This window comes from Olivibacter ginsenosidimutans (assembly GCF_039542865.1).
Taxonomy (GTDB): Bacteria; Bacteroidota; Bacteroidia; order Sphingobacteriales; family Sphingobacteriaceae; genus Olivibacter; species Olivibacter ginsenosidimutans.
Genome location: NZ_BAABIQ010000033.1, coordinates 1 through 57,671, shown reverse-complemented (window position 1 = coordinate 57,671; position 57,671 = coordinate 1). Strand labels below are relative to the sequence as shown.

58 protein-coding genes (1 of these 58 running past the window's edge) are annotated in these 57,671 nt (G+C 39.1%); 30 read left to right on the top strand and 28 right to left on the bottom strand.

Annotation, left to right across the window (positions count from 1 at the left end; translation table 11 throughout):
• A protein-coding gene (locus ABD930_RS11090; protein ID WP_345231785.1) for an AAA family ATPase crosses the window boundary here: on the top strand, positions 1-1,275 show its 3' portion. Its footprint begins 1,791 nt before the window's first position; 1,275 of the gene's 3,066 nt are visible here — the last part of the coding sequence; its start codon lies off the left edge, out of view; its stop codon occupies positions 1,273-1,275.
• A 90-nt stretch (positions 1,276-1,365) separates the two neighbouring features.
• Positions 1,366-1,545, top strand: a complete 180-nt coding sequence (locus ABD930_RS11085; RefSeq protein WP_345231784.1) for a DUF6496 domain-containing protein — start codon at positions 1,366-1,368, stop codon at positions 1,543-1,545.
• 135 nt (positions 1,546-1,680) lie between these two features.
• Here the strand turns inward: ABD930_RS11085 and ABD930_RS11080 are convergent, their stop codons facing one another.
• The 4 genes from ABD930_RS11080 to purL all read right to left on the bottom strand — a co-directional run bounded on the left by ABD930_RS11080 (position 1,681) and on the right by purL (position 9,410).
• Positions 1,681-1,968 (bottom strand): hypothetical protein, encoded by a 288-nt coding sequence (locus ABD930_RS11080; RefSeq protein ID WP_345231783.1) that lies wholly within the window; start codon positions 1,966-1,968, stop codon positions 1,681-1,683.
• Positions 1,969-2,001: 33 nt separating this feature from the next.
• Positions 2,002-2,667 (bottom strand): DUF6766 family protein, encoded by a 666-nt coding sequence (locus ABD930_RS11075; protein ID WP_345231782.1) that lies wholly within the window; start codon positions 2,665-2,667, stop codon positions 2,002-2,004.
• A 122-nt stretch (positions 2,668-2,789) separates the two neighbouring features.
• A complete protein-coding gene (locus tag ABD930_RS11070; protein ID WP_345231781.1) occupies positions 2,790-5,255 on the bottom strand; it encodes a TonB-dependent receptor domain-containing protein in 2,466 nt (821 codons plus the stop codon).
• A 489-nt stretch (positions 5,256-5,744) separates the two neighbouring features.
• A complete protein-coding gene (gene purL / locus ABD930_RS11065) occupies positions 5,745-9,410 on the bottom strand; it encodes a phosphoribosylformylglycinamidine synthase (RefSeq protein WP_345231780.1) in 3,666 nt (1,221 codons plus the stop codon).
• Between the two features lie 536 nt (positions 9,411-9,946).
• On the opposite strand from purL, the gene ABD930_RS11060 reads away from it, so the two are divergent.
• Positions 9,947-10,165 (top strand): hypothetical protein, encoded by a 219-nt coding sequence (locus ABD930_RS11060; RefSeq protein WP_345231779.1) that lies wholly within the window; start codon positions 9,947-9,949, stop codon positions 10,163-10,165.
• A gap of 69 nt (positions 10,166-10,234) precedes the next feature.
• Here the strand turns inward: ABD930_RS11060 and ABD930_RS11055 are convergent, their stop codons facing one another.
• A complete protein-coding gene (locus tag ABD930_RS11055) occupies positions 10,235-11,356 on the bottom strand; it encodes a Gfo/Idh/MocA family protein (RefSeq protein WP_345231778.1) in 1,122 nt (373 codons plus the stop codon).
• Positions 11,357-11,595: 239 nt separating this feature from the next.
• Here ABD930_RS11055 and ABD930_RS11050 point away from each other — a divergent pair, with 239 nt between their 5' ends.
• Positions 11,596-12,918, top strand: a complete 1,323-nt coding sequence (locus ABD930_RS11050) for a sugar porter family MFS transporter (protein WP_345231777.1) — start codon at positions 11,596-11,598, stop codon at positions 12,916-12,918.
• Between the two features lie 59 nt (positions 12,919-12,977).
• On the opposite strand, the gene ABD930_RS11045 is transcribed toward ABD930_RS11050, so the two are convergent.
• Entirely contained in the window at positions 12,978-13,511 is a 534-nt protein-coding gene (locus ABD930_RS11045) for an OmpA family protein (protein WP_345231776.1), read from the bottom strand.
• 155 nt (positions 13,512-13,666) lie between these two features.
• Positions 13,667-15,505, bottom strand: coding sequence for a chloride channel protein (locus ABD930_RS11040; protein WP_345231775.1), 1,839 nt, complete (start codon positions 15,503-15,505; stop codon positions 13,667-13,669).
• 107 nt (positions 15,506-15,612) lie between these two features.
• On the opposite strand from ABD930_RS11040, the gene ABD930_RS11035 reads away from it, so the two are divergent.
• On the top strand, positions 15,613-16,317 hold the full coding sequence (locus ABD930_RS11035; RefSeq protein WP_345231774.1) for a Crp/Fnr family transcriptional regulator: 705 nt from the start codon (positions 15,613-15,615) through the stop codon (positions 16,315-16,317).
• A gap of 7 nt (positions 16,318-16,324) precedes the next feature.
• Here ABD930_RS11035 and ABD930_RS11030 read toward each other — a convergent pair whose 3' ends face one another.
• The 3 genes from ABD930_RS11030 to ABD930_RS11020 all read right to left on the bottom strand — a co-directional run bounded on the left by ABD930_RS11030 (position 16,325) and on the right by ABD930_RS11020 (position 18,314).
• Positions 16,325-16,960 (bottom strand): LuxR C-terminal-related transcriptional regulator, encoded by a 636-nt coding sequence (locus tag ABD930_RS11030; RefSeq protein ID WP_345231773.1) that lies wholly within the window; start codon positions 16,958-16,960, stop codon positions 16,325-16,327.
• Between the two features lie 70 nt (positions 16,961-17,030).
• Entirely contained in the window at positions 17,031-17,507 is a 477-nt protein-coding gene (locus ABD930_RS11025; RefSeq protein WP_345231772.1) for a ferritin-like domain-containing protein, read from the bottom strand.
• A 366-nt stretch (positions 17,508-17,873) separates the two neighbouring features.
• Complete coding sequence (locus ABD930_RS11020) at positions 17,874-18,314, bottom strand: low affinity iron permease family protein (protein ID WP_345231771.1); 441 nt, start codon at positions 18,312-18,314, stop codon at positions 17,874-17,876.
• Positions 18,315-18,432: 118 nt separating this feature from the next.
• Here ABD930_RS11020 and ABD930_RS11015 point away from each other — a divergent pair, with 118 nt between their 5' ends.
• From ABD930_RS11015 to ABD930_RS10995, 5 genes are all read left to right on the top strand, one after another.
• On the top strand, positions 18,433-19,005 hold the full coding sequence (locus tag ABD930_RS11015) for a DUF4142 domain-containing protein (RefSeq protein ID WP_345231770.1): 573 nt from the start codon (positions 18,433-18,435) through the stop codon (positions 19,003-19,005).
• A gap of 337 nt (positions 19,006-19,342) precedes the next feature.
• Positions 19,343-20,680 carry a glycosyltransferase family 4 protein gene (locus tag ABD930_RS11010; protein WP_345231769.1) on the top strand — a complete coding sequence of 446 codons (1,338 nt, stop codon included), beginning with the start codon at positions 19,343-19,345 and terminating at the stop codon, positions 20,678-20,680.
• On the top strand, positions 20,670-21,284 hold the full coding sequence (locus ABD930_RS11005; protein ID WP_345231768.1) for a D-glycero-alpha-D-manno-heptose-1,7-bisphosphate 7-phosphatase: 615 nt from the start codon (positions 20,670-20,672) through the stop codon (positions 21,282-21,284). Before ABD930_RS11010 ends, ABD930_RS11005 begins: the two co-directional genes overlap by 11 nt.
• The gene (rfaE2, locus tag ABD930_RS11000; RefSeq protein ID WP_345231767.1) at positions 21,247-22,752 is read left to right on the top strand and encodes a D-glycero-beta-D-manno-heptose 1-phosphate adenylyltransferase; all 1,506 of its coding nucleotides are present in this window, start codon (positions 21,247-21,249) and stop codon (positions 22,750-22,752) included. The genes ABD930_RS11005 and rfaE2 overlap by 38 nt, the downstream gene beginning before the upstream one ends.
• Positions 22,749-23,867 carry a glycosyltransferase family 9 protein gene (locus tag ABD930_RS10995; protein ID WP_345231766.1) on the top strand — a complete coding sequence of 373 codons (1,119 nt, stop codon included), beginning with the start codon at positions 22,749-22,751 and terminating at the stop codon, positions 23,865-23,867. Before rfaE2 ends, ABD930_RS10995 begins: the two co-directional genes overlap by 4 nt.
• On the opposite strand, the gene ABD930_RS10990 is transcribed toward ABD930_RS10995, so the two are convergent.
• The 5 genes from ABD930_RS10990 to ABD930_RS10970 all read right to left on the bottom strand — a co-directional run bounded on the left by ABD930_RS10990 (position 23,786) and on the right by ABD930_RS10970 (position 29,678).
• The gene (locus ABD930_RS10990; RefSeq protein WP_345231765.1) at positions 23,786-24,790 is read right to left on the bottom strand and encodes a glycosyltransferase family 9 protein; all 1,005 of its coding nucleotides are present in this window, start codon (positions 24,788-24,790) and stop codon (positions 23,786-23,788) included. The genes ABD930_RS10995 and ABD930_RS10990 overlap by 82 nt on opposite strands.
• A gap of 13 nt (positions 24,791-24,803) precedes the next feature.
• On the bottom strand, positions 24,804-25,775 hold the full coding sequence (locus ABD930_RS10985; protein ID WP_345231764.1) for a glycosyltransferase family 2 protein: 972 nt from the start codon (positions 25,773-25,775) through the stop codon (positions 24,804-24,806).
• A gap of 15 nt (positions 25,776-25,790) precedes the next feature.
• A complete protein-coding gene (locus ABD930_RS10980; RefSeq protein ID WP_345231763.1) occupies positions 25,791-27,560 on the bottom strand; it encodes a carbamoyltransferase family protein in 1,770 nt (589 codons plus the stop codon).
• A gap of 704 nt (positions 27,561-28,264) precedes the next feature.
• Positions 28,265-28,525 (bottom strand): hypothetical protein, encoded by a 261-nt coding sequence (locus tag ABD930_RS10975; protein ID WP_345231762.1) that lies wholly within the window; start codon positions 28,523-28,525, stop codon positions 28,265-28,267.
• Between the two features lie 73 nt (positions 28,526-28,598).
• Positions 28,599-29,678 carry an AI-2E family transporter gene (locus tag ABD930_RS10970; protein WP_345231761.1) on the bottom strand — a complete coding sequence of 360 codons (1,080 nt, stop codon included), beginning with the start codon at positions 29,676-29,678 and terminating at the stop codon, positions 28,599-28,601.
• Between the two features lie 69 nt (positions 29,679-29,747).
• Here ABD930_RS10970 and ABD930_RS10965 point away from each other — a divergent pair, with 69 nt between their 5' ends.
• Positions 29,748-29,966 (top strand): hypothetical protein, encoded by a 219-nt coding sequence (locus ABD930_RS10965; RefSeq protein WP_345231760.1) that lies wholly within the window; start codon positions 29,748-29,750, stop codon positions 29,964-29,966.
• Here the strand turns inward: ABD930_RS10965 and ABD930_RS10960 are convergent.
• From ABD930_RS10960 to ABD930_RS10940, 5 genes are all read right to left on the bottom strand, one after another.
• The gene (locus ABD930_RS10960; RefSeq protein WP_345231759.1) at positions 29,963-30,604 is read right to left on the bottom strand and encodes a LuxR C-terminal-related transcriptional regulator; all 642 of its coding nucleotides are present in this window, start codon (positions 30,602-30,604) and stop codon (positions 29,963-29,965) included. The genes ABD930_RS10965 and ABD930_RS10960 overlap by 4 nt on opposite strands.
• A 154-nt stretch (positions 30,605-30,758) precedes the next feature.
• Positions 30,759-31,409: a response regulator gene (locus ABD930_RS10955; RefSeq protein WP_345231758.1), complete on the bottom strand. Its 651-nt coding sequence runs from the start codon at positions 31,407-31,409 to the stop codon at positions 30,759-30,761.
• A 23-nt stretch (positions 31,410-31,432) separates the two neighbouring features.
• The gene (locus tag ABD930_RS10950; RefSeq protein ID WP_345231757.1) at positions 31,433-32,176 is read right to left on the bottom strand and encodes a metallophosphoesterase family protein; all 744 of its coding nucleotides are present in this window, start codon (positions 32,174-32,176) and stop codon (positions 31,433-31,435) included.
• A 3-nt stretch (positions 32,177-32,179) separates the two neighbouring features.
• Positions 32,180-32,923, bottom strand: coding sequence for a nucleotidyltransferase (locus ABD930_RS10945; protein WP_345231756.1), 744 nt, complete (start codon positions 32,921-32,923; stop codon positions 32,180-32,182).
• 53 nt (positions 32,924-32,976) lie between these two features.
• Positions 32,977-33,648 (bottom strand): response regulator, encoded by a 672-nt coding sequence (locus ABD930_RS10940; RefSeq protein WP_345231755.1) that lies wholly within the window; start codon positions 33,646-33,648, stop codon positions 32,977-32,979.
• A gap of 177 nt (positions 33,649-33,825) precedes the next feature.
• On the opposite strand from ABD930_RS10940, the gene ABD930_RS10935 reads away from it, so the two are divergent.
• Positions 33,826-34,062: a KTSC domain-containing protein gene (locus ABD930_RS10935; RefSeq protein ID WP_345231754.1), complete on the top strand. Its 237-nt coding sequence runs from the start codon at positions 33,826-33,828 to the stop codon at positions 34,060-34,062.
• Here ABD930_RS10935 and ABD930_RS10930 read toward each other — a convergent pair.
• Positions 34,046-34,984: a sensor histidine kinase gene (locus ABD930_RS10930; RefSeq protein WP_345231753.1), complete on the bottom strand. Its 939-nt coding sequence runs from the start codon at positions 34,982-34,984 to the stop codon at positions 34,046-34,048. The two genes, ABD930_RS10935 and ABD930_RS10930, sit on opposite strands and share 17 nt — an antisense overlap.
• 138 nt (positions 34,985-35,122) lie before the next feature.
• Here ABD930_RS10930 and ABD930_RS10925 point away from each other — a divergent pair, with 138 nt between their 5' ends.
• From ABD930_RS10925 to ABD930_RS10880, 10 genes are all read left to right on the top strand, one after another.
• On the top strand, positions 35,123-35,356 hold the full coding sequence (locus ABD930_RS10925) for a hypothetical protein (RefSeq protein ID WP_345231752.1): 234 nt from the start codon (positions 35,123-35,125) through the stop codon (positions 35,354-35,356).
• A gap of 361 nt (positions 35,357-35,717) precedes the next feature.
• The gene (locus ABD930_RS10920; RefSeq protein ID WP_345231751.1) at positions 35,718-35,906 is read left to right on the top strand and encodes a hypothetical protein; all 189 of its coding nucleotides are present in this window, start codon (positions 35,718-35,720) and stop codon (positions 35,904-35,906) included.
• Between the two features lie 109 nt (positions 35,907-36,015).
• On the top strand, positions 36,016-36,912 hold the full coding sequence (locus ABD930_RS10915; protein ID WP_345231750.1) for an SDR family oxidoreductase: 897 nt from the start codon (positions 36,016-36,018) through the stop codon (positions 36,910-36,912).
• Positions 36,913-36,936: 24 nt separating this feature from the next.
• The gene (locus ABD930_RS10910) at positions 36,937-37,218 is read left to right on the top strand and encodes a hypothetical protein (RefSeq protein WP_345231749.1); all 282 of its coding nucleotides are present in this window, start codon (positions 36,937-36,939) and stop codon (positions 37,216-37,218) included.
• 4 nt (positions 37,219-37,222) lie between these two features.
• Entirely contained in the window at positions 37,223-37,912 is a 690-nt protein-coding gene (locus tag ABD930_RS10905) for a hypothetical protein (RefSeq protein WP_345231748.1), read from the top strand.
• A 3-nt stretch (positions 37,913-37,915) separates the two neighbouring features.
• Entirely contained in the window at positions 37,916-38,653 is a 738-nt protein-coding gene (locus ABD930_RS10900) for a DUF72 domain-containing protein (RefSeq protein WP_345231747.1), read from the top strand.
• 66 nt (positions 38,654-38,719) lie between these two features.
• Complete coding sequence (locus ABD930_RS10895; protein ID WP_345231746.1) at positions 38,720-39,223, top strand: hypothetical protein; 504 nt, start codon at positions 38,720-38,722, stop codon at positions 39,221-39,223.
• A 289-nt stretch (positions 39,224-39,512) separates the two neighbouring features.
• Positions 39,513-40,028: a YciE/YciF ferroxidase family protein gene (locus ABD930_RS10890; protein WP_345231745.1), complete on the top strand. Its 516-nt coding sequence runs from the start codon at positions 39,513-39,515 to the stop codon at positions 40,026-40,028.
• A gap of 455 nt (positions 40,029-40,483) precedes the next feature.
• Positions 40,484-41,326 (top strand): universal stress protein, encoded by an 843-nt coding sequence (locus ABD930_RS10885; protein ID WP_345231744.1) that lies wholly within the window; start codon positions 40,484-40,486, stop codon positions 41,324-41,326.
• Between the two features lie 63 nt (positions 41,327-41,389).
• Positions 41,390-41,977, top strand: a complete 588-nt coding sequence (locus ABD930_RS10880) for a flavodoxin family protein (RefSeq protein WP_345231743.1) — start codon at positions 41,390-41,392, stop codon at positions 41,975-41,977.
• Between the two features lie 293 nt (positions 41,978-42,270).
• On the opposite strand, the gene ABD930_RS10875 is transcribed toward ABD930_RS10880, so the two are convergent.
• On the bottom strand, positions 42,271-42,963 hold the full coding sequence (locus ABD930_RS10875; RefSeq protein WP_345231742.1) for a porin family protein: 693 nt from the start codon (positions 42,961-42,963) through the stop codon (positions 42,271-42,273).
• 84 nt (positions 42,964-43,047) lie between these two features.
• Positions 43,048-45,396, bottom strand: a complete 2,349-nt coding sequence (locus ABD930_RS10870; RefSeq protein WP_345231741.1) for a mechanosensitive ion channel family protein — start codon at positions 45,394-45,396, stop codon at positions 43,048-43,050.
• Positions 45,397-45,635: 239 nt separating this feature from the next.
• On the opposite strand from ABD930_RS10870, the gene ABD930_RS10865 reads away from it, so the two are divergent.
• The gene (locus tag ABD930_RS10865) at positions 45,636-46,274 is read left to right on the top strand and encodes a hypothetical protein (RefSeq protein WP_345231740.1); all 639 of its coding nucleotides are present in this window, start codon (positions 45,636-45,638) and stop codon (positions 46,272-46,274) included.
• Positions 46,275-46,288: 14 nt separating this feature from the next.
• Complete coding sequence (locus tag ABD930_RS10860) at positions 46,289-46,828, top strand: thioredoxin family protein (protein WP_345231739.1); 540 nt, start codon at positions 46,289-46,291, stop codon at positions 46,826-46,828.
• Between the two features lie 99 nt (positions 46,829-46,927).
• Here ABD930_RS10860 and ABD930_RS10855 read toward each other — a convergent pair whose 3' ends face one another.
• Positions 46,928-47,161 carry a GNAT family N-acetyltransferase gene (locus tag ABD930_RS10855; protein WP_345231826.1) on the bottom strand — a complete coding sequence of 78 codons (234 nt, stop codon included), beginning with the start codon at positions 47,159-47,161 and terminating at the stop codon, positions 46,928-46,930.
• A 96-nt stretch (positions 47,162-47,257) separates the two neighbouring features.
• Between ABD930_RS10855 and ABD930_RS10850 the strand changes: the two genes are divergently transcribed.
• Entirely contained in the window at positions 47,258-48,646 is a 1,389-nt protein-coding gene (locus ABD930_RS10850; protein ID WP_345231738.1) for a discoidin domain-containing protein, read from the top strand.
• 192 nt (positions 48,647-48,838) lie between these two features.
• Here the strand turns inward: ABD930_RS10850 and ABD930_RS10845 are convergent, their stop codons facing one another.
• Both ABD930_RS10845 and ABD930_RS10840 read right to left on the bottom strand, forming a co-directional pair.
• Positions 48,839-49,408, bottom strand: a complete 570-nt coding sequence (locus tag ABD930_RS10845) for an NAD(P)H-dependent oxidoreductase (protein WP_345231737.1) — start codon at positions 49,406-49,408, stop codon at positions 48,839-48,841.
• Positions 49,409-49,477: 69 nt separating this feature from the next.
• The gene (locus ABD930_RS10840) at positions 49,478-50,299 is read right to left on the bottom strand and encodes a helix-turn-helix domain-containing protein (RefSeq protein WP_345231736.1); all 822 of its coding nucleotides are present in this window, start codon (positions 50,297-50,299) and stop codon (positions 49,478-49,480) included.
• Between the two features lie 225 nt (positions 50,300-50,524).
• On the opposite strand from ABD930_RS10840, the gene ABD930_RS10835 reads away from it, so the two are divergent.
• From ABD930_RS10835 to ABD930_RS10815, 5 genes are all read left to right on the top strand, one after another.
• Positions 50,525-50,932 (top strand): GNAT family N-acetyltransferase, encoded by a 408-nt coding sequence (locus ABD930_RS10835; RefSeq protein ID WP_345231735.1) that lies wholly within the window; start codon positions 50,525-50,527, stop codon positions 50,930-50,932.
• A 128-nt stretch (positions 50,933-51,060) separates the two neighbouring features.
• Entirely contained in the window at positions 51,061-51,867 is an 807-nt protein-coding gene (locus ABD930_RS10830) for an SDR family oxidoreductase (RefSeq protein WP_345231734.1), read from the top strand.
• A 56-nt stretch (positions 51,868-51,923) separates the two neighbouring features.
• The gene (locus ABD930_RS10825; protein ID WP_345231733.1) at positions 51,924-52,838 is read left to right on the top strand and encodes a helix-turn-helix domain-containing protein; all 915 of its coding nucleotides are present in this window, start codon (positions 51,924-51,926) and stop codon (positions 52,836-52,838) included.
• A 375-nt stretch (positions 52,839-53,213) separates the two neighbouring features.
• Positions 53,214-55,610 (top strand): ABC transporter permease, encoded by a 2,397-nt coding sequence (locus ABD930_RS10820; protein WP_345231732.1) that lies wholly within the window; start codon positions 53,214-53,216, stop codon positions 55,608-55,610.
• Between the two features lie 160 nt (positions 55,611-55,770).
• The gene (locus ABD930_RS10815; protein ID WP_345231731.1) at positions 55,771-56,046 is read left to right on the top strand and encodes a VOC family protein; all 276 of its coding nucleotides are present in this window, start codon (positions 55,771-55,773) and stop codon (positions 56,044-56,046) included.
• Positions 56,047-56,054: 8 nt separating this feature from the next.
• On the opposite strand, the gene ABD930_RS10810 is transcribed toward ABD930_RS10815, so the two are convergent.
• Positions 56,055-57,086, bottom strand: coding sequence for a glycoside hydrolase family 43 protein (locus ABD930_RS10810; RefSeq protein WP_345231730.1), 1,032 nt, complete (start codon positions 57,084-57,086; stop codon positions 56,055-56,057).
• 78 nt (positions 57,087-57,164) lie between these two features.
• A complete protein-coding gene (locus ABD930_RS10805; protein WP_345231825.1) occupies positions 57,165-57,569 on the bottom strand; it encodes an outer membrane beta-barrel protein in 405 nt (134 codons plus the stop codon).
• Positions 57,570-57,671 lie beyond the last annotated feature (102 nt).

The following is a 57,671-nucleotide window of genomic DNA, read 5'->3' as shown; positions in this document are numbered from 1 at the left end:
CTCATTGATGAACAATTGAATAACTACAAATTAATAGAAGATGAAATTGATTTATTGGAAGAAGAAATAAATGCAAATGACGAGCTGCTTAAAAAAACAACAGCAGATCGCGATCAGTATGAAGCCGCCGTTCGAAAGATTATAGAAGAAGAGCGATCAAAGGCAGGTTCACTTCAGTTATTGCTTGGACAATTGAAAGTGATACCTATAGCTGAAATAGAGTCAATTGATTTTAAGCAATTGGAAGAAAAGATCTTAAGCATTGATAATGAATGTTCTGCAATCAACCACCGATACGAAGTTTTACAACAAGAACTGTTGGAACAGCAACAGCTTAAACTGGCCTTAGAAACACGCTTTCAGGCCGTCATCGAAAGTCTTTCCGCTGAAAAGGAACGCTTAGCTTTTATGAAAGAACAAGTTCAACGAACACTTAATAATTCTAAGTTCGCTAGCTTAAAAGAAGTGACCGATTTATTAGCATTGGATATTCAAGTAGAGGAAACACGTAATAATATGGAACGTTTCTTTCAACAATTGTATAATGCTAAAGATCAATATAACAAGTTAAAGGATAAAACGGCTGGATTGGTATTTGAAGAGGAAACGTTTATTCGGCAACTGGAAGATTACCAACAATTCAGGGAAATCGTGGCACAGGCGCAGGAGACTTATGTTGCCTCAAAAAGTAACCTGGAACGCATGATAAACCAATTAGAACAGAAACAACAATTGCAAAAAGATTTGCAGCAATTGCAACAACGAGCTAATAATCTAAATACATTAAAGAATTTATTTAAAGGAAGTGGTTTTGTGAGTTACATTTCATCTGTTTATCTACAACAACTTTGTGAAATCGCGAATAGACGATTTTATAAATTAACACAACAACAATTGAGGTTGGAAGTAACGGATAAAAACGAATTTCAAGTACGTGATTATCTCAATGATGGTAAAACACGGCTAGCCAAAACCTTATCGGGAGGACAAATCTTTCAAGCATCGCTATCTTTGGCTTTAGCCTTAGCTGAATCAATACAACAACAGCATAAAGCAAAACAGAATTTCTTCTTTTTGGATGAAGGTTTTGGCTCCCTAGATAAAGAATCTCTCGCTGTAGCTTTTGATACCCTAAAGACCTTACGAAACGAACACCGGATAGTTGGTATAATTTCCCATGTTGAAGAATTGCAGCAGGAAATAGACGTTTTTTTACAGGTAAAAAACGACCCTCTGCATGGTACGAAAATTAAAGGAAATTGGGAATCCTATTGAGTGCTCGGGTTCGGTTTTTACTTTTTACTTTTAAATAAACATCTCCTCTTATTGTTTGTTAATCAAATAGATGAAAAACAGGAGTTTATTATGGCAAAGTATTCAAAAAAGGCAGGTGAAAAGGTAGAAGAAACCATGCATGAAATGAAAGAAGGAAAGCTTAAAAGCGGAAAAAGTGGTAAGAAGGTAACCTCTAAGAAGCAAGCGGTAGCCATTGGTTTATCGGAAGCGCGGAAAGAAGGTGCAAAGGTGCCAAAAAAGAAATCCTAAAGGTATTAAAACTTTCCTGAGGATGTCTCAATAGTATTATTCATCATTTAGGTTATGGTAAGGTTTCTAAACGCTTCCTTATGAGCATTCGAGATCATCATCCGCTCAAAATGACGAGCCTTTTGAGACATCCTACTATTTTTTTCGAAGCGCTATTGTTCGATCCTTGGCTTCCAATAGACAGTTCTTTAGAAATTTTTCCAGTGGCTCACGCTCTTTTAACTTATCGGGATGTACAATGGCTATGGTTTCAAAATATTCGTTCGCAACATGTCCATTGATATGTAATTCAATATAACCATCAGACAGCTTTTTTTGATCATATTGCACATTGGTGATCGGTGGTGTATGTGTACTGCCTTCCATGACAAAATGTATTAAACCTGTATTTTGCTTAACAAATTTTGCACCTAATTGTTGCATGCAATAACTTTATAAGTTTAGAAACATCTATGATTAAGCATTTTCTAAATTCGGTGTATCTACTGGCTTAGATTCTGGAGACCCTTTCTGCCGCAGAAAAATAGTTAAAATAACGATAGACGCAACCGACAAAAATTCACTTTGCCAATTTTGAAAGCTTTCAAACCAAAAGGTAGGTTCTTGTAAAAAGCTGGTAAGGTCTACCATCGGTTCGTGCTTTAGCTGCTGTTCAATATTATAAGCGCGGTAGCTTCCTATGAGATGGCCAACCCAGCTAAATACAAATAATAAAACGAAGGCAATAGACAGGGAATTTTCATAAACTTTTAGGCGCCATCCTCCTTGGTTAACAGGTTTTGGAGCATGTGGTCCTGGCATTGGTTCGCGATCTACTTCTTCCTTTTTATACAGATCCTTTGACTCCGAAGAGCCTATTTGCCTCAAGGTAATGGTTAAAATAACATACATAGCCATCTGTAAGAATTCGCTTTCAAAATTTTCGAAGGTGGCCGACAGAAAATGGCCGCTGCTGAGATAGGATAGAAAAGTTAAGGCAGCGGCACCATATTCTTGCAGCTCCTGATTATGCTCCCTCCAACCAAAGTACGCTTGGGCGGCTAATGCGAAGCAGAAAAAACTTAAGAAAATAATCGATAAACTGTTTCGATAAAAGAAAGAAGGTTTTTTTTGACGTTCCATATAGGTCATTTATAGGAATAAACCTTTATCCATGATCAAATGTTTGGAAGTAAACATCGGTCAAAAAGAAAAACCGCCATTGTCTCCCGACAACGACGGCACAAACACACATAAGATTATTATTATTTACCAACGCGACTTTTTTCATCGCTATCCAAGTCGCGTTGCTTGACTTTTAATTTTTGATTGCCAAAATTGTACGTTAACGTAAATCGTGCTACACGGCTTTCCCATGTGTTATGAACACGTATATTCAAGTTAGCATAGTCGGTTGTTACCTTATTGGGTCGGGTATTAAAAATGTCGGAAACAGCTAACTTCAACTGTAGTTTTTTATCCATAAAAGATTTATTCACGCCCATATCCAAAGACCAATAGGATCCAATTCGATAAATACTCCAGCGCAATGGCGATTGATATTGAAAGGTGGTTTCTAAGCGAAAACTTGGTGTAATAGCAAATGTATGATTACTGTTCGCCTGAAGGCCAAACTGTCCAAAGTCAATGGGATCGGTAGGAAGGTCGGCTTTGTATCCCAAATGCATGGCATTAATGTTTGTATTGCTACTCCATACTTTTCCTACTGCTAAGGGTAAATTAACGTTGACAAAATACACTTGCTCACTAGCAATATTCTCATTAGTAACATAGGCAACATTCGTTTCGTCATTTTGATACATCATTTCGCCAACCATATCTTTTGTTTTCTGATAGCCAGCAGTTAGCGTATATTTTTTTAATAAGGTATAATTCAATTCATAGGAATTGGTATAAGATGGATCCAGAAATGGATTTCCCTGCTGGTAACTATAAGGGTCAACATAGTATAAAAACGGATTTAAATTACCGTAATTCGGTCTATTGATCCTTCGGCTGTAGGAAATACCTATATTATTTTTTTCCGACAACTGTTGATTCAGGCTAACATTAGGGAAAAAACTGAAATAGTCGCGTTTATTCCGTTGATTTAACGTTACAGAGTTGCCGTCAGAATAGGTATGTTCTAGACGTAACCCCGCTTTAATTTCTGTTTTATGAACCGTTTGACTATAAATCGCATAAGCTGCACTTACTCTTTCTGTATAAATAAAATGGTTGGAGCGCTGTGTATTGTCTTCCCAATGGCCATTTATCTGATCAAAAAATCCCATGTCATTGTCACTTTTTACGGAACTATATTTGGCTCCTGCCTCGATCTTACTTTTGCTGGTCAGTGGGTGTGTATAGTCTGCCTTCACTGTTTGAATATGAATTTCAGAAGGCATATCGTTCAAAATGTATTCCGGATCGCGCAGATAGTCGCCGTTGGCTAAGTAAAAATAATTCGTATAATTGCTATTGGTATGATCTTCAAATGTGGAAATGTCAGCTTCTACAACAAGTTTTCTTCCACTGGTGTCAATAGTAAAGGTATTATTAACATTAAAGGATAAATTATGGTAACGGTTTTTGCCGTTATTTAAAGTAGTCAATGTAGAATCGATAGGACTGTTTAAATCAGAAATTTTATTATTGCTGGTTGAATGATCATTTCCTTTCAGAAAAAATCCAGAGAATAAAGCACTGATGGTATTCCGTTTAGAACTTTGATAGTCAATTCCAGCACGTACGTTACTGCTACTGCGTTTATTTTTAAAATTTGCTAATTGATCAAATACTTTGGCCGATTGGCCTTGTCCAATAATTCGATACAATTCCAAATCATTGTTAAAGGCATTGTTTACATAGCTATAATTGCCGAATAAATTAATTTTTCCAACTTTGTGATTTACCTGCAATGAACTGTTGGATTTATGCGATTTGCCATAACCTGCACTTAAACTCAATGTGCCATTTGTTCCTTCTAACTCATTCTTTTTCAATTTGATATTAATAATACCTGCAGTGCCAGCGGCATCATATTTCGCTGATGGATTGGTGTTGAGTTCAATAGACTGCACATTATTACCGTCCATTGATTTAAGCATATTGGCCAGCTGTTCAGCAGAAAGATAGGTTTGCTTACCATCAATCATTACCGTCACTCCCTGTCGTCCCATCAAACTGATGTTGCCATCCTTATCTACGGCTACGCCCGGTGAACGTTGAAGAATATCCAAAGCCGTATTCCCCGCAGCTAAAGCAGAATTGGCAACATTGACGACTAAGGCACCGTCTTTCCGTTCTACACTAGGCAAGGTAGCCGTTACAGCGACCTCTTTCAACGCATTCATTTCAGGAACTAAGGTTATCGTAGCTACACGCAGGTGTTGCGATGATGCATTTACGGTGATGGGATGATAGTCTTTTCGATAACCGATAAGAGAGGTCGCTAAGAGGTATCGGCCGCCTTTAACGGCCGGAATGGTGTAAGCTCCTTGTTCATTGCTAAAAACGGAACGAATATAGGACGAGTCAGCGGCATTTAACAAGACAATGGTTGCTAAATCAATAGGTGCTCTAGCGGTATCTCTCACTTCTCCACTAATAGTTGTCATTTGGTCTTGGGCCCAACTGGTGCTCATGGTAATAAGGCAATATAACGTTGCCAAAATAGCGGCGAAGGAAAGATGTTTACTTATTCGTGTGTCTGTAGGTAATGTGCTCATTATATCTGGTTCTGATACTGATCAAAAGTATGGGGCATAATTGATGTTTAAAACGAGATTTAGGTAAACTCATTTGATTTTTCGGTGAACGACCTGTTTTTATAGGTGAAATGATTCATATAGTTAAAAAAGACGTTAGTGGTGGAAAGAAGGTTGCAGCAATAAGGTGTTAATTGGCAAATCCAAGGAAAAAAGAATTATTCTAGGACAATCGCATTAAAAAAGAACCTTTATTATATACTTTCTTTTTTTTCATAAGTGTTTACTTCCAAAGGCATCCAAGCTTTTTCATTTCATGAAAAGGTCCGAAAAAAAAAGTATCAAAGAACCGACCGTAGAGAGCCTCACGAACATCTTGAAAGATAAACACATTGTGGGTAAACCTCGCATTCAAGCTACTTCGTGGTCTGCGGAAGAAAGTGGAATTAATTTTAAAAATTATCGTCTAAAACATCTAAAACAAAGGTTCTTTAAACACCAATATTGACGTTATGATCTATCTTCTATCCATTTTCTAGCATTTACAAAAGCGGTCATCCACGGAGACACTTCATCATGTCTATCTTTTGGATAATTGGCCCAATGCCATTGAAAAAGTGAACGTTCGATGTGCGGCATCATGACTAAGTGTCTGCCTGTAGTGTCACAAAGCATGGCTGTATTGTAAGACGAGCCATTCGGATTGGCAGGATAAGTATCATAAGCATATTTGGCAACAATATGGTATTGATCTTCTGAATAAGGCAACTGAAACTTTCCTTCACCATGTGAAATCCAAACACCTAGGGTACATCCAGCTAAGTTAGAAAGCATTACGGAATGATTTTTCTGAATGGTTAGGGAAGTGAAACCGCTTTCATGCTTATGGCTATCATTGTGCAACATGTGCGGTTTTTCCTGATGATCAGGATTGATAAGCCCCAATTCGACAAAAAGCTGACAACCATTGCAAATTCCAACAGACAATGTATCTGGACGGTTGAAAAAGTTTTCTAAAGCGATGCGTGCCTTTTCATTGTACATAAATGCTCCTGCCCAACCTTTGGCTGATCCCAGAACATCTGAATTAGAAAAGCCGCCAACAGCACCGATGAATTGGATGTCCTCCAGCGTCTCTCGCCCTGAAATTAAATCCGTCATATGTACATCTTTAACATCAAAGCCGGCTAAATACAGTGCATTGGCTAATTCACGTTCAGAGTTACTTCCCTTTTCCCGAATGACAGCAGCTTTAGGGCGTGGTTTCGATGAATCGATACGTGGTCTTTTTCCATCAAAGTCAGCAGGAAAGACATATGTCAATACATGGTTTTTATAATGTTCAAAACGTTCTTTCGCTTTTTGTTTACCGCTTTGCTGTTGATCGAGTAAATAGGAAGTCTTAAACCAAGTGTCACGGAGGGAATCAATGGCAAGCTCCCAGTGATCTTCACCATTCTTTAGAACTAAAGACGCATTTGGAGTAACTTGGCCTATTTTATGAAAATGAATACCTTTTGCCATGAGCTTGTTCTCAATTGCCGGATCTGCCTGAAATACCAAACCTATATTTTCCGCAAATAGGACTTTAATACTGTCTTTTTCATTTAATGCCGTTAGATCGATGGAAGCACCTAGGTTGCGGTCTGCAAAACATAATTCCAATAAAGTGGTAATCAATCCACCGCTACCAATGTCGTGTCCAGCTTGAATTTGCCCTGCCTGGATGAGTTCTTGAATGGCAGCAAAAGTCTGTTTAAATTGTTCCGCATTCAATACATCAGGAGCCTCAGTACCGATCTTATTTCGGATTTGGGCAAAGGAAGACCCGCCTAATTTATAATCATCGCCAGAAAGATTAATGTAATAAATCGCTCCACCATCCTTTTGCAATACCGGTTCAACAACTTTCGTTATATCATTGCAATGGCCTGCAGCAGAAATAATGACCGTACCTGGTGCGATGACTTCTCCATTGGGGTATTTTTGTTTCATGGAAAGCGAATCCTTACCTGTTGGGATATTAATGCCTAAATCCAGCACAAAATCCGAACAGGCTTTAACCGCTTCATAAAGACGCGCATCTTCGCCCTCATTTTTACAAGGCCACATCCAGTTAGCGGATAAAGATACACTCGTTAGTCCATCTTGCAAGGGAGCCCAAATGAGATTGGACAACGCTTCGGCAACTGCGTTCCTGCTACCTGCGGCGGCATTAATTAAAGCTGTTAAGGGTGAATGTCCAATAGATGTCGCAACACCATCTTTACCTTGATAATCGAGCGCCATAACACCACAATTATTCAATGGAAGTTGTAAAGGGCCAGCACATTGTTGTTTAGCCACTCTTCCGCCAACGCAGCGATCCACCTTATTTGTCAACCAGTCTTTACAAGCAACGGCTTCTAATTGTAGCACCTGATCTAAATAGTCAGGTAATTTGGTGGTTTCATAGGTGATCGCTTGATAGTCACGTGCAATGGTCTTGTCTTCCATAACCATTTTTGGCGAACTGCCAAACATATCTTTCAACGCTAAATCCATAGGTTTAGCGCCGGTAGTTTCGGATATAAAAGTAAATCGGTGATCGCCTGTAACATCACCAACTTGATATAACGGTGAACGCTCTCTATCGGCAATTTTTTTCAAGGTGTCCAGGTGTTCTTCAGCAATGACTAAGCCCATACGTTCCTGCGATTCATTTCCGATAATTTCTTTGGCCGATAGGGTAGGATCTCCGATAGGAAGTTTGTCCAAGTCTATTTTTCCACCCGTATCTTCTACCAACTCAGACAAGCAATTTAAATGGCCGCCAGCTCCGTGATCATGGATAGATATGATGGTGTTATGATCGCTTTCTACCATCCCACGTACCGCATTGGCAGCCCTCTTTTGCATTTCCGGATTGGATCGCTGAACAGCATTTAGTTCAATACCTGAACCAAAAGCACCCGTATCTGCTGAAGACACTGCCGCTCCACCCATTCCGATACGGTAATTTTCTCCGCCTAAAACAACGATTTTATCACCTGCTTTTGGCTCCTGTTTTTTGGATTGATCGGCTTTTCCATAGCCTACGCCTCCAGCAAGCATAATCACTTTATCGAAACCAAGTTTTCTAGCATCTTCTTCATGTTCAAAGGTAAGTACAGATCCTGCTATTAAGGGTTGTCCAAACTTATTCCCAAAGTCTGAAGCACCATTTGAAGCTTTAATCAGTATATCCATGGGGGTTTGGTATAACCATTCTCGTTCGTCCATGGCTTGCTCCCAAGGCCTGTTTGCTTCTAACCGGGAAAAAGCGGTCATATATACGGCTGTTCCGGCGAGCGGCAGGGAGCCTTGACCACCAGCCAGGCGATCGCGTATTTCACCACCAGAGCCTGTTGCTGCACCATTGAAAGGTTCTACGGTAGTGGGGAAATTGTGTGTTTCGGCTTTTAAGGAGATAACCGACTCAAATTCCTTGATGGCGTAAAATTCGGGTATATCAGCTCTCAAAGGTGCAAACTGCTGTAATTTTGGTCCTTTTATAAAAGCGACATTGTCCTTATAAGCTGAAACAATGCCATTGGGATGTGTTTCTGATGTTTTACGGATTAACTTAAATAGGGAAGAGGTCTGCTCTTTTCCGTCAATAATGAATGTCCCATTAAAAATCTTATGACGACAATGCTCAGAATTTACTTGTGAAAAACCAAATACTTCAGAGTCAGTCAGATTCCTGCCTAATCTTTTTGCCAACTGATCCAAATAATTTACCTCCTCGTCACTCAAGGATAGCCCTTCTTGCTTGTTATAGGCTGCAATATCGCTAATCTCCAAAATAGGCTCGGGTTCAATGGCGATGGTAAATAGTTCCTGATTTAGCTCTTCATATCTTTGCATCAACATACGGTCAAACGAGGTGAAGTTGGCGTCAACAGCCTTAAATTCTTCTATTCGGATAATATCCGATATGCCCATGTTCTGGGTAATTTCTACTGCATTGGTACTCCAGGGAGTAATCATCGTAACCCGCGGACCGATATAAGTACCTTTGATCGTTTTTTCTTCGACTAAGGTAGTACCGCCAAATAGCCAATTTAGTTTGGCAATGTCTTTAGTGGTGAGGTCGCGTGATGTTTGTAGAGCAAAAAGGGTGGTATGTTGATGGTTTTTGAAGAAGTAAATCATGTTGTTTCTTAAGAAGAGCAAAGATAACGAAAATTGAATGGATATACAATGAGCTTTCCTGATGTTCTATTCACATGTTATCCACCTATGCATCATATGATCTACGCACTAAGAAAAGGCAAGGAAATATGGGAGAAAGTAGGAGGACAGTAAAAGGAAAGGTGGATAAAAGGTGGACTTGAGGTGGATTTCACGTGGATTTGAATAATTTATTTTTAGCGAAAATTGTTGAGATTTTGCTAGTAGCAATAGTATAAGGGTGGTTGATTTTGTAGATACAAAAGTAGCAAAAAAATCGTTGGTTTCAAATGCAATTGGCTTAAAATAATAACAGCGACAAATCCTTAAAAAAAGAAAAAATTAATACAAAATAGTTGATATTTTTTTTATCTTTGAAGAACAAGCCAAACTACATGCTATATTTACCGTTCAAGCGGGATATGGAATAAAGGAGTATTAAAGGAAGCATTTTTCTTGGTGTTTCCAGAATAGCTGATCTTCTTCTAATCAATTAGTAAAAAATTAATGGTGTCATTATGGAAAGCTTATTATTTAAGACAGAGATTCCTACCTCCACCTTTAAAGGTGAATTATTCCATGTATTGGAAAATGTTAAGGGGTTAACAAGCTGGAAATTTGATGTTGATTCCATCTATAAACCGTTGCGGGTTAACGGTATTGGGATCAATTATTTGGATATTATCCGGGAACTGGAAAAGATTGGCATTAAGGCTACTCGTTTATACGAAGAGTAATGTCCGCTAGCTATTTTCTTTTGACCAAAACAGTCTGTAATCTAGTAAATGTATGTTAAGCTGCATTTGCTATACGTCAATTTTTTGCCCGGTTTTACAGGCTTTATAAATCGCATCGATTAATTTTAAATCTTTTATCGCTTCGTTACCATCCACCGCGATGATGGGTTTATGACCATCTAATATAATCCCGGCCATTTCTTCCATTTGCTTGGTCTGATGGGTGGTATGGGGCTGTGTAAGCGGACCGAGATGCGTGCGGCCTTCAATAGGGCCATATCCTGTTGATGGCTGTAATTCTGCAAAACCTTTTTCGCCGTTTAAAAAGAAGCGATCCAGGTTATTCATGTTGTATGTTGAAAGACATGATGCTACCGCTCCGCTAGGAAATCCCAACTGGAATTGTATTGTTTCATCCACGCCTTCTTTAAACTTCTGCGGGTCGGTTTTTGTTTCCTGAGCAGTCAGCCAAACAGGCTCTTCGCCTACCATGTAGCGGGCACCATTTAGGGCATAAATGCCGATATCCATTAATGAACCCCCACCAGCCAACGCTTTATTCAAACGCCATTGATTTGGATCACCAATACGAAAACCGCATAGCCCCTGAAAAAACATAATCTTTCCAAACGCCCCTGTCTCTCGTAGGCGGACGACCTCCAAGGTTTTTGCCTCAAAATGCATGCGATAACCGACTAACAGTTTTACTCCCGCAGCTTGACATGCATCAACCATTTCTTGTCCTTCACGAGCGTTTAATGCCATTGGTTTTTCACAAATGACATGTTTACCAGCCTTAGCTACCCGGATAGTTTCATCATGATGTAAGGCATTTGGTGTGGTGATATACACAACATCAATATCGTTGTTGTTTTTGATTTGATCAAAGTTTTCGTAGTTATAACAGTTTTTTTCGAGTATACCGTATTTATTTTGCCAATTTTTGATCTTGGCAGGAGTACCACTGATAACGCCCACCAATTTTGCCCGTTTACAGGCCTGCATAGCATCAGCAACACGTGTACCGTATCCACCTAAACCCATAATAGCTACTCGGAGTATACGATCGTCAGAAAAGGATAGACCGTCCTTTGAATTTTCGGCCTCTGCAGCGGCCAGATAGGATGGCATAAAGGGAATGGCTGCACCCGTTAACATTAGCTTTTGGATGAAATTACGGCGTGATTGCATAGCATGGAAATAATTAGTTCGTCTCCTCAATAAACAATATCAGGCATAAAAAGTTTAAATCGCTGCTTTTTTCTAATAAATATATGATAAATTAAGGAATGAGTGGCTACCTAGGTTAAATGTCATTACCCTAAATAAATTGTTCTAGCGATACAAAAAATGAAAAAATAGCTTATACTTGCAAGTAAATGTGCATTATAAACCTGTTGGATGCAATAACAGTTTAACAAGATAGATATATGATTTCTTACGCTACGCGAATCGCTTTAATAGCCGCATTAGGCGGTTTTTTATTTGGTTTTGAAACCGCCGTCATTTCTGGCGCCGAAGGGACTATACAACATGTTTGGAGCTTAGATTCTTTTTGGTTGGGTTTCACCGTTGCTTCCAGTTTGATAGGAACCGTTATAGGATCGTTGATTATTGGCGGTATCACCCAGCTTAACGGAAGAAGAACAGTTTTATTGGGTATTGCTATTGTGTATTTATTGTCGGCTATAGGTTGCGCGGTTACTTCACAGTGGATTATCTTTGTTTTATTTCGCTTTCTCGGAGGTCTTGCTGTGGGGGCTTCTTCGGTTGTCGGACCAATGTATATCTCCGAAATTTCGCCTGCAGAAAGCAGGGGAAGATTAGCAGGTTTATTTCAATTGAATATTGTTGGTGGTATACTAGTCGCCTATTTAACCAATTATTTATTATCCGGATTTGGTGGTGAAGACTCATGGAGGTATATGCTAGGCATTATGGCTGTGCCCGCTTTAATTTTTGCTGTGCTGCTTAATTTTATACCGGAAAGTCCGCGTTGGTTAGTGTTAAAGGGTAGGGATCAAGAAGCAACGAAAATATTTCATAAACTGGGTCAAATGGGAGCTGTCGAATTGATTAAGGAAGAGCATGAACTCGCTATGAATGGTGTTAAAGAACGTTTGTTTAATGGAAAATACAATAAACCTATTTTTTATGCCATCTTATTAGCGATGTTCAATCAGCTTTCAGGTATCAATGCGATCCTGTATTATGCACCTCGGATTTTTGAGATGGCAGGCTTTGACAAAGCGGATGCCTTTCAGCAATCTGTCTATGTAGGTTTGGCAAATTTTATTTTTACAGCGCTAGCGATGACGGTGATTGACAAGTTTGGACGTAAAAAATTATTATTAATAGGCGCTGCTGGAATGGTTTTGTTCTTATCATTAACGGCATTCTCTTTCAGTGATCCGCTGGTGGCTGATCGGAAGGTTATTTATTACCTGATTGGTTTTATTGCTTTTTTTGCTTTTTCTCAGGGAGCCGTTATTTGGGTGTTTATTTCGGAAATCTTTCCTAATGCTGTTCGTTCGCAGGGTGGTTCACTGGGAAGTTTCACCCATTGGATAATGGCTGCGATTATCTCATGGGTATTTCCGGTCATTGTTGAGGGGAATGTATTGGGTGGATATTACTCGTTTATATTTTATGCGGTCATGATGTTTTTATCTTTTCTATTTATTTGGCGCGTTATGCCAGAAACGAAAGGGAAAACCTTGGAGCAGATTCAGAAAGAACTGGGTATAAAATAAAAAAGAAAAAGCTGTCTGAAACATCATTTCAGACAGCTTTTTTAAGTGTTCGTTCAAAATTATTTAACAACTGTAATTTCTACTCTACGGTTTAACGAACGACCTTCTTCATTGTCATTTGTTGCAACGGGTTTTGTTGCTCCATAGCCCTTGGTGGTCAAATTTCCTGAATTTATCCCTGCATTTACTAAGTATAATTTTACTGCGTTCGCACGATCAACGGATAAGGCCATATTGTGTTCGGGACTACCTTCAATGGATGCATGCCCATTAATTAAAAATTTAGCTGATAAATCTTTCTTCATTTCGCGAACGATTTGATCTAAAACAGCATATGATTCGGTTTTTAAGACGCCTGAATCAAATTCAAAAAGAATGTTTTTAAAGTTGTAATTTGGCTTTTCAACCACTGGAGCGGGCTCTTCCTTTTTTTCAACCACTGGTTCGGGTTCTTTTTCTTTAACCGGCTCTTCCTTTTTTGTTTCAATAACAGCGCTAGGTTGTACCGTCATTTTTTTTGACTTACAAGCTTGCATAGCAAAAGCCAATAATGCTATGCTACAAATCAACGGATAGGTTTTTTTTATGTTCATTTTTGATAAAAAGTTTTGGTAAACATAAACAATATCTCACACATTTTGAATATCGTTTCATGTGCGATTTTACTTTATACACCACAACGAAAGCAAAAACAGTGCCTGTGCATAAATGTTTATTTATTTCATAAGCTGTTCATGAAGAAAAACGGCTATTGGTGGCGACTGAATTTGCTTTTCAACAGAATATTAATTTCTTCTGTATTGGCTTTTTTAGTCGACTTATAATACGCCGATAGGATATGCTGATAAGATAAAACTCCCATGAGTTCTTGTTGTTGCGATACTACCGGAAGTACGTCTACATTCTCACTAATCATTTTGTCGATAGCTAAACGTAACGTGTCGTATTCGGCTAACGAAATGGGTTTACGTTTAATTAACGAGGCCACAGAAGCATTAAGGTCATGATGGTGGGAGTAGAGGTTAGAAGCACTAATAATGCCGCTATAGTTATTGTCTTGAGTCACAATGATCATGTAATTTACATGAACGCTGGCAATCGTTTCACCAAACCAGCTTCTGGCCTGAGCAATTGTCATTTGCTCCTCCAAAATAGCGTTGGATGATTCTAATGCATCTTTTACCAAGATCTGTGCTAATAAGTCAGGTTCATAAGTATGGGGTGTTTGCACACCCCTTCTCGCTATTTTCTCTGTCATAATAGTATGACGCATAAACAAAAAAGAAGTTGTGTAAGATGCTACACATGCTCCCAATAAAGGAAGTAATGCATTAAATTGACCGGTTGTTTCTAAAGCAAAGATAATAGAGGTAATTAAAGCGCGAGAAGAACCAGCAAACATAGCAGACATGCCAACAACAGCCATGAGGGAAGGCGTAATACCGCAGTTGGGGAAAAAATATAAGGTAAGTGTACCTAAAAGAATACCGGTAGCTGCACCAATGGTTAGTAAAGGGGCTAACGTACCACCCGATGTGCCGCTACCCAAAGCGATGACCCACGAGAGAAATTTCAATATACATAGAGTAAGTACAAATTTTAGGGGCATATTACCAGAAAGAAGGTCTGTAATGTTTTCATAGCCTACTCCGAGTGTTCGCGGTGCGAAATAGCCAATAATACCAACAGCTAAACCGCCGATAGCTGGCCACCACATCCAATGAATAGGTAAACGCTCAAAGCTATCTTCTACTGCATATACGGCCTTGGTAATCCCAATCGATAAGACACCAATAATAACACCGATGATGCTATAAGAAAAAATAGCTGCATTACTTGGCGTTGATATGGTGTTGCTAATATAAAATACAGGCTCCGTTCCAAATAGAATATGATGACCGGCAGCACCCGTTATGCAGGCTAGTGACACGGCAATGATCGCCCGTGGAGAAAATTCGAATAAAAGCAACTCAATCGCCAAAAAAATAGCGGCAATTGGCGTTCCGAAAATAGCAGTCATACCAGCTACAGCACCAGATGCCAATAGGATTTTACGCTCATTATGCGTGATTTTTAATAATTGGCCTAAGGTTGAACCCAGGGCTCCTCCCGTTGCAATGATCGGTCCTTCCGCACCAAAAGGTCCGCCGGTACCGATAGCAATAGCCGATGATAGTGGCTTCAAATAGGTAATGGCTGGATTAATTTTGCTTTGGTTGGTTAAAATTTGTTCCATAGCTTCTGGAATACCATGTCCGCGAATGGCTTTAGAGCCATATAACGCCATCAAACCAACAATAAAACCACCAATTGTGGGTACTAAAATGACCCATAGCCCCAATTGATTCTCCGAAGGATGATGTTCATGAATGGTGAAAAGACCAAAGAAGGAAAGGTTGGTTACCGCATTGATTAGAAAGATGAGCACTTTCGCAATGCAACTAATACATGCTGCTACGAGGATAGCGTATACCGCTATTAAGACGACTCGCTTTTTATCTTTTGTTTCCTGCGGGTGCATATCGGCTGATTGCAAGGTTGGGTTTAAAGACACCGATATAGGAATACTGTCTGTTTTGATAGTCATGTATAGTAATTTTATGGCAAAAATATGATTTATATCATATTTTTTATAAACAAATTCATTTTATTTGCTCAATAAAGCGAGTACTTTTGTGTGCTAAATGTTAAGACATGAAACCAAAAGATAGTTCGTGTGATTTAAGTGACTGCTTCATGTGTCGACATAGCTCCAAGGGGTGGCTGCCTGCTATAGTAGAGGAGCGTAAAATAAAGATTTTTAAAAGGGGAGAAGTCATTTTTAAGGAAGGGGAAAAGGCCGAGGGAATTTATTTTCTACTACAAGGGATTGTAAAGGTGCATAAACAATGGGGAGAAGATAGGGAACTAATTTTACATTTTAGCAAAGCAGGTGAATTATTTGGTTACCGAGGTTTAAGCGATGATACCGTTTATCCGGTAACAGCAACAGTTCTAGAGGACTGTAAAACCTGTTATGTAAGCATCGATTTTTTTAACAAGACCTTACAGGCAAATCATGAGCTGACACTACAGTTTCTAAAATTTCATTTAAATGAATTAAGACGAGCGGAAAAAAGAATGCGTAACCTGGCATTAATGGAGGTAAAAGGTAGAATAGCGGATATGCTTTTGATGTTACATAAGCAATTTGGTATAGGGGATGATGGTTATATTCGATTGCAACTAAAAAGACAAGATATGGCTGCTTACGCTGGAACGACTTATGAAACGTTTTTTAGAATGGTTAACGAATTGGTAAAAGAAGGTGCCATTCTTGTAAAGAGTAAGCAATTTAAGATAATAGACAAGAAAAAGCTCGAACATTACGATAACATAGAAAGCACTATTAACTCTTGATAAATGCTTAATGTGTGCTAAGATGATCGTTATGAAACAGTTTCTGATTTAAATAAAAAGCCGATAAACTTAAATTGTTGTCAACTCCAATCTTCCGCATAATAGATTTTCTGATTTCCTCAATTTTTCTTTTGGTTGTAAAAAGTTGGTAAGCAATATCCCTATTGGCATGCCCACCCATAATGAGCTCTAATACATCTCGCTCTTTTTGGTTTAATAGTTCCATTTTAGAAGAAAAGAGTGTTGAAGAACCTAAATTACCCAACTTTTCTATAAACTGTAAAGAGATTTTAGGGGCAACATATTGATTTCCTTTGGTGATATATTCAATAGCAAACAATAACTCATCGGCGGTTGCATTGTCTAAAATTATTCCGGCAATACGTTTCCCTAAGGCTTGAGTCACTAAGGATAAATCATTTGATGACAATATGGCTAAATTTCGTGATCGTAACGATATAGAATCAATTTGATCCAAATACCGTAGATCATCTTCATTATTTAATTCGAATAGACAAACGTCTGCAAGTTCATCATACGATTCATCCCGCAACACTACAATGCCATTTTCTTTCTTTAGAAGTGCTTGCAAACCTGTTTTTAACAGTGGATTTTGAATTTTTAACTTGATATTAGCATTCATATGTTAAGCATAAGGTAGTATGTCTTTTAAATTTTTAACAAATCCATTTGCCAAAAGTTTCTTAGAAGTATCACTTATTTGTAACCTTTATTTTTCGACAATGATATAAAGCCGCTATTTTTTTCCCGGACATCGCTAATTTTTCTTTTTGTTGTTGAATAAGAAATTGAGTATTGGTCGGTAGCTCTTGCAATTTACTGGCTTCTGTGTAAGCGTCATGGATAGCATTTTCACCCTCTATGCAACTTTCAAGTACAGACTGCCGATCGGAACCGGTAAAAATTGCCTTAATATCCATCCAACTTCTAAAGAGTTTTCCTTCAGTAGTTGTTTCATCTACCTCGGCTTTTCCTCCAGTATCTTCTACAGCCTCCTTCAATTCTGCTATGAAGGCATAACTTTGTACGATTTGATCGTGAAAAACCGTTTTTAAATCCGTAGTATTTTCGTTTAACGCTTGTATTGCCTTTTCATATCCGGCAATCCGATCATTGTTCAAGCGGATTAAATCATTTAATACCGTTGTTTTTGATTCTAAATTTTCCATACAGCTTTAATTATTTTTTCAAACCTAATCATCGGCGACTAGCTGATCCATTTACCATTTTCTAACCTTACCTAATCTTACCATTAAATGAAACTATTTGTTTGGATAATTTTTGTTTAGCTAAAAATAGGCATGCTTACTGAACAATAGAGATTTAAATACAAAGGATAAAAGGATAATAGAATGAAAAGCGTTAAGGCAATAATGAAAAACAAACCATAAAGCAAGTAACGATGGACTGAAAGCCATCTAAAAATAAAAGGATAAGACTTCCCAGTAGTCCAAATGCTGTTCACGCAACTAACATTCAGCAGTTAGAGAAGAAAATGGGCGAATTCTTCGATTAAAAAGAATGAGTATAATTACTCATTCTTTTTTTTCTTTTGATTTGATAATAATTTCCTGCTGATCAATTGAATGTGAAAGATGGATATCATTTTCTTTCTTGGTTTTTGCTGCTAATTTTTCATAAAATTGATGTAAGAGATCTAATTCTTCTTCGGTAAAATCCTCCACATCCACCATGCGATTGCTGGCCTTTTGGTTAGCAGCGACTAATTCGTTTAACTTGAGTTGGATAGCTTTTGAATCTTTATTCTGTGCTTTTTGAATTAAAAAGACCATCAAAAAGGTGACAATGGTTGTACTCGTATTAATGACCAGTTGCCAGGTATCAGAATAATTAAAAACAGGGCCAGATACTGCCCACCCAATAACGACGCCTAAAGCAATTCCAAATGCAGTAGAGCTTCCAGTCCAACTGGTTATTTTGTTGGAAAAACGTTCAAAAAAATTACCTCTTGACATATAGTGTTTTATTGTTTGTTTAATTTATAAGCAAATAGAGTGCAAAAAATGGTTCGATACATGTAAGTAATATGTATAAGTAAGTAATTAATGGTATAACATTAACAAATAAATGATCATGGTTAAGCATCTAGTTTTCGTTGGAAGTGCTTTACTTTTGGCAGCGGCTTGCAGTCAAAATGAGCGAAATAACTATCGTAAAGAACCCTTAAGTGCTGTCGATTCGGCAGCAGAAAAAGTAGTAGCAGACTCTGGTAAATTAGTTGATCGAGACAGTGAATTTGTTACAGCAGTAGCAATCTCTGGTATGGTAGAAATAAAGGCCGGCGAACTTGCGAAAAAACGATCAACCGATACGGCTATTCAAAACTTTGGAGCGTTGTTAATCAAGCAGCACCAACAATTAGCCAAAGACTTGAAAGCGACATTAAGCCTTCGCCATTTTACGTTGCCTGAACAGCTTGATACAAACCAACAACAACGCTTAAATGAGCTTGCAACAAAGTCAAGTCAAGTTTTTGATCAGGCATTTCTGCAATGGATGATTGAAGATCATCAGAAGATGGTCGACTGGTTCAGTCTACAAGGTAGCCATGCTAAAGATGTTCAAATTCAATCGTTTGCAAATAAAAATTTACCCATACTTAAAAACCATTTATTGATAGCTAAAGAATTGCGTAAACAGAAATAGTTGTTTAGTTAGGTTACGCTTATCTACTTTTATAAACAGCACTATATTTTTTTTAGGACAGTTTGAAAACTAGACCAGTTTTAGCGTTTTCTTTTTTTTGGAGAATGGCATAACCGGTAAGTAGCTGTTTCTCTAATTAAAAGTTTATTTTCTTCCCTATAAATTTTCGTTCATTATTTATTAAGGCGATTGGGGTATGTCTCTTGTGATTTATTAATGAAACACACGAAAATGTTTTAATTATTAGTATTTGTCTATGAGCAGTCAATAGCTTAAAAGAAAAAAGATCAGGAATGGTCAAAGATAACACAAGGGAAAGATTTATTAAGCGAATAACATGATGAAGAAGAAGATTGCATTTATTAGTGAACATGCCTCGCCCTTAGCCATTTTAGGAGGGATAGATAGTGGGGGTCAAAATGTTTATGTGGCAGAGCTAGCTAAACAGTTAGCAAAAAGGGGATATGAAATTGATATTTTTACGCGCAAAGACCATAAGCGATTGCCCAAGATGGTTCAACTATTTCCAGGCGTGCGCGTGATTCATGTCAAAGCTGGTCCGCCTATCCCCATGCCAAAAGAAAAACTTTTAGACTATATGGACGAATTTCGTCAAGATATGATAAACTTTATGGATCAGCAACAGCTGGTTTATCAATTGGTCCATGCTAATTTCTGGATGTCGGCAATGGTTGGGCTAGCCATAAAAATGGATTATGGCATTCCATTGGTCGTCACCTTTCACGCATTAGGTAAGGTAAGACGTCACTATTTAAAGCAACAAGACAATTTTCCAGATGAGCGATTAATGATCGAAGAAAATATCGCACGTCATGCAGATTGTATCATTGCAGAATGCCCGCAAGACAAGCACGATTTAATGACACTATATGGAGCCGACACCAAGCGCATAGTGATTGTACCTTGTGGATTTAACCCTAAAGAATTTTATCCCATCGCGCAGCAACAAGCCAGAAAACGCCTGAAATTAAAGGACGATGAGAAAATTATTTTGCAATTAGGGCGTATGGTGCCTCGAAAAGGAATTGATAATGTTATTCGCGCCTTAAAATATATCAAGAACGACTTTAAGGTGAGGCTAGTTGTAGTGGGAGGAGATGGAGATGAGGCTCATTTTTTAGCTAGTCCGGAATTACAGCGCTTAAAGAAAATTGCCCAAGCATTAGGAAAGGACGCTCATGTAGATTTCGTCGGACCTAAAAAACGGAAGGAGTTAAAATATTATTATAATGCTGCCGACGTATTCGTCTCTACTCCATGGTATGAACCTTTTGGGATCACCCCTTTGGAAGCGATGGCTTGTGGAACACCCGTTATTGGATCAAATGTTGGCGGGATTAAATATAGCGTATGTGATGGCGTAACAGGCTATCTCGTAGAACCCAAAAAGCCAAAAGCATTAGCACAAAAGTTACATCAACTTTTTAGTACCAATGATCAAAAAATGGGTGTGCATGCTGTCGAACGGGTAAATACCCTGTTTACATGGGAAAAAATCAGTTACTCCATAGAACAGGTTTATGAAAGATATATACAAGCCAATCGGCTATTGGACGATGTTCAGCTTAAACAATTATTACCCGAAGCTCAACACCAATTAAAATATAATCGTTTAACTATTCACCAATTAAGGGAGCAGCACCATGCAAGTTAAAAAAGCAATCTTTTTAGATAAAGACGGAACATTAATTCCCAATATACCCTATAACGTGGATCCAGATAAAATTCACTTAGAAAGTGGGGTGGTCGAAGGTTTAAAATTGCTTGTACAGCAAGGGTTTGATTTGTATGTCGTTACCAATCAATCTGGAATAGCAAAAGGATATTTTTCGGAAGACGACATTTTTGTGGTTAGAGACGCCTTGAAACAGCTGTTCGAAATAAATGGCTTACCTCCGTTTAAAGCATTTTATTTCTGTCCACATCATCCCAATGGCATTGTCTCACGCTTGGCTTGTACGTGTAACTGCAGGAAACCAATGCCAGGATTATTGCAAATGGCTGCTTTTGATCATCAACTGTCGCTAACTCATTCCTGGATGATTGGTGATATTTTAAATGATATTGAAGCCGGAAATCGCGCCGGATGTAAGAGTGTACTTATTAACAATGGAAATGAAACCCTTTGGGAATCGGGCCCCTACAGAACGCCTTATTCTATTGCGTCAGATTTTCTGAATGCAGCAGAAAGTATTGTTTCACATTTAACGAATGAACAGCATGGATACGGGAATATTGGATATAGTACTGCAATTTAACCAAAAGAAAATATTGGTTTTAGGAGATTTGATTGTCGACCGTTTTATACATGGCGAAAGTAGTCGGATTTCTCCAGAGGCGCCTGTGCCTGTTCTTGATGTACAATACGAAAACGAGCAATTAGGTGGGGCTGGAAATGTAGCCGCTAATTTAACTGCATTAGGAGCAACGGTATACCTGTGCACGGTTGTCGGTGAAGATTTATTTGAAACGCAGGTCAAACCGCTACTTGCTGAACACCGTATACAAGCAAACTATTTGGTCCGTGATGATTCTCGGAAAACGGAAATTAAAACACGTTTAGTTGCGCAACAGCAAACAGTAGTTCGTTTTGATGTAGGAGATAAAAACGCTATTTCCGAAGCGTCAGAAGGCTTATTGATTGATCTTTTAGAAGAAGCGTATTTAACAGCAGATGCCGTACTTATTGCCGATTACGAAAAAGGCGTTATTACAGCTCATGTAATTGGTGCACTCCAACAATTGCACGAAAAACACCCTAAATTTATTGCCATAGATTCGAAACGATTAGAAGCGTTTAAGGCTTTACAGCCCACTTTGGTCAAACCCAATTACCGGCAAGCATTAGAATTGTTAAAAGTCAATGCCAATGCCGAAACCAATCGCGTGAAGCAATTTATGTCCATTGGAAACCGCCTGTTCAACAAAACAAACGCAGCGATAGTGGCGCTAACTTTGGATGCAGATGGCGCCCTTTGGTTAGAAAGGAATAAAGAACCCTTATTAATGCCTGCAAAATCGGTTACTCATGCATGTGTTTGTGGTGCAGGGGATACCTATATCAGCACAGCAACCTTAGCTTTAATCGCAGGAGCAACTAAGCCTCAAGCGGCACGCTTGGCAACTATTGCTGCTGGCTGCGTTGTAGAAAAAGAAGGTACCGCTACTTGTACGCGTTCTGAAATTATTGCCAACGCCAATAGCGAAATGAAGGCAATAGATGCTGTCAGTATACTGAGTGACTTGATTGATCAATTGAAGACCGCTGGAAAACGGATTGTCTTCACGAATGGCTGCTTCGACATCTTACATTGTGGGCATACCTATTATTTACAGCAAGCCAAAAAATTAGGTGATGTGCTTATTGTGGGTATAAATACCGATAAAAGTGTTAGACGGTTAAAAGGAAATAGCCGACCCATCAATACCTTGAAAGACCGGACAGAAGTTCTAGCAGCATTCTCTTCGGTAGATTATATTATCAGTTTTGGCGATGGTTTAGCAGGCGACAATCCTTCTGAACTTATAAAATCGCTTAAGCCGGATATCGTAGTAAAAGGAGAAAACTACCAGCAGGAGGACTTACCTGAAGCAAAAGTTATTCAAGAAATTGGCGCTGAATTAATATTATTGCCTTTTACCCATGGCCAATCAACTTCTACGATTATTCGGCGTATACAAGGGAGATCTTCTACTAAAAACCCAGCAAAAATGAAAGCATTATGACCGCTTGGACATCTTGTAAATCGATATTAGTTATCCGCGCAGACAATATGGGTGATGTACTCATGTCCTCACCAGCGATCAGGGCATTGAAAAATACATTCAATGCCAAAATCACATTACTTGCATCTAACGAAGTAAGACCAATAGCCGACTTATTACCCGAAATTGATGACGTGATTACAGCAAGTTTACCCTGGGTAAAACGAAGTGAGGTGAGTACATCTAGTGAAATGAGGGACTTAATTGAGCAGCTAACAGAAAGGCAATTTGATGCGTGTGTTGTATTCACCGTTTATAGTCAAAGCGCACTTCCTGCGGCCTTATTGGCATGGATGGTGGGTATTCCAAAGCGATTAGCCTATTGTAGGGAAAACCCCTATGAATTGCTTAATTATTGGATATTGGAAAAAGAGCCTTATGAAGTAATTAAACACCAAACCGAACGAGATTTGGACTTGGTAGAACGGGTAGGGGCAGTGGTTGCAGATAAGCGGTTAAAAATATCCCTCAACCCCGATGTCCGTCAAATCTTACGACAGAAGCTTGTCGCTTTGGGTGTCAACCTCGATCGAAATTTATTTATACTACATGCCGGCGTAAGTGAACGCAAAAGGTCTTATCCAATCACGCAGTGGATTCAATTGGGAAAAATACTACAGCGACAATTTAATGCGCAGATTTTACTAACAGGATCAAAGGCTGAACGGCAATTGACTGAGGATTTGCAACACGAGCTGCAAGGGAATGCTTACGCCTTAGGTGGTAAACTCTCTTTAGCCGAATTGGCAGCTTTAATAGCCATGTCAGCGGTTGTAATATCGGTCAATACCATAACTGCTCATTTGGCTTCAGCGGTAGAAACACCACAAGTGGTACTTTACGCACAAACAAATCCTCAGCATCATCCATGGATGTCTACTCACATGGAAATTTTGGAATTTAGCTTACTGGAAAAGGACATCAGTAAAAATGAAATTGTTCGTTTCGTGCATAAAACCCATTATGCCGATTACGTACCCATACCATCTGCAGATCAGGTTATAATTGCAGTACGCAAGTTACTGCAAAAGCCTAAATTAAAAACCAAATCACAGGAAGCTTCAACTTTTTCATAAATTGGTGTTTTCAACCAGTCGATTAGCACATGGCGGTTGTTTTTTGGTGGTCCCCACCGATAAGGTTCGCCATCCATGCTAATGGTAACGGTAGGAATTTCTAACGCATAGGCAAGGTGTGCTACTCCGGTACAATTAGAAACCAAACCTTTGGCTTGTTTTAACAATATGGCTAATTCGTCTAAACTGGTTTTCCCGGCAACAATTATGGGTTTATTATGCATGTATGATGCTACATTAGCAACGAGCTCCTGCTCATCTCTCGTCCCAGTAAACACTGCTCGATAGCCTAATTTCATGCAATGATCAGCCAAATACGCAAAGTGTCTGGGAGGCCATTGCCTCCATTTGCCGCGAGACCCCGCATGAAAACAGATATAAGTTTGAGGTTCAAGTCCTAATTCATCTAATAGAGGTCTACCGGTCATTGCTATTGGAAATTCAAGCGCCGTTTCTTGAATAGGCAATTTCAGATGTTTCATAAGTGCCAAATGACGATCAATTTCATGAAGATGTTCGGGGTAAAGCATAAAACCCCCGTCAGGAGGTTTATAAGACTGATTGGAATAAAAGCCAGCCATTTTATTTGCCTTAAAGAGACTGAGTAAATCATTTACATGTGTGCCATTTCCTTGTAACTGGAGCGCTAGATCAAATCGCCTTCTTTGCATTTCTTGTATAAAATGTAAAATGGCCTCAGGCACGATAGGCTGTTCTGGTAGACCAGGATAGCCGGGAAAAGGGATAAACTCATCGATATAATGGGCAAAACGTTTAGCCAGATGGGCCATATGTGGTAATCCAATCCAAGAAATTATGGCCTTCGGATAAGCCTTGCGCAATGTGCGTATGGCAGGTACGGTGCAAAGAAAATCTCCCAATTGAAGTGCGCGCAAGAAGGCAATTTTTTTTATTTCGGTCATAGCTTATGTTGCATTAGATCATAAAAACCCTAAATTTTATAGCACCATAGATTTTCCAGAAAATAGACAAATAGGGTATAACGATAGAAGTTACAACGATTTCCGTTACATGCCCTAACGATCTGCGCGTTCCGCGTAAACGTAACATGATGAATGCCATCGTAAGGCAAACCCAAAATATGGTGCTATACCATTGTAATAATGGCATACGGACGATAGTGGAATAAATCATAATCAACAATAAGACTAGTAACGTATAATACAAAAGCGATGTTCTGGAGGCTATTTTTGATCGGTACAGGGTAGGGAATTTTTTAAAAAGTAAGGCATTGTAAATTCCTTTTTTCTGTTCTTTTACGCTCACACCCCATTTAGCCCGTCTTACCGGATGAATCACAACAGCCTTTGGTAACTTTATTATTGGAATACGCTGCTGAAGCAATTTGAAATGCAAATCACTATCTTCACGCCAAGCCATTTTGTACCGTTCATCAAAACCGCCCACTTGATATAGTACCTTTTTGGTACAGGCACAATTCGCGGTTATAAACTCCGCCTGCTCCAGTTGCGCCGTATTTTTTTCGTAATCTGTCGGTTTTCTAGCCGTTGGCACGATAACGGTTCCGGAATAAACAAGGTCACTTTTACCGTCATGATGCGTTAAAATCTCCAGTAGCCAACGTTCGTCCGGAATACAATCATCGTCGGTAAATGCAATCAAGGGACTGCTTGAAAATAACCATCCTAAATTACGTGCAGCTGCCGGGCCTTTCCGAACTTCATGATGCAAATACACCAAATGATCTTGAAACAAATGCTGCATTTCATGAACTAGTTTTTTCGTCGCCGCATCAAATCCATCACTCACCACAATAACTTCGTAGTATTTTTTTTCAAGCACTTGTTGATGTAGCGCATGCAGGCATTTTATTAATAGTTGAGGCCTCTTATACGTAGGAATAACGACAGAAATCTTTTTCATCATATCCATATGTTTTAGCTAAGCATTAACTAATTTGTCTTTTAAGGTAACATCGGTTTCCATTTTATGTTGACTGTCTTTCTCAATGAGATAAGATCCCATCACAAGGGCATCGAAAGGTGATGTCCAGAAGCACGCTATTGCATCCCTTGGCGAACAAACAATGGGTTTTCCCAGTGTATTAAAAGAAGTATTGACCAGAACAGGAACGCCAGTTTTTTGTTCAAATGCTTTAATCAATCGGTAATATAGCGGATGTTGCTGCCGATTAACCGTTTGTATTCGAGCCGTACCATCAATATGTTTCACGGCGGGTATCAAATGCGCTTTCTCCGGATTCACGTCATATACAAAAAGCATAAAAGGAGATTGGTCTGCTCCAACAAACCAGTTTTTCGCATCTTCTTCCGTTACTACAGGGGCCACAGGCCGAAAATCTTCCCGGTCTTTTACTTCATTGAGTCGGGGTTGCATTTCTGCATGTAAAGGAGAGGCTAAAATAGATCGGCTGCCCAATGCCCGGGGTCCGTATTCCATATGACCTTGGAACCAACCAATAATTTTATCCTGTGCCAATAACATAGCTGTTTCTTCAGCTATATCCGACATTTTAGTATAACGTATTTTATTGCGGTCAAGCACCTGTTGAATCGCTTGGTCTGTAAACGTCGGACCTAAGTAGACATGGTCCATGGTATAAACTTTTTGCGTAACGTGCCGTTGCTGTACATCGGTTAGCATGGCCGCTCCTAAAGCTGTTCCCGAATCTCCTGCTGCTGGCTGAACCCAAATATGCTTGAATGAACTTTTGTCTCTAATTTTTCCATTTAATACACAATTAAGGAAAATACCTCCTGCTAAGCAAAGATTATCTTCCTTGGTATGGTCATAAAACCAGCTGAGAAGTTCTAAGACTATTTCTTCCAATGCCACTTGCAGCGATCGAGCAATATTAAAATGATGTGCTGTAAAAGGAGCATTACGTAATCGTCTAGGGCCAAACCGTTCTTCTAATCGTAAGGTATCTATGGTATAGGTACCATTAGGGTTCACCTGGATCATTTGCCGAAATTCATGGGCAAAAAGTGGTTCTCCGTAAGATGCCAAAGCCATGACTTTATATTCATCAGACGAGCGGAGAAAACCCAAATAATCGGTTACCTCTTCGTACAGTAGGCCCAGCGAATGAGGCAAGCCTACTTCTTGTACCAGCGTCAAATTATTTTCGTTGGCTACATAATAAGAGGTTGACACCTGTTCACCACGTCCATCCATAGTAAGCACAGCAGCTCTTTCAAAGGGAGAAGGTAAAAACGCACTTGCCGCATGGGCTAAATGATGATTCACATAATGCCATTGCCAATCCTGCATTGAAGATCCGATAAAGGAAGCTTGTAAGTGATGTGGATAGCCATCTACTAACTGTCGGGGAGCATTGATAATGGACGAAAGGAATAAATATTTCCAAGGCTCATTCATTGCCAAATGCGTTGTAGTTTGATGGAAGGGTATGTTCGCCCAAGCCTGTTGACGCTCGTCCTCATTTAATAATACATAAGGATCAAAAGAGTATGCCATGTGATCAATATCCTTCAACATTATTCCCGCCTGTTTCAAACAAAAAGAAATAGCATGATAGGGTAATTCATACGTCGAAAAAGGGATCGGTCTTTTACCATGTTTAATTTGGGTAAATCGTTCATCTTCAGCAGCGGCAAGAAGTTGTCCATCCTGAATTAAGCAAGCAGCTGAGTCGTGAAATACGGCATTAATTCCTAACGTATACATGCGATATAATTTAAAGTACTAAAATGATGTTTACGATGAGTTAGATACCACAATCAGTGCCAGCCTTATTCGCATTAAAAATGGTTTAGTGAGATGGTTGGAAGCACGTTGTCCGCCTTATCCATTAGTTATCTAATAAAATGATTTTTCATTAATGCATACAGTAGTATTTACTATTTAGTACACGATTAAAATGTTGCCAAACTTAAAGAAGGGTTTGTACAGAAACGCCAGTGCAGCCTGCTACAAGATATGAATTTTGGAGGCGGCATTTCCAAAGCCAAAGGTAGGTGCTTTTAACCAGTGTACAATTCTACCTATCTTTCGTTATGGTTTTTATGGCCATATTACGTTTTACAGCTGCTTGGCAAAAAATCTCCGTTCTGCTAAAAAAACGCCTTAGCATTTGCGGTTTATAAAACGGATCATTAATTGCAACGATCATTATCATAAAGGTGCGATTAACGTATCGAACGATATCCAAAAATTATCATACGATACAAATCGAAAATGGTTTAACGATCATGCGGAGTATAAAGAGAAAAGTACCATAAATACATAAAAATTAATCACATGTTTGCCCCAATCATATTCGGAATTGTGTTTGTCGTAGCGATAGGCATTGTTTACTATTTTTATAAAAGGCATTAGCAATAGACTTGCTGTATTACTAATGGGTTAGCTTGCTTAAATTGGAGGCTAATCTAGGTTTGGAATGTGTCCACAGGTCCATCCATCATTTCTAAAAAATTCAACCCTTCATCGTTGATTTGGAGCATTTTGTTATGAAACGGACAGTCGTCATGCATGTCAAAGGTTTGTATAAGCTTTCGGTTAACTAATTCGTTTGCAGCCAACGCTACCGCCTCAGGTGGTAAATGCATTTCCTCCGCAAACTTCCCGATAGATCCTACAGACCATCTCCGTAATAAACGTAGCAGATTTAAGGCTTCTAAACTCAACATAGCTCGTAAATAAAATTCTATATCCGCTAATCGGATAAGGTTAATCCTAGTCTAGAAAAAATGAAGCCAAACATTAGGATGCTGTGTTTTTTATTTTTTGTACCCACTTGTGTTTTGTTTTTGGTTCTGTACCAATTAAATATCCATAAGGTGTGAGGCTAGGTACATGGTCACAAATTATTTTTATTATCCCCAAAACAGGTATTGCCAATACCATTCCAGCTATTCCCCAAATGAGCTCGCCTGCAGTTAAGGCCATGATGGTAAATAAAGGATTAATATTGACTTGGTTCCCTACAACCAATGGTTCCAGAATATACGTCTGAAAGAATTGTACTAAAAGATAAACCGCAATGACACCAATTATCATATCGCTTTTACCACCTTGCGCTACAACTGCTAGAACCGTTGTGGCCGTACCGGTAATGTTTCCAACAAAAGGAATAATTTCTAGAATACCACATAATACGGCAAAAAATAATGCATTTTCAACACCAACAACAGAAAAGCCGATGCCGTAAAGTATCCAAAGCAGCACAATCATACCGGCTAACCCTCCTAGGTATTGCTGAGATACTCTTGCTGCTTGGCTAATAATTTTTTCTGTTTCCTTATAATTTTTAGGTGGCACTAGTTTGAGAATAAATTGCTTGATACGTGAACGATAGAACAGCAATAAATAGATATAAACCAGCACTAAAATGGTGTTGATACCTAAACCTAATGTCTTCGCTGCAAAATTTGTTAACATATTTCTGGTAGAATGTGCCGTAGCATCGCCTTGCTGCTTAATAATGGCACGCTGTTGCTGATCTGTAATGCCCACCGTACTTTCTAGCCAATTTTTAAACTGCTGGAGCAAGGAAAGCATACGTTCCTTCATTTGTTCGATGTTTTCCGAAAAGTTAGTCAACTGCCAACTCAATAAACCAATAATAATAGCGACGGCAAGTATAAAAAGTAAAACGGCTATAAGGGATGATACTCCTCTTTTTAATCCTTTGCGCTCTAATGCATTGCATAGCTGGATGAAAAGCATGGCTAGAACCCCAGCTAAGACTACAGGTATTAGAAAACTGCTCGATAGGTAGAGTATGGCCGTACTCAATACCACAAAAAGAAGGGTATAAACGGCTTGTTGGAGTCTATTCATGTCTGCTGGTTTTTATAGCAAACAAAATAAGGATATAAAGTGTTATTCAAGAAGTAAAAAATTAGTAAAATGTATTACTTAGTTTGCTATCAATTGGAAACCGCTGTAGCGGTTGATGATGACGTAGATTTACAGGATTTAACCAAAAATTGCACAGCCGAGTTAGCACAATTTATTAAAAGGGTTGGGAATTATCCAGTCATCAGAATTGACAAAAAATACCCCAGCTATAGCGCAATAATTGATAACTTCTACATCATTAAGAACCATAGTCGTAAAATACATTAATTTTGAATAAACTCTTTATGCAATCGATAGAGAATTAGGCTCAAATTGTCTTTTGCACCGGTTTTTTCAATTAAATTTTGTCGTAGATTTTCAATATTTCTTTTGGTCGTAAAAAGTCGGTAAGCAATTTCCTTATTTGCATAACCGCAAACCATTAAATCGAGTACTTCATTTTCTTTATCCGATAAGGTGAGATTCATATTTAGATTGCCAATATGATCTTCAAAATCACTTAATTTATTAAAAAGGCGCATGGTTAAGCTAGGATCAACGTATTTCTTTCCCTGCATGACATATTTTATGGCAAAAAGCAATTCTTCCTTTTGCACAGATTGTGTAATATATCCATGCGCACCGGCATAAATAGCCTTGATAGCAGGCTGTAAGCCATGGTCATTATCCAAAATGATAATCTTTAGTTTGCTGGAATACACTTTTAGCTTAGTTATTAAATTTTTGTCTACCGGCACGTTATTACTTGTTCCCCATATTAAAACATCGACCTCTTGTAAATGCTCCTTTAAAATGTCTGGACAATCTTCGGTATGCTTAACTTCTAAGTTTTCTTGCTCAAGAATTGCACCGATGCCATCTCTGCGAATAGGATTATTGTCTGCAATAGCTACGCTAATCTTCATAATTTGTATCCAAAAATAAAAAACCACTTATCCTATTACGAAACTCGAGTTTCGTAATAAACATCTGACATTTACAAAGTTAGGTGCTAGTAGAAACATTTACTACGTATAAATACGCTATTTCTTGTTCGGTAAATACGGGAAATTTAATCCATTATTTAAGTAACTCATTCCGGAAAGCATATTTGATCAATGCCGCCGTATTACGGGCTCCGGTTTTTTCCAGTAAACTTTGACGATAACCTTCTACTGTACGTTTACTGGTAAACAAGCGCTCTGCTATTTCCTGATTGGTAAAGCCATCGGCCGTTAAGGCAAGAACTTCCATTTCGCGATTATTTATTTGTAATTCCTCAATTTTAACCGGTGCTTGCAAAGGGATTACCTTCATCGCTTGATGAAGTAATTTCATACTAATCTCGGAACAGATATAATACTCTCCTTGAGCTACGAAACGAATACTAAATAACAGTTCATCCCTACTGACATTTTTGATCAAAAAAGCATTAGCCCCGGCCTTGAATGCCTGAGCAACGTATTTTTCATGATCCATCATAGATAAGACGATAATATGAATCGATGGATAGGATTTTTTGATGCTTTCGGTTAACGTTATGCCATCAATAGCAGGCATATTGATATCGATAATAATGACGTCAGCTACTTTGCCGGTCTCTATGAAATGAACAAGTTCCTCTTGCTGGTCGGTTTCGCCAATCACCGTGATATCGGTTTCAATTTCCAGAAGTGTTCGGATTCCTTGACGCACGATGTGATGATCATCAACTAAAATAATGTTTATCATAACACTTTGTACTGCTATATTCTCTAATTTTCAATTTCTAGAAGATAATAAGGCGTCTTTTTATTTGCGTTTTTCAGTACCGGTAACGCCACATTAAATACTTTTACCCCTCCAGAGCTGGTACCATCTAATTGACCTGCATGTGCATGACCATGAAAGGCGGCATAGACCTTTCTCCGATGCAACGGGTCTGCTAAACGAGACGAGCCTAGAAAAGGGAAAATCTGTTCCGGTTCTCCAATAACCGTTTCTTTGATAGGAGAGTAGTGTAGAAGAGCTATTTTGGGAATAGCGGGATGCTCCTGTTCAAGCCTGGCCAATGCGCGATCCAATTGCAATGATTCATTCACTGCTTCCTGAACAAAGGCTTTCATGGCATCTTCGCCAAACATCGACAGCATATAACGATCAAAGCCGCCTCCAAAACCTTTTACCCCTGCAAAACCGATGTTATCTATGACAACTGCTTCTCCATCCAGTAGCGTCATATTTGCTTCTTGTAAGATTTGTCGAATGCGTTTTTGCCGCCCTTTCTCATAATCATGGTTTCCCAATACCCCAAGTACTGGTATGGTGCAAGCTTTTAACTCATCTGCTAATACCTGTGCTTCCTCTTCGTCTCCCGTATCGGTTAAATCACCGCAAATAAGTAAGATGTTTGCTCGTTTAGATATTTCCTGAAAGCAATCTGTCCAGCGACCTTTATCACTCATTTTAATATGGATATCTGCTAAAGCAGCCAGAGTTGTTTTTGTTTTTTTAACCATACTTTATATCGTTGTTATCGTGCATGTTTTGTAATTCCAGGATTTAATGTCGATTTGGTACTGCGTTTGGTCAATTAAAGGGCCTCTACACACCTTTTCTTGAGAGGCGGGAAGCTCATATTGTTCTTTTGCGCGTGCCATGAGTTCGTCAAAAAGCCATTTAGGGATGATGCCACGATAATCAGCAGGGTAGACAAATTGGAACGTTAGGATTTGCGCCAATAACAAATGCCAGTGCTGGTCTAAACGGTAAAACAGGTGCTGCCAATCAAGCTGCTTACCATATTTTAATAAGGTATGGTTAATATCTGCATTATCGTTTCGTTCTCGATTTTGCACATAGATTTTACACCAAATAAGCTCTTCTGGAGGAATGAATCGTACAGGTACGCCAACAAATTCTCCCACACCAGCCCGTTCATACCAAGTCTCATCAACCGTACAAATATTATTTACCGTGTCAAATATAACATCAATGAAATAGTCACCTTTATAAACTTTCGCTAACCATCGGGCATCAGTAAACTCTATCCGATATCCATGCTTACTAAAATGCTTTAATATTTTAGGACATTCGCTACTTTTGCAAAAAATGTCCAAATCTTTCGTATTTCTAAAAATGCCGGTATAATGAAACATAGCAAAAGCACCACCAAGCATATAAGGTGTACCACTGCTATTTAATAGCGTTAAAGCTTCTTTAAAAAAAGCATTAGATACCTCTTTTTGTTCTTCTGTTTCTATCATAAAATCCTATGGTTATAACAGGATGTATTTATATTTGTTTATTTTCCGATAGTCTATGTACGAGATGAAGAGATGGTAGTAGTACTTTTTTGCGGTAGCGGATTTTCTGCGTTCTTTAGATAATCTTCCAATTTTTTTAATTGCGTACCGCTTTTTACCAGTAGGTCAATCGCTCGTTTGCTATTACCTTGTTTAATAGCGTCTAACACCAGGGATATATAGCTATTCACGGAAGCTAGCGGAGCACCGAATTTAGCGATACTTAATTGTGCAATGGTTCCTTTATTTTCTTCGACCTGTTTCCATATTGTCAATTCTTTCAATAACGTTTGTTCTGATACCCTGAGGCGTGCGTAAGTCTGATGGAGGTGAACCGCATGTCTTAATTTATGATATAGCACCAGTTTGTCAATAGGCTTGATGAAGCAATCCCAAGCCCCAAGCTGATAAAGCTTAGCTAGATCAGCTGCGTTCAAAGGGGTGTCCGAAATAAAGAAAATAGGTACATCTTCTACTTTTTTCAGTCCTTTAATGGTTTCTGCGATTTCTAAACCACTCAGATCAGGCAATTGAATTTTTAATAATAGGAGATTATATGTACAGTTAATGATTTTTTTCAATGCATCATGCCCAGAAAACGCATGATCTGTTTTGAAAGGACTGTTTTCAAAAAGTTCAGCGTATTGGGTCAATTCGTCCGGGCAGTTGTCTATCATCAAAATCATGATCGTTTATCTTATGTGGAGTCAATTTCTCAGCTATACTAAAAAAATATTCCAATATTCATTCCGTAAACTCTTTTTAATCAGTCTGCTATCTTAAATCATTTTAATGAAGCATAAATTATTTCTGCTGAATTTTGGCATGGTTTTGATAGTGTTTACAAAAGAACGCATAAAGTCATGGGTTTACTGTTTCTTGTTTTACGCAATTCCAATCGTATGCCTTCTTCCGTTATATCGGCTTTTGACTTTAATCCAGATCAGCATATTTTAAAAATAAAATTTGTTTCTGGCATGAACTATTCCTATTTTAATGTTCCCGTGTCTGTTTATAAGTCCCTAAAACGTGCCAAATCAAAAGGTAGTTATTTCAATAGACATATTCGGAATAACTATTCTTTTAAAAAACAAGGTTGAATACCTCTGTATCTCTTAGCGGTACAAAAATTTCGGCTTTTGTTCCCTTTCCTTCTTGCGGGGCAATCGTAAATATGCCATCTAACAGCTGAATTCGCTTATTAATGCTCTTTAAACCAAAGCCAGGGTTTTGTTCTGCCTGATATTTCGCCAAATTAATACCTTTTCCGTTATCCAGGATACTTAAGAATATACCATTGCTTTGTTTCAAAAGATTGATGGTTACTGCAGAAGCATGCGCATGTTTCACAATATTATTCAGGAGTTCTTGAAGAATCCTAAAAATGATAATATCCATATATCTCCCTAAAGTACCACCTGGAATAGCTGTCTGGATAGTACAACTTATGTTTTGTGCCTCCAATTTTTTATTAACCATATCTTTTAGCGCACCTTCCAATCCTAAGTCCTGTAAAATCGTTGGCGTTAATTCAAATGCAATGGTACGTACGCGCTTAATGGCTTCCTTGAGTAATTTTTTTGTTTGTGCAAGAGTATTATGATCAATCTGCAAATGGGTAATCGCTAATAATTGCCCCACTTCATTGTGTAAAATTTCTGCTATCCGTATTCTTTCTTCCTCCTGGGCATTTAAAATAGAATGTAGGGTTACGGTTTCCTTTAGCCCTTCCATATTGTGCAGACATATGGTGTATCCGCTTGTTGTATGTTGAAACGTAATATATACCCATTTCTTGATCTGTTCTGCATAGTAACTCCCTTCGGTATCTTTTGTTAAGGCCAGCCCCTGTTTAATAATGCCATAACCTTCATTTAGTATGGGAGGGAACAGGTTCAGTAAATTGTTGCCTACTACAAGGTAATCCTTCAATTCGTTGAAACGCTTTGCACTTAAATTGAAATCCTGTATAATAAATGATTTGTCGACAATGATAATAGCTATACTTGGTGCTCGAAACATGTTTTCTTTAATTGCAATTCAAAAATATCTACTTGGATTTTAAGCAGAAGCGTATTAATACGGGATGACGTTGCGATAAATACGCATGTAAGTGGAATAATTTATGTCAATTAAAAAGACGTACATTAATTACACGATATGATGGCTATTAAGAAAGGTAAACATTTGTCAACGTTGAGTAACAAGGAATTCCAAAGAAAAAGGAATAGGCGTAAGGCCAATTGGTCTTACGAAGGAGGAATAGATCCACAGCAGGATCAGCTGAATGAGGTACCAAAGAATACAGAAGAATGGCAAAATGTCGATCAGGCAAGTAAATTAAATTCATCCAATAAACCAAAAGGTGATGAAACAGACCCAGCGTCGACCTAAATGCTATTCGTATCTAGCGCTGAACCAAGATAAGGTCCTTTTCAGCAGGAAAGGCTTTCTCCTCAATGATAGTATATTCGTTATGACAGTTTCCGACAATTATTAAATAGAAACATGGCGGTAATGTCTTTACTATTTTATAGCAGTTTAACACCCATTAAGGATCTTTGGCGTGGTTTTCTCTACTGTACTAATAATTGGATATGCTGTTGCTTAATCTGGAACTTCCTGTTCATACTTTTTACCTAACCAGATTAAATTTATCTTAATAATTCATCAATAAGGACTTATTTTTCAGCTGGCCTGATTTTTTAACCTAATAATCGAAAATCTTATCATTTTTAATATAAAATAACCAACAATGAAAAAATTAATGTTTACAGCTGTTATAGCAGCAATGGTTTTTGCCGGTTGTAATAACCGACAAAATGGAGATAATACAGATGGTATGGGCGCTGGTGATGGAACAGATACCACCGGAATGTATCAAGAAGACACATCGACAACAACACCTGTCGATACAGCGATTGATACGACAGCCATGCCTTAGTAATGAGCAATGAATGGTTTACAAACATGATAGGGACGAAATTGGCTTTTAAAATAAAATGAAGGCCAATTTTGTAACCCTTTTACTAAAATTATTAAAAAAGTGAAAGATGAGTAATTCCAATCAAATTCAAGAAAATCCACGTGACAAATACCCCATCCCGCCATTCCCTAAACAAGAACAGGAGGTTCCAGGAGTAGAGAAGGAGATGCAACCAAAGGCAGATCATGGCGAAAAGACGTATCGGGGCACAGGGAAACTCCAAGGTAAAAAAGCCATTATAACCGGAGGTGATTCGGGAATTGGTAAAGCTGTTGCGATAGCTTTTGCTCGAGAAGGGGCCGATGTCTTAATTAGCTATTTAGCCGATGTGGAAGATGAAGATGCCCAAGACACCATTCATTGGATTGAAGAAGCTGGCAGGAAAGGCATCGCGATAAAAGGCGATATTAGAAGTGAAGAACATTGTCAAGCCATTATTCGACGTGCAGTAGAAGCATTTGGACAAGTGGATATTTTGGTCAATAATGCTGCTTATCAAATGGCTAGAAACAGTTTACAAGAAATTCCTGCAGGCGAATGGGAGAAAACATTTGCTACGAATACGCATAGTATGTACTATTTGTGTAAGGCGGTAGAACCACATATGAAAGCAGGAAGCAGCATGATTAATACGACGTCTGTAAACGCTTATTCGCCAACGCCTTTATTATTGGCTTACGCTGCTACAAAGGGCGCCATCCAAAACTTTACGGCCAATTTGGCCCAGCTTTTTCTGGAACAGAAAAAGGGTATTCGCGTAAATGCGGTGGCTCCCGGGCCAGTATGGACACCGTTAATACCATCGACAATGCCAGACGCCGATAAATTTGGTGCGAATACACCTATGGGAAGACCCGGACAACCAGCGGAAATGGCTCCGATTCATGTGTTTTTAGCATCAGAAGAAAGCAGTTACATCTCTGGAGCAACTATACCGGCAACAGGTGGAAGGATAACGATATAAAAAAACAACTTAAAGATTTCAATCATGAGCACATCAAAAGAAACGAAAGATCATCAAGTAATTCGGCATTGGGCAGAAGAACGTGGTGGAGTGCCCGCTAAGGTAAAAGATACAGGTACAAGCAATAACGGCGGTATTTTGCGGATTCATTTTCCCAAGCACAGTGAAAACAATGATGAATTGAAAGCAATTTCATGGAATGAATTTTTTGATGAATTTGACAAGCATCAATTAAATTTTCTCTATCAAGACGAAAAATCGGATGGAGAAAAAAGCACCTTTCACAAATTTGTAGATAGCAATTAAATTTATGGCAACATCCACTAAAGAGAAAGAAAAAAAGACAGCGAAGGCAAAGGATTATACCAAGTCTTATAATACCGTTAAGCATTTTGATGGTAAGCAATACACAGGCATGGCTATCGGTAGAGGTCATCATTGGGATTATGATCAAGGAGATTGGAAAGAAACGAAAATTACACCTGATCTTTGGGAGATTTCTTACGCCGTGACCAAACGTAGGAGAGGGCAAGCACCTGAAGGGTCTGGCGTTCCTGTCGGAACAGAATACCATTGGTACATCCTGGCCGATCAAACAGCAAAGAAGTTAAACGCCAACGACTATACAACCGCCATGTCTGGTCTAAAATTTAAACTGGCTCATAAACGGGCAGATAAAGATAAATGGAATGTTAAAGGTCCTACACAACGAAAACACCTTATTAAATTTCTGAAAGAAGTAATTGCTATGCTCGAAAGTGATCCTATTCCACTCGAATTTGATTATAAAGGCAAGTCGTATAAAGGTGAGGGAATTCCTATTTCTGCAACCTGTCAAAAAGGTTTCTGCTACGAATTATCCATTACCTTAAATGACGAAAGTTTGGGGATCATTCGTTGTGCCAAAAGTGGTTGGAAAATGGATGGTGTAGAACAAGGATTAGTAGACGCTATAGGTCAACAAGTTTTTGCATATTTTGATGAAGGGGAAGAAAGTTAAGGTATGAAAACACAGCACGGAAAGATATGGATAGGTACTTCCGGATGGCATTATAAGCATTGGGTTGGCAAATTTTATCCGGATGGAACAAAAGATTCCGAGCAGCTAAGCTACTTCACACAAAAGTTTAAAACGGTGGAATTAAATAATTCGTTTTATCGCTTGCCTTCCGCAGATACATTTACGAATTGGCGCAAAGCTACACCAGACGATTTTGTTTTCGCTGTGAAAGGAAGTCGTTATATTTCTCATTTAAAAAAATTAATACTAGATAAACAAGCTGTTGACGAGTTTTTACATCACGCCGATCATCTCAAAGAGAAACTCGGTCCTATACTTTTTCAATTGCCTCCTCGGTGGGAAATAAACCTCGATCGCTTAGCTACTTTTTTAGCTTATCTCCCTAAAAGGTTCCGCTTTACTTTTGAATTTAGAAATCCTACTTGGTATACCGAAGAAACGTATGAGTTACTCAGAAAACATGGATGTGCTTTTTGTATTTATGAATTGGCAGGACATCAATCTCCTGAAGTGGTAACCGCTGATTTCGTTTATATCCGATTGCATGGTCCAGGTAATAAGTACCAAGGAAGTTATACCGATAAGATACTAAAAGATTGGGCTAAAAAGTGCAAAAATTGGCAACAGGAAGGCAAAGATAGCTACCTATACTTTGATAATGACCAAGCGGGGTATGCTGCTTTTAATGCATTAACCCTTATCCAATTGCTGAAATCCTAAATTGTACCTTGGTTATATTAACAAGCAAGTATTTTCAGCATTTATCGAATAAAAATCCTCACAAAAATGGAAATAAAAAAAGTTTTAATCCCGGGTACCATTGGTACGTCAGCTATGACCATTTTTAGTTACGCCATTGCCGCTGCTAAAGATAGGCGATTGGAAGAACCCATCTTGTTAGCTAAATTAATTAAGCCACTGGTAAAACATCGTTATAAAAATTTAGCACATCCAACCGGTTGGGCAATGCATTATACGATGGGTTGTCTTATGACATCGGCTTTTCAAGAATACTGGAAGCAGAATACAACCATACCAACCGTAAAAGATGGAATCATTTCGGGTGCAGCTGGCGGAATTGCTGGAATCTTAATTTGGAAAGTAGTTTTTAAAATAGCATCCCATACACCACATATTTCGTTTAAAAGATATTATGGTCATCTGTTACTAGCGCATTTCGTTTTCGGTGTAACAGTGGCCCTTACCAGTCGTTTAACTTCCCCTTTTAAAACCTATAAACCAAGCAAGATTGCAGAGGAGACTGTGGCTAAAAGACATAAAAAGCCTTAATTAAACGGTTCGTTTGTTTTACTATGCGGTTATTAGTAAAAATTGGACAGTGAAAAAACCTTGCCAAAAAAATATGTCTGGGTAATTTTTATTTTATTTGGGCAACAGACCTTGATCAAATCGGCATTTAATAGGTTTTTCGGTCCAATTCATAATTAGGATATTGCTTTTTGATCTAAACACAGCTATTAGGCACAAATCCTGATCATATACTGATAGAAATGTATTAATGAAAACTTTGAAAAAGTAGAAATAGACATTTTGTTCAAAATAATCAAATTTTTAAATTATGGCAAATACAGGTAAAAATAACGGAAACATGCCTAATGAGCATCTACACGAATTGTTTGTTGATGAGTTGAGAGACGTTTTAAGTGCAGAAAAGCAATTGTTGAAGGGCTTGAAGAAAATGGCGACAAAAGCGAACAGCGAAACCCTCAAATCTGCTTTTGAAGAGCATCATAAACAAACGGAAGGACACGTTGAACGATTAAAACAAGTATTCGATTCTATTGGTAGTACGGCAAGAGCAAAAAACTGCAAAGCAATGGAAGGTTTGCTTAAAGAAGCGGAAGAAATTATGGAAGAATTTGAAGATGGTGAAGTGCTGGATGCAGCATTAATTGCTGCGGCTCAGAAAGTAGAGCATTACGAAATAGCTAGTTATGGTTGTTTAGTGACTTATGCGAAACTAATGGAACACACGGAAGCTGAAGAACTTTTGAAAACTACGCTTGATGAGGAAAAGGAAACAGATGTTAAATTAACCGACATTGCGATGTCGGAAGCCAATGTTGCTCAGTAGTTTATTTGTTTTTATGTATAGGTAACGGGGGGATGTCTAAAATTTGTCATTTCGACTTCTACTTTTAGACATCCTCCCGTTAACGTTTACACGCACATCATGCTAGCAAATTTGGTCTGCTTTTCATTTCGATTATGTTCATGCGTTTAACCTTTTTAAGCATGACATGATGTAAGTGTTTGGCTTATGGTTTTTTCGGCACTAATCATGCTGATTGCGATCGTTACCTTTGCTCATAATTTTAGGGAATAGTAATCAATAGCTAAACGGTCATTAGGACATCCATTCTAGCTTCTTCATTAAGAATTTCTTATACTTCAGCGTATATAAAATTAATCACATTTTTATGGAACGGTTTTTTACATAAAAAAGCGTATTAAATTATTATTAATTGTGACGGTCGACATTTATAGTAGTTTCGGCAATGTGTATCTTTAGTATAAAAAAGGAATGCCATGCAAACGATCATCATCACCACCGACTTTTCTGAACCATCCCTGAATGCCGCGAAATATGCAGCAGCATTATCAGGTCCACTCCAAATTGAACGTATGGTTCTTTACCACTCTTATGATAATTCTCCAGTGGTAACAGAAATTCCATTAACCGAACCTGACACCTCAAGTGCGCACGAACAAAGTTTACAAGGGCTTGAAGCCTTAGAAAAGGAAGTTCGTTTATCGTTAGGAATGAATACAGCAGTGTCTATAGAACTTATTACGAATGATATGCCCCTGTTATTGGGTGTTGAGCAACTGGCAGAACAGCGTCGTGCAAGTATGGTAGTGGTGGGTGCCACAGGGAAGAGTAATCTGGAGCAGGTATTGGTTGGAAGTAATACGATAAATCTGGCTTCAGAAAGTAAAGTGCCTTTGTTAATTGTACCGAAAAAAGCACGTTTTTCACCGATTGATAAGATTGTGTTTGCTTGTGACCTCAAACGCGTGTCTCGCAGTACACCTGTAAGTATTATTGGCCAATGGTTGAAATATTTAGAGGCTAAATTGTTGGTGCTGAATGTTGCATTGGAAGGGAAACGCTTTAACCCAGATATGATTTCGGAGCAGTATAAAATACATGATTTGTTGGATGAATTTCATCCCGAATATCATTATACCGAAGGTGATGATATTGTGGATGAAATTCAGGATTTTGCGGAAGATCATCTTGCCGGACTGATTATCACAATCCCCAAAGCATATGGTTTTTTTGAGGGATTATTTCATAGAAGTGTTAGCAAACAATTAATTAAGGAATCAGAAATTCCGCTATTGCTCCTGCGAGAAAGAGCGGAATGAGGAGATCATTAAAACCTTCGCTGGTTTCATACATTTATATTTCACTACATAAATCAATTTCTTATGAAAGCACTTATTTTGCTAACGACGCTAAAGAAAGATAGCAGGTCTAATACAGAGACGTTGGTAGAATTTCTCATACCATATTTAAAAGCTGAAAAAATTGAAACCGAAATTGTAAAAACAGTAGTACATACTGTTTTGCCGGGCACCTATACAAATATGGGAGAAGAGGACGAATGGCCGGAGATTTACAAAAAGCTGGTAGCCGCTGATATGATTATTTTTGCTACCCCTATTTGGTGGGGCACCCATTCTTCAGAAACACAGAAAGTAATTGAGCGGCTAGATGAGGTGCATGATATCGTGATGTCTGGTAAAGCGTCACCTTTAGCCGATAAAGTTGTAGGTATTGTCATTACGGGTGATTCTGACGGTTCCCAACATATTATTGGTACCATTTCCAATTTTATCAATGGTATCGGCATGTTTGTCCCTCCATATGGTACCTTAAGCGTGCAAGCTGAAGAACAGGCAAAAGAATCCAATACGCCAAAAGAAGATTTAATGAAAAAATACGAAATGGAATATGCTGATACTGCTCAAACGATGGCTAAACAGCTCGCGCGATTTGCCTCTCTACTGAGCTAACTAGTCAAGTCATCGCGTCAGGCTTTCTTTTTCAATTATATCAAGCTTATTCATTATTTAACCCCTTAACTGCTCTCTCCCAAGCTGCAAAATCCTGAAGCCAACGCTGCATAAACCACCATCTCAGTGGGTTAACAATAGACAGTTCAATCAACTGATAATCAATATACTATTAATTAGTGTATATTCGGTTTTGATACAGGTGCTGTGCTATAATGAACATAACGTATAAATCACGATCAAGGCAGGCCTAGACGGATAACCTAAGGATATGGTAATAATGAAAAATGATATTAAAATCGGTAACCCAAAGCGATGCCAAAAGATCGGTTCCTTACTGAACTTTCAGGTCTATAATCGGCCCAGCGCGGTTGTAAATTGGCTACGCCTTGTTGTATATCTAACGATAAGGAATACTGATTAAATAGGGAATATCCAATCTTGAAATGTGCTCCATAATCCCATGGCTTGGCATAAACATAGGTATTCATATCACCGTAAGAACTATCGTTTTGAAACGCAATGTCTCCCTTTCCATCAATCATGATATCGCCAATGAGTACCGACCCACTCGTGGTCCATTTGCCCCCTGTTCCATAGCCTAGGTACGGACCTGCAGCCAATAAAAGATTGCCTGGGCCAATTCTTGGGCTATATAGGAGATCGATAGGGAGTTCCAAATACGAAACCTTCGCTTCAAAATCACTGCCCCAACCAATATGCGATGAACCCTTCTGTTGAAAGCCTCGTTTTGCGTATACCAACATCGGCTGAAGCGCGAACTGATCGGATAAATGAATTCCTGCACCCAAGCCAAAATAGATGCCGGGTACCGAAGATGTATTTGCCTTATTACCATGCTGGTCTTTGGCCGTAACATTCGCATAATTTAGCCCAGCGTTAACATTCCATTTTACTTGTGCAAAACTATTGGCGCTTATTATCATAATAAGTGCAAGTTGGGAAAGAAATTTGTTCATATCCATAGGGACGAGTATTTAGGATCTTGATTAGTGATGATAACCATTGTTTTTATAGCATACGTTAAAATCACCTCATACGCTACAAGCCTATACACTCACCATAGTAATTCCCTCTGCCGCCAATGCTTGATTCAAATGCGCAATAAGCTGACTCCTAAATATTTCTTCATTGTAAATATGTACAATCCAGGCATTCAATTTCAGCCTTATCGCATTGTCTTCCACACCATTGTACAGCATTTCTATTTCTGAGTTTTCCATAAGGTAGTCTATTTTGCCGGTTACATCATGCAAGACACGCTTAATGACGTCCATGTCCGTATCTTTAGCAACTTTAATGCTCACGCTTGTTCTGCTGTACGATTTGCTCAAAGTCCAGTTAACCAAACGGCCAGAAAGCAAATCACCGTTAGGAATAATTACTTCTGAGCCCTCTTGCGTCAATAACGTACTGGAACGAATACCGATTTCCTGTACACGTCCTTTTTTATCAGCCAGTTCGATAAAGTCTCCTGTACGGAAAGGTTTTTCGAATATCAAGATAATACCGGAAATAAAATTATTGATCACATTTTGTAATCCGAAACCAATACCAACACTAAGAGCACTGATAATGACAGTCAGCTTGTCTAAACCGATTCCCAAAGCACTTACACCGATAAGGAAACCAGCAACGATAATGAGCAGCCGGAAAATCGGCATCAACGAAAGAATGTTACTTCTTTCCGCTGCCTGCGTATAGCCCTTGTCTGCAGTATCACCTAACAAGATGGCAAGGTGTTTTTGTAACCAGTTAGAGATAGCAATGATTACAATACCAACAAGCACATTACCAAAAGTAAACGTAATATTGCCCATATGTCTTGGTTTATCTAATACAGCGAACAACCAGTTGAAAAACTGTTGCACGCTATGTAGATTGATCACCAATACAATAATACTCAGTAAGGCACAGATCAAGGTTAATAATTTCTTGATACTTTGCATGGTTCTTCCTTTATCGAACCGGCTGCTTGCCCCACGTATGCTGACGTAGCGGAATTGTCTTTCGAAAGCCTCCACAACAATATGGTAAAATCCTACTAATGAAATAGATTGGAGAATAGCTACTGCTCCACCGATACTCCAATAGCGAGCATATTCCACATAGCCAAAGATGTTACATAATATTGCGATCACGTGTATAAGGACCAACGCCATAAAAGCATACCTATTAATCTTAAATTTCGTGTACCTACTGCTAGATCCCTTGAGCATCCGATAGCAAATATATAAGGCAGCTAGATTAAGGAATAATGTAAATAAGCGTAAGATCAGGTCAGCATCTACCAATGTATTGGTAAGAATAGTCAATACATAAAATAGTAACAAATAAAATAATGCGCGCTGTTGTGCTTTGCTCATTAATTTATGGAAATCGATCACGAGCAATATAACCACTAACAACTGCGTAAGCTGCACCAACAGGGTAGGGGTAAAAACACTGAAAATGGGTAATAGTGTCAGTAGAAAAACCAATGCTTTTAAAATATCACTGGTATAGCGGTAGTTTGTTCGCCTTTCTGTTGATTGGTGTGCTTGTTTACCTCTCGTATATAACCAGTAAAAGAAAGCTATACTAAGCAGCACTAAAAATATACGGCCCGTCCATTCGGTCTGCTTCACGTATTCGGAAATATCTTTAGATTCTTGATAGCTTGCTTTTAAACTCCCTACTAAATTTTTCTTATCAAATGTGGCTGGTGCCGACCAAATGTTTCTTGCATTTTTTCTCGCTTTTACTACCTGTACTTCATCTTGGCTAGCGGAAAGATCTGTCAGCAATGATTCGTTGTTTAATAATAGTTGCGTCGCATCCCTAACTAATAGGTGTAAAGAATCCAGTTTTTGTGTGGTTTGTATTTCCTTTTGGCGAATTTCTGTATGCAGGTTACTTAGTGCATTGACGTCTATCGAAGTCGGCTGTTGGGAGGTCTCTAAATGAAATAGCGTATCCACAGCCAGCTGTTTCAAGCTATCAGAAACGACTTCCAAGCTAGTCTGATAATTCGCAACAGTAGTTTTAAAGCTACGCAACCTCGAAATGCGCTCTTTTGTAGATTTCCGTAAGAAATCAAGAGTATCCGCTAAGTCCTCAGCATGTAGGCTATCTTTTAGCCGTATAGCTTGGACATGCTGTTGCGCTAAAGTCTGAAGTTCCTTCGCAAGCGACGTTACATTAATGTTCTCCAAAAAGCGGGTATCATATTTACCAAAACGCTGTTTGAGTTGCGTAAGCTTCGTTGTAAAATTAGAGGCTGTATCAACCCTTTTCTCTTGCGCTACCGGCACCAATGTATCCGTATCAAGCACTTCCTGCGCAGATCCGCATATGGAAGTGAACAACAAATAAATGATGAAAAAATAACGTGATAAGATGTGCCCGTATACCTTCATAAATAAATCAGAAATATTTCATAGCTGTAACTGAAATTCCATAACAAACAAATGAATACATTGGTTTTGCTGGTTACCACTTCTACCCAAGAGTCCTGACATTGGTAGCTTACACCAAATCAGCAAACAATATGCTGTCTAAATGGTATATTAACATATGAAACGTGCGTGAATTACGCTGCACAAAAGGATCCGAAGCTGCTAAATGATAACAGCGGATTAATAAACATATTATGCTAATGAAAATCTCAAGAATGTATCCATTCCTGGTTTTGCTTTGCTTCTTATTGTCGATAACAGCATGCCAACATCGCAAACAGCAGGATGATCAAGAAAAGGACAAAAAGCAAGAATATGTTTACACACCCAAAAAGGGTTCGTTGGTAATTACTAGCGAAACGGCCAATCCTGAGGTAGAAAATATTTCCCTATATGGGGATGATGAAAAAGATTCGATAACCTCAGTTGCACCCAAAAACGGAAAGTTTACGCTTGAGGTAAAAGCTATCAAGCTGCATGAAATATATTTTATAAAAGTTGCCGGTAAATCTACAAAACCGGGTACGAGCGGATTAGCGTGGGAAGAGATTGTCCCCGTTTTGGCTATCCCTTCTGTTGAGTTTAAGCTTGTTCAAAAGCCCTTTAACCACGTAGGTTCCATCAGCAAAGTTAACTTCTCTATTCAAGGTGGGGGTGAAGAACAGCAGTTACTCAATAGCTGGCATAGCGCACTGGCAACCCAGGAAGCAGAGGAAGAAGGCCAAACAGAGGAATATGCTATTGGCGGCACAGGTGCATCAAGGTGGCAGGAAAGAAAAAGCTTGCTAAAACCCCAACTGCTATTACCGAAGATTTTATTGGCCAGCATAAGCCTTTGATCAGTTCCCTTTACTTGATATCAAGAGTTGCGAAACAGCGTCGATATGCACCGGAATACCGAAAACTTTTGGAACAAGCATCGGCTACCGTCAAGCAAAGCAAATATGGCGTAGATCTTGCTAAACGCCTAGAACAGATCGAAACAAAGGTAAAGCAATTGGATTTGGAAAAGCAGGTAGTGGCTACAGATACCCGCCTTTCAGAAATTCCATGGGATTCGCTTAAAAATCGTAAATATTTACTTTTATCATTTTGGAATAGTGCAGATCAGGCGTCGGCAAGTACAGTAAAAAAATTAGAAAATGCCGCGCCTGCGTTGGAGAAAAAAGGAATTGAGGTATTGCCCATCTCGATGGAAAGTCAATTCAGTAAATGGAAAAAAAATACGGAGCGTTTAGGTCTCGAATATAATTATCGGATGCGGAATGAAGCACAGCAAGACCTGATCAATATCTTATATCTTTCTGAACTCCCCAGATTGGTCTTAGTGAAGCCTAATGGGGAAGTGATTAATGATGATTTCAGATTGAAACAGCTGGAAGAATTAGAATAAAGATAGTCCTGTATGTGAATAGTTTTTTTAACCATTTTGCAAAGGATAATCGCTATAAATTTAATCAAGATATTATTGAAGTCGCTCAGTAATCTTATATCAATTCAACTGTAATTTCATCATAATATCCGTTTGTTTATCATTACCTAATGTGAAAACATGCTTATCAAAGGTTATAAATCCATTTTTCTTGTAAAACTGTATGGCTCTTTGATTGTCTTCCCAAACACCCAGCCATATATACCTAGTTTTTCTCTGCTTGGCCATAGCTATTGCTTTTTCATAAAGGAGTTGCCCAACTTTCTTTCCGTGAAAATCCTTGATAACATAAATACGAATAAACCACTAACATTGCTCGACATTGATCTTCACCGTGCGGTATAAAGAACAAATGTTTAATTTTTACGTTAAATAATTTAAACAAATACCATGAAGAAAATAAACCTCTTGATTATGATCGCTGTGCTGCTTTCGTTATGCGATTCCTGTAAGAAATCATCCTCGGAAGGTGAGCAGCCGGATGATGCATTGACACTACCACCCCCTCCTGAAACATGGCAGGAGCATTGGTTTGAACATAAACAAGTCGTAAAACGGATATTTTACAATGACCGTATTGCCGTTTATTTTGATGATGATGTAGACACCGTTGCAACGCGGTGGATGTTTCCATTTATTGATAGTGTATGGACGTATACCCGCTCTGTATATGGCGATTTTGGCCCCAGCGATACGACCAACCGCTTATTTGCCATTTTCCATACGGATAAATATGGGGGAGGGCATCCCTTCATGTATTATGACGATAGCCATGATAACCGTAATGGGATCGACATCGGTTCTGGTGCCGATGCCTGGATAAAGCAAACCAATTGGGAAACCAACACCATCATTCACGAAATATCCCACGTGGTAGAATTTATCAGTAAAAATGTGGTAGAGTCGCCTGCCTTTACCGTTTGGGGCGACAGTAAATGGGCGGAAATATTCGTTTACGACGTGTATAAACATCTCAATCGGCCTAAGAAGCTCAACGATGCGTTTAACGATTTTAGTAATGGTACTGACAATTTTCCGCGGGCCAATACGGCTTGGTTCCGGAATTGGTTTTATCCCATCTATACACAGCATGAGGAGGCTAAGGTGCTGAATGGCTTCTTTGAAAAACTAGCCGAAGCATTTCCTAAGAAGGCACATCCAGTGGTAGGCCATGAGTATGAACGGCGCATGAACTTGGGTGAATTTGTGCACTTCTGGAGCGCAGCAGCAGGGGCAAACCTCTCCACTCGAGCGCGATTGGCCTTTGGTTCGGATTGGCTAGACGACTTTGCCAAAGCACAGGCGCAGTTTGGTTCGCTGAAGTATAATAACGAAGATCCCTTTTTTGGAAAAGACCTCTCCGCTGGTGCAAAGGTAACCGTCAGCAAAGAGAACGATAGTGGAGCTTCCGCACCTGAAGGATCTTCGAAGATTTCAGATTTTGACATCCAAACCAAATTTTTTGCCAATGGTTACACAACCGGATTCTGGCTACAGCAGCAGTTCGGCACTGCAGTATCCGCCAATACTTACTTGGTTTCATCGGCTAATGATGCGCCGGATCGTGATCCCACATCATGGGTATTGCAAGGTTCTAAAGACGGGTCGAACTGGACAACATTGGATACGCGTAAAACAGAGAAATTTAATTACCGAAACGAATTCCGCGTCTATACCTTTGACAATGCAAACACCTTTACGCATTACCGACTAAACGTGACAGCCAATGCGGGTAGCCCCGACATCCAGCTAGGCGAATGGCGCCTGATGCAGAAGTAACGTTTACCTACTAACCTTATACTTTCTTCGAAGGTTTTACAGGTATTATACAGGTTATTACCAGATTTTTATCAGGTATACCTGGTGAAAATCTGACGAAACCTGGTGAAAATCTGGTCAATCACCGAAGTAAATACGAAGAAAGTATGAATTACTATAAACATTCGATTGTTTGACCCGTATAAACTGATTTCAGTACGCATCAATAATTTGCTGTTTCCATTGTTCAATGATTTCGGCAGTAGTTCTATCCGCTTGGTCAAAGAAAAAATGTTTTTTGATTTCAAATCCGCAATAGGTATAAATCCCCTTATCCGATGTAAGCGAGAGGGCTACGTCCATGCCGATAGCACGATATTCACCATGGGATTTCCCATGCGTGTTGATGATGACCGCTTGTTTCCCCGTCAACAGTCCCTTTTGCACACCCTGATCATATCGATAAGCAAAGCCGTAACTGAAAACCCGATCGATATATCCTTTCAGGATAGCAGGTAATCCTGTCCACCAAATGGGGTGGATAAATGTCAGGCAATCTGCCCATGCAATGTATTGCTGCTCTATTTCAATCTCGTGGCTCACTTGCCCTTTACGTTGGCCTGCCATGTCTTCCAGGGAAAAAACAGGATCAAATTGAAGCGCATATAAATCTCTGATGACAACATTGTTGCCGTTCTGCTGAAGAAATGTTGCCAAAGTACTTTTAAATTGCCCATTCAGGCTCTCTGGATTGGGGTGGGCATAAATGATTAAATGTTTCATGTTTCCTTAACGTATGTTCGACAGCAAAGGTAATTGGCCGGTATGGGGCAAAATTGTAAGAAAGCGAACTCAGGGTTTGGCTGTACAAATATCCTGTTGAAACTTCAGGTATTTCATCGGACTCATACCGATATAGTACTTGAAATCACGAATGAGCTGGCTTTGGTCATAATAACCACAGTCATCCACAATTTCAAACCAGTTAACACTTCCGTCATGTGAAGCAATCTCCTCTAAGCGCTCAACGGCTATTAAAAACCGATGGTACCTCATCTTTTCTTTAGCAGTGTAGCCAAATTGTCGCTTATATTCCTGTTGGATATGCCGTTCAGTCTGCTGACGCTTGCTCGCTACCACTTTTATGGGGTTCAAGTTTCCGTTGCTGATATGGGTAAGCTGCGTTGCTATAGTCCCTTGCGGATTCAAGTAAGGTTTACAGTATTCAAGAATGAAATCGACCTTTTCGTGCGTATCTTGAATACCATGGAGTACCGTCCATAAGGCGGTAAAACAATTTTCATGAAGCAGTTCATCCGGATGGATAGGTAAATTGACGCCAGCAGCAGCATCGCCAAAGAATCGGTAAAAAGCGTCATCCTTAAAATTAGCCACTAATATTTCGGAGTCTGGGAGTAATGAATAGTCAAACGCCTGTTTTATCGGCCCCAAGACCAAGCACTTTTCTACTATAATTTCAGTGCGCTGCGGAGAATGTATAATCGTAGGGCTTCCAAAATTAAATAACATAATCTTTTGAAAAGAGGGTAGCAGTTTTTTGGTAATCGTGGTTTTCGATTTATTTGCTGCAAAATAAAAGTGCGTGAACACCGCTTCATATGCAGCTGGTACAGGTATCCGGTAATTATGATATTTTAAATCAGTATTCACCATTTTACAGCTATTGTTTTTTATCCATATGTGCTACAATGTCAGCAGTTGCTTGTCTGGTCTGATAAATTCGCCTTAACATCATTATTCATTGTTATTGGTATTAGTGGTGTGGTAAATTTACTTGAATTTATGACCATGTAAAGTTCAGAAAAATTAGTTAAATGACCCCATTTACTTCTTGTGTTTGGTGTTTTCACTATCTTCGTTCATAAACAATCCACCAACATGAATATCAACATTTCTGACACGAAACATATACCCCAAAACCAGATACTGGAGTTGTATAAAGCCAACCGATGGAGCGCTGCTGAAAAGCCCGACCAATTATATCAAGCTTTGCTGCATTCGCATACCCTCATTTCCGCTTGGGATGGTGATCAGTTGCTTGGCTTAGGTAATGCCATTTCCGATGGGTATTTAGTGGTTTACTATCCACATTTATTGATACATCCCACTTATCAAGGGCAGGGCATAGGTCAGCTTATTATGAAAGAAATGAAAGCACGTTATAAAGACTTTCATATGCAAATGCTTACAGCAGATGGAAGGGCTATCGAGTTTTATCAAAAAATGGGTTTTACGAAAGCCGGTGATACCCAATCGATGTGGATTTATGCAGGTAACGAGCATTGAATATTCATGAAATAAACAAACATGAAATTTAAGGTTCTTCAGTATTTTGGATACCATAAAATCTATTTTGGAAACATCAGCCTTATAGCTTCTATAGAACTTTGCATTAGAAAATTAAAACATTCGATATGCAAAAGACAATTTTTATTACAGGAGCTTCTACAGGTTTAGGAAAAGCAACAGCCAAGTTATTTCAGCATAATGGTTGGCATGTCATTGCTACTATGCGTCATCCTGAAAAGGAAACAGCGCTAATACAACTTGACAACGTTACGGTATTACCTTTAGACGTTACCGATTTGGAACAAATTCAGCGTGTCGTCACTCAGGTAACCGCTTCGAACACCATTGATGTCGTATTCAACAATGCTGGCTATGGTCTTATGGGTACTTTAGAAAGTATCAATGATGAAAAACTTGTTCGCCAGATCAATACTAATCTTTTAGGAGTTATCCGAGTCACCAAGGCATTTATTCCTTATTTCCGGGAAAGAAAAAAGGGCTTGTTTATCGCCACGACCTCTATTGGTGGACTTATTGGATTTCCTCTAGGCTCTTCTTACCATGCTACCAAATGGGGATTGGAAGGATGGAGTGAAAGTCTGTCGTTCGAATTGGCGCCGTTTAATATTGGTGTCAAAACGGTAGCACCTGGAGGTATTTATACAGACTTCGCCGGCAGATCGCTCGATATGAATACACATGCCGCATATCAAGAGACAGAAACAAAATTGATGACCAGTTTTGAAGAGATGATGAAGAATGCTTCTACACCTGAACAAATAGCAGAAGTGGTGTATGAGGCAGCTACAGACCAAAAAGATCAAGTTCGTTATATCGCTGGTCAAGATGCGCATGCCCTATATAAGAGACGCTTGGAAATAGGAAATGAGGCCAACCGTAAGGAGATTGGGGAAATATTTCTAGGATCGTAATTAACCAGCATCTGTCCGTCGTTAGGGCGGATGTTTTTTTGTAACTTAGTAGAAAAATGATGTATATCATCCGTTCATTAACTGAATTTCATCGATTGTTAGGTCTGTCGGAACCGCTTCACCCTTTAATAAGTGTGATTCAAGTATTGGATATGAAATTGCAGGAAAATAAAATCTGGGAAAAGTTTACCACAGATTTTTATTGCGTGGCCATTAAAAAAAATATAACCGCAAAAGTAACCTATGGCCGGCAACATTATGACTTTGATAAAGGAGTAATGAACTTTTTTGCACCCAAACAAGTGCAATCCATTGATATTGAGGAAACAATTACGTTTCAACGGGAGTGTGGAGAAGGTTGTATGCTTATTTTTCATCCCGACTTTTTGGCCAAGCATTCGCTTGCTCAAGAGATTAGAAATTATGGATTTTTTTCCTATTCTGTAAATGAAGCTCTGCATCTTTCCGAGCGGGAAGAACAGAGCGTGTTGGATATTTTTCATAAAATAGTGATAGAATATCAGCATATTGATCATCACACGCAACCTATTCTGTTATCGCAAATTGAATTGTTATTAAACTATGGCAACCGTTTTTATGAACGGCAGTTTATTACTAGGAAAGTGGGAAATCATGATATACTGACACGAATGGAAAACCTTCTGAACGACTATTTTGATCGCGAAGAATCACTGAATTACGGACTTCCATCGGTTGAATTTATTGCCAGAAAACTGAATCTTTCTCCTCATTACCTAAGCGATATGCTCCGTTCTATAACAGGCTTGAATGCACAGCAACACATTCATGAAAAAGTCATTGACAAAGCAAAGGAATACTTACTGGCCAGTGAATTGTCTGTAGGAGAAATTGCCTATAAATTAGGGTTCGAATACCCACAATCGTTCCATAAACTATTTCGGAAGAAAACAGAAATGTCTCCTTTGGAATTTAGGGGCGGCGTTAATTGACAGCTTAGGTGTATAGCGCCGATAAATTATCTTGTAAGTTAACAACTTCCCCTATGATGATAATGGCTGGATGTGACAGGACTTGTCTTTACAATATTAGTTTTTGTCTTTCGGTTTTATATGCTTTTCTGTGTTTTGTGCCAATTTCCAGTATAAACGTTCTACATAAGGGATCACCAGCACGATAGCATCCATCAGTCAGGCATTTTTATATTACAGAAAATACAGATTTCAACATATTTATTGTACGATTTCGTACAGTGACTGTCCATAAACGTACATTAATAATGCGGCTAAGATCAATACTGTAGCCAATAAGCCGTTTGGTCCCGATGGCAATGTTCTTGTTGCTTTGATAATAAAATCTTCTGTCTTATGATAAGAAATTATTTTAGGATCGCACTGCGCAACCTTAAAAAAAGTCTGGGATATTCGTTTATTAATATATTGGGTCTAGCTTCAGGCTTAGCTTGTTTTATCCTCATCCTGATTTTTGTGCAGCATGAGCTTTCCTATGATGTATTTCACAAAAATGCAGATCAGCTATATCGCGTGATACAGCGCCGTCCGGGCTCCAATGGAGTAAAATACTGGGCTGCAACTTCGCCCGCTTTAGCCGGCAATATCACACAACAATTTCCAGAAGTGCAGGTTGCCACCTCCGTGTTTCCAACATTTAACCCGCTGCTAAGCTTGGATGATAAACATTTTGCCGAAGAAGGAATTCTTGCTGATGATCATTTTTTTACCGTATTTACGTTTCCTTTTCTACAGGGGAACTCAGCGACAGCACTAAAAGACCCTAACAGCATTGTCCTTACAGCCTCATTAGCGCGAAAGATCTTTGGCGCAAAAAAACCTATTGGTCAGACATTGATGTATCAAGATAAATATCCACATATCGTTACTGGTATTATAGCCGATGTGCCTGAAACTTCTCATCTAACCTTTAGTTATATCCTCCCGGCATCGTCCGATCCGTATTATCAAGACTGTGTCTCCAAAGAACCTTGGTACAATAATGGATTGTATACTTATGTGGTCTTAGCTAAGGGAGTAGATGCCAAACAGGTAGAGAAAGGAATGCGCAGGTATATTGATAAAAACTTAGCTGATTGGAGACCGGAGGACCGCATGACCTTTTTATTCCAGCCCTTGAAAGACATTCACCTTAAATCGCAGCACTTGGCTACTTTTGCATTTGAAAAAAGCGGAAACGACAAATATGTATACCTCTTTTTAGCCATTGGCTTTATCGTGTTATTGCTTGCCTGTGCTAACTATACTAACCTGGCCGTGGCTCGTTCTATTCGACGAGCCCAAGAAGTAGGTATACGAAAGGTAGCTGGGGCATGGCGCTGGCAGCTTATCGGTCAATTTTTGGGAGAATCGCTTATCATGACCTTCTTAGCGCTCATATTAGCCATAGCTATGGTCCATTTCGCGCTACCTTCATTTAGCCAGCTGATGGAACGCCCTATACGAATGGATTACTTAGCCAATCCTTTGCTATTACCCGGTTTACTCGTACTGACTTTGTTGGTAAGTCTTATATCAGGTAGCTATCCAGCTTTACTCATGAGCAGGCTCAAACCAGTCCAGGTACTTAAAGGTAAGCAGGTGGGACTCACCAGCCGTTTTACCCTACAGCGTATATTAACTGTTGGACAATATGCCGTTTCCATCACATTGTTGGTTGGGAGCTTTATTATATATAAACAAATGCAATTTGTGCAGCATCAGCAGTTAGGCTATAATCGCGAGCACGTTCTTACCATAAAAGTTAATGATAAGAATGTTAGCCAGCAATACGCCGCCATCCGTGAAGAGTTATTACGTAATCCACATGTTGTAGCCATGAGTTATTCGCAATCCTTGCCTACCACTGTGATGACCATGCAAAGCATGTCTCGCTGGGAGGGAAGCGGAGATCACCTTCTGCCAACGAATACCACCAGTATTGATTATGATTTTCTTAACGTTTATGGAATCCAACTGGTTGCTGGACGTGGATTTTCCCGCCAGTTCGGAGCGGACACGTTAGGTGCTCCCACTGCGCTTATCAATGAATCGGCAGTAAAAGCATTAGGCTGGACATCAAAAGAGGCTATTGGTAAAGAATTTGATTATTCAGACGGGCGTGGGAGGAGAACCATCATTGGTGTGGTAAAAGACTTTCATTTTAATTCCATCCACCAAGCATTAGGACCACTCGTGCTAACCCTTAATCGAGATCCTAGCGGCTATATTGCTGCAAAAATCCGGCCTGAGAACTTGCAGGGAACCGTAGCACTGTTTGAAAATGCCATTAAGCGCGTTACCCCATATCCTTTTGAATACCAGTTTCTCGATGATAATTTCAATAAGTTGTATAAAAGTGATTTAAGGCTAGGAGAAATGTTTGCCTCATTTACACTGCTGGCCGTTTTTATTGCCTCTTTAGGGCTGTTTGGATTAGCCGCCTATTCCACACAACAGCGTATGAAGGAAATCGGTATACGTAAAGTATTGGGAGCAACCGTTCCGGGAATAGTAGGTCTATTGAGCAAAGATTATATCAAACTGGTATTTATCGGATTTATCATCGCCGTTCCATTAGCTTGGTACATCATGAATTGTTGGTTGCAGGACTTTGCTTACCGAGTTGATATCGCGTGGTGGATCTTTGCCTTAGCAGGTATATTTACCCTAACAATTGCGTTGCTCACTGTAATTTTTCAATCGTTAAAAGCCGCGTGGATGAATCCGGTAAAAACATTGAAAGCTGAGTAATCAGGGTTATTCTTGTTTTTTTTACTCGGCTTATTTATAATTCGTATTTCATTTACTTTTGGCAAAAAACAACTAAAACACAAACTAGGATGAAACGCGTAACAGCCAGAAAAAATCAAGGAATGGTATAACATACATCTTGGTTTAGACACAGATCCTTATGGGGCCAAGTTTGAATGGCCACAAGAAGCAGACTCAACAAAGAAAGGATATACATTATGGACTTCCCGATAAAACCAATTACTTTGAACCCTCATCACAGGACTTTATGATAAATTACCGGGTTGAAAACATGGAGGCCCTTGTAGAAGAGTTAAAAAAGGAGGGAGTAACGGTATTAGATCAAATAGAAACCTACGATTACGGAAAATTCGTTCACATCCTTGATATAGAAGACAACAAAATTGAATTATGGGAAGCTAACGATGAAGAATAGCACCAAACTCATTTAGTACCCGAAGGAACTTGCAATTGTTCCTGAGTTGAAACAGGCGTACCAATATGTGGCGTGCCATCGGTATTCCAACTCATGCGCTGCATACGTGGTGAACGTTTTCCGCCACATCCGTCTCCCGGATGACTATTGGCATGGTAAAGAATCCAATCTTCCGTTCCATCTGGCGATTTAAAAAAGGAGTTATGTCCGGGGCTATATACACCGTTCTCTTTTGAGGTGGCCAATATGGGTAACGGATACTTTTTCCAGTGCCCAGCGTTTAGCAAATTGTCGCCTTGCAGTCTTAAGAGGCCTAATGAATAATGGTCTGTCCAACAGCCACTGGCCGAGTAAACAATAAATAGATCATCACCATGCTGCAAAAACTGTGGGCCTTCATTCACGTATACTTCCGGGCCACCTTTCCATTGCCTTTCCCAATCGAACGTCGGTTTAGATATCCGCACGCGCTCGCCATCTAACGTATACGGATTTTTCATCTTCGCGATATAAATATCTTGTTCACCGTTCTCATCACCTTCCCAGCCCGACCAGATCATGTATAATTGTCCTTTATAACGAAACACATCGCCGTCAATGGCCCATTTATCAGAAGGCGTAGCTAGCTTACCTTTAAATTCCCACTCACCCTCAAATGGATCTTCCGATACGTTTTCAAGCACATACATCCGGTGATGGTTATTGTCGCCATTATCTGCTGCATAATAAGCATACCATTTACCATCAATGTGATGAATTTCAGGGGCCCATAATTCTTTAGAATGCATGGTGTTCGGGGGTGGCATCCAGATAGTTTTAGTCTCCGCATTTTTCAAGTCGGCTAAGCTTTTAGTTTTCTTCAGAATGATACGATCGCCTCCAACACTATTGGTATAATAATAATATCCCTTATAATAGGTACTGTACGGATCTGCACCGGATGGTATTAATGGATTAGTAAAAGCACAACCAGGTGCCTGTGCATGAGCCCATTGAAAAAAAAATAAAAAACAAACGACCAGAACCAGATTTTTTTTCATGCTTACCATGGTTAAAAGAGAAAGGCCAAAAGTACTATTTTACTACTTAAACCACAACGATTGATGAGCATTCATCTTTTAGTTCCTATTACTGGCCTTAGCCTGCCTAGACTGACCTTCACGACCGATCTTATAACTTAGGCTTAGCCGGTAACGGGCACCATTGAATCGGCTCATGCTGGATATAGTGTAGTTCGGAACGGTGACGACACTGCGGTATCGACGGGTGTCAAAGGCATTGGTTACGTCGGCAGTCAGTGCTAACCTATCGTTGAACAACTTTTTATTCAGGCCAAAATCAACTCGATGCATCGCTCTTATACGGCTCTGCATGGTAGCATTTGGCCTATTGTAATAATAACGAGCTTGCAGGCCGATTGCCTCTGGCAACTTAAACTGTGCCGTAAAACGCCCGTTTGAAGTCGTTCCGGTAAAAGCAAAGTCAATATGCTCATAAATGCCGCTTTGTGTGAAACGGTAAATACTGGAGTTGCTACCTTTAGAGCGAGACAGATTTAAGGAGTAATTTTAAATTTGTAGAGATGCATAGAAAATTTGATGATTCGTTTAAGATCATGGCGGTCG

Excerpts from the sequence above, each read along its gene's own strand:
- ABD930_RS11085 (WP_345231784.1), top strand. The coding sequence starts at position 1,366 with ATGGCAAAGTATTCAAAAAAGGCAGGTGAAAAGGTAGAAGAAACCATG.
- ABD930_RS11080 (WP_345231783.1), bottom strand. The coding sequence starts at position 1,968 with ATGCAACAATTAGGTGCAAAATTTGTTAAGCAAAATACAGGTTTAATA.
- ABD930_RS11075 (WP_345231782.1), bottom strand. The coding sequence starts at position 2,667 with ATGGAACGTCAAAAAAAACCTTCTTTCTTTTATCGAAACAGTTTATCG.
- ABD930_RS11070 (WP_345231781.1), bottom strand. The coding sequence starts at position 5,255 with ATGAGCACATTACCTACAGACACACGAATAAGTAAACATCTTTCCTTC.
- purL (WP_345231780.1), bottom strand. The coding sequence starts at position 9,410 with ATGATTTACTTCTTCAAAAACCATCAACATACCACCCTTTTTGCTCTA.
- ABD930_RS11060 (WP_345231779.1), top strand. The coding sequence starts at position 9,947 with ATGGAAAGCTTATTATTTAAGACAGAGATTCCTACCTCCACCTTTAAA.
- ABD930_RS11055 (WP_345231778.1), bottom strand. The coding sequence starts at position 11,356 with ATGCAATCACGCCGTAATTTCATCCAAAAGCTAATGTTAACGGGTGCA.
- ABD930_RS11050 (WP_345231777.1), top strand. The coding sequence starts at position 11,596 with ATGATTTCTTACGCTACGCGAATCGCTTTAATAGCCGCATTAGGCGGT.
- ABD930_RS11045 (WP_345231776.1), bottom strand. The coding sequence starts at position 13,511 with ATGAACATAAAAAAAACCTATCCGTTGATTTGTAGCATAGCATTATTG.
- ABD930_RS11040 (WP_345231775.1), bottom strand. The coding sequence starts at position 15,505 with ATGACTATCAAAACAGACAGTATTCCTATATCGGTGTCTTTAAACCCA.
- ABD930_RS11035 (WP_345231774.1), top strand. The coding sequence starts at position 15,613 with ATGAAACCAAAAGATAGTTCGTGTGATTTAAGTGACTGCTTCATGTGT.
- ABD930_RS11030 (WP_345231773.1), bottom strand. The coding sequence starts at position 16,960 with ATGAATGCTAATATCAAGTTAAAAATTCAAAATCCACTGTTAAAAACA.
- ABD930_RS11025 (WP_345231772.1), bottom strand. The coding sequence starts at position 17,507 with ATGGAAAATTTAGAATCAAAAACAACGGTATTAAATGATTTAATCCGC.
- ABD930_RS11020 (WP_345231771.1), bottom strand. The coding sequence starts at position 18,314 with ATGTCAAGAGGTAATTTTTTTGAACGTTTTTCCAACAAAATAACCAGT.
- ABD930_RS11015 (WP_345231770.1), top strand. The coding sequence starts at position 18,433 with ATGGTTAAGCATCTAGTTTTCGTTGGAAGTGCTTTACTTTTGGCAGCG.
- ABD930_RS11010 (WP_345231769.1), top strand. The coding sequence starts at position 19,343 with ATGATGAAGAAGAAGATTGCATTTATTAGTGAACATGCCTCGCCCTTA.
- ABD930_RS11005 (WP_345231768.1), top strand. The coding sequence starts at position 20,670 with ATGCAAGTTAAAAAAGCAATCTTTTTAGATAAAGACGGAACATTAATT.
- rfaE2 (WP_345231767.1), top strand. The coding sequence starts at position 21,247 with ATGGATACGGGAATATTGGATATAGTACTGCAATTTAACCAAAAGAAA.
- ABD930_RS10995 (WP_345231766.1), top strand. The coding sequence starts at position 22,749 with ATGACCGCTTGGACATCTTGTAAATCGATATTAGTTATCCGCGCAGAC.
- ABD930_RS10990 (WP_345231765.1), bottom strand. The coding sequence starts at position 24,790 with ATGACCGAAATAAAAAAAATTGCCTTCTTGCGCGCACTTCAATTGGGA.
- ABD930_RS10985 (WP_345231764.1), bottom strand. The coding sequence starts at position 25,775 with ATGATGAAAAAGATTTCTGTCGTTATTCCTACGTATAAGAGGCCTCAA.
- ABD930_RS10980 (WP_345231763.1), bottom strand. The coding sequence starts at position 27,560 with ATGTATACGTTAGGAATTAATGCCGTATTTCACGACTCAGCTGCTTGC.
- ABD930_RS10975 (WP_345231762.1), bottom strand. The coding sequence starts at position 28,525 with ATGTTGAGTTTAGAAGCCTTAAATCTGCTACGTTTATTACGGAGATGG.
- ABD930_RS10970 (WP_345231761.1), bottom strand. The coding sequence starts at position 29,678 with ATGAATAGACTCCAACAAGCCGTTTATACCCTTCTTTTTGTGGTATTG.
- ABD930_RS10965 (WP_345231760.1), top strand. The coding sequence starts at position 29,748 with ATGTATTACTTAGTTTGCTATCAATTGGAAACCGCTGTAGCGGTTGAT.
- ABD930_RS10960 (WP_345231759.1), bottom strand. The coding sequence starts at position 30,604 with ATGAAGATTAGCGTAGCTATTGCAGACAATAATCCTATTCGCAGAGAT.
- ABD930_RS10955 (WP_345231758.1), bottom strand. The coding sequence starts at position 31,409 with ATGATAAACATTATTTTAGTTGATGATCATCACATCGTGCGTCAAGGA.
- ABD930_RS10950 (WP_345231757.1), bottom strand. The coding sequence starts at position 32,176 with ATGGTTAAAAAAACAAAAACAACTCTGGCTGCTTTAGCAGATATCCAT.
- ABD930_RS10945 (WP_345231756.1), bottom strand. The coding sequence starts at position 32,923 with ATGATAGAAACAGAAGAACAAAAAGAGGTATCTAATGCTTTTTTTAAA.
- ABD930_RS10940 (WP_345231755.1), bottom strand. The coding sequence starts at position 33,648 with ATGATTTTGATGATAGACAACTGCCCGGACGAATTGACCCAATACGCT.
- ABD930_RS10935 (WP_345231754.1), top strand. The coding sequence starts at position 33,826 with ATGGGTTTACTGTTTCTTGTTTTACGCAATTCCAATCGTATGCCTTCT.
- ABD930_RS10930 (WP_345231753.1), bottom strand. The coding sequence starts at position 34,984 with ATGTTTCGAGCACCAAGTATAGCTATTATCATTGTCGACAAATCATTT.
- ABD930_RS10925 (WP_345231752.1), top strand. The coding sequence starts at position 35,123 with ATGATGGCTATTAAGAAAGGTAAACATTTGTCAACGTTGAGTAACAAG.
- ABD930_RS10920 (WP_345231751.1), top strand. The coding sequence starts at position 35,718 with ATGAAAAAATTAATGTTTACAGCTGTTATAGCAGCAATGGTTTTTGCC.
- ABD930_RS10915 (WP_345231750.1), top strand. The coding sequence starts at position 36,016 with ATGAGTAATTCCAATCAAATTCAAGAAAATCCACGTGACAAATACCCC.
- ABD930_RS10910 (WP_345231749.1), top strand. The coding sequence starts at position 36,937 with ATGAGCACATCAAAAGAAACGAAAGATCATCAAGTAATTCGGCATTGG.
- ABD930_RS10905 (WP_345231748.1), top strand. The coding sequence starts at position 37,223 with ATGGCAACATCCACTAAAGAGAAAGAAAAAAAGACAGCGAAGGCAAAG.
- ABD930_RS10900 (WP_345231747.1), top strand. The coding sequence starts at position 37,916 with ATGAAAACACAGCACGGAAAGATATGGATAGGTACTTCCGGATGGCAT.
- ABD930_RS10895 (WP_345231746.1), top strand. The coding sequence starts at position 38,720 with ATGGAAATAAAAAAAGTTTTAATCCCGGGTACCATTGGTACGTCAGCT.
- ABD930_RS10890 (WP_345231745.1), top strand. The coding sequence starts at position 39,513 with ATGGCAAATACAGGTAAAAATAACGGAAACATGCCTAATGAGCATCTA.
- ABD930_RS10885 (WP_345231744.1), top strand. The coding sequence starts at position 40,484 with ATGCAAACGATCATCATCACCACCGACTTTTCTGAACCATCCCTGAAT.
- ABD930_RS10880 (WP_345231743.1), top strand. The coding sequence starts at position 41,390 with ATGAAAGCACTTATTTTGCTAACGACGCTAAAGAAAGATAGCAGGTCT.
- ABD930_RS10875 (WP_345231742.1), bottom strand. The coding sequence starts at position 42,963 with ATGGATATGAACAAATTTCTTTCCCAACTTGCACTTATTATGATAATA.
- ABD930_RS10870 (WP_345231741.1), bottom strand. The coding sequence starts at position 45,396 with ATGAAGGTATACGGGCACATCTTATCACGTTATTTTTTCATCATTTAT.
- ABD930_RS10865 (WP_345231740.1), top strand. The coding sequence starts at position 45,636 with ATGAAAATCTCAAGAATGTATCCATTCCTGGTTTTGCTTTGCTTCTTA.
- ABD930_RS10850 (WP_345231738.1), top strand. The coding sequence starts at position 47,258 with ATGAAGAAAATAAACCTCTTGATTATGATCGCTGTGCTGCTTTCGTTA.
- ABD930_RS10845 (WP_345231737.1), bottom strand. The coding sequence starts at position 49,408 with ATGAAACATTTAATCATTTATGCCCACCCCAATCCAGAGAGCCTGAAT.
- ABD930_RS10840 (WP_345231736.1), bottom strand. The coding sequence starts at position 50,299 with ATGGTGAATACTGATTTAAAATATCATAATTACCGGATACCTGTACCA.
- ABD930_RS10835 (WP_345231735.1), top strand. The coding sequence starts at position 50,525 with ATGAATATCAACATTTCTGACACGAAACATATACCCCAAAACCAGATA.
- ABD930_RS10830 (WP_345231734.1), top strand. The coding sequence starts at position 51,061 with ATGCAAAAGACAATTTTTATTACAGGAGCTTCTACAGGTTTAGGAAAA.
- ABD930_RS10825 (WP_345231733.1), top strand. The coding sequence starts at position 51,924 with ATGATGTATATCATCCGTTCATTAACTGAATTTCATCGATTGTTAGGT.
- ABD930_RS10820 (WP_345231732.1), top strand. The coding sequence starts at position 53,214 with ATGATAAGAAATTATTTTAGGATCGCACTGCGCAACCTTAAAAAAAGT.
- ABD930_RS10815 (WP_345231731.1), top strand. The coding sequence starts at position 55,771 with ATGGGGCCAAGTTTGAATGGCCACAAGAAGCAGACTCAACAAAGAAAG.
- ABD930_RS10810 (WP_345231730.1), bottom strand. The coding sequence starts at position 57,086 with ATGAAAAAAAATCTGGTTCTGGTCGTTTGTTTTTTATTTTTTTTTCAA.